The organism is Rheinheimera pacifica (assembly GCF_900108485.1).
Lineage (GTDB): Bacteria > Pseudomonadota > Gammaproteobacteria > Enterobacterales > Alteromonadaceae > Alishewanella > Alishewanella pacifica.
The window spans coordinates 68086-125756 of record NZ_FNXF01000008.1 but is presented as its reverse complement, the minus strand read 5'-3'; the positions used below and the strand labels follow the sequence as shown (position 1 = coordinate 125756).

The following is a 57671-nucleotide window of genomic DNA, read 5'->3' as shown; positions in this document are numbered from 1 at the left end:
GAGCAAGATGGTAAACATAAAAAAGGCCTGGATTTGAAGAAACGGGGTATCAGCCTGATCACCGATCTGGTCAGAGTATATGCACTTTACGCCGGCATTCATGAGGTAAATACCCGCGGTCGCCTGCAACAACTCGCAGCACAAGGTATTATTGATAGTAAAGACAGCCAGAACTTAAACGATGCTTTTGATTTATTGGCACAACTACGCTGGGAAAAACATCAGCATGATTTACAACTGAGCCATGATGTGACCAATTTACTGAACCCGGCTGAAATTTCCGGCCTGGCACGCCACCAGCTAAAAGACAGTTTTGCCGTAATAAACGAAGCACAAAGTCGGGTAAAACAGCGTTTTTGCCGGGAGCTATAAAGTGTTAAGCTGGTTACTGCGTAAAAGCACCGCACTAAGTGAAGTGGTAAACCATTTTATCAATACACCCTTTCCTGCCTCTTCAACGCCGGTAGATCAGGCAAACTTTCTTGCATTGGACCTTGAACTTACCGGGCTTAATCCGCGCAAAGATCATATCGTCAGTATTGGCTGGGTGCCTGTAAGGGGGCAGGAAATTGTACTGTCTGAAGCGAAGCATTATCTGATTAACAGCCCGGTCAGTGTCGGCCAGAGTGCGGTCTATCATGGCTTACATGATCATCAGTTAAAAAATGCCCATGATCTGGCAGAAATACTGTCAGAGCTGTTAGCGCAATATGCCGGTTATATATTTGTTGCCCACAACAGCCGGCTGGACGAACAATGCCTGCGGTTTGCCTGCCAGCGCTGTTTTGGCAAAGCGCCGCGCTTTCGGTTTATTGACACCATGCAAATGGAATGGCAACGCCTGCTGCGCCAGGGCAAGGTAGTAAAACATGATGCCCTTAAACTACCCAATTGCCTTAAGCGGCATGGTCTGCCCGCTATGGCAAATCACCAGGCATTGGAAGATGCCTACAGCAGCGCCTTGCTGCTGCTTAGCCAGTTAAAACTGGGTGGCAATACGATGACACTAAGTGATTTATACTTACTGTCGCGTTAATACGCTACAGCCGCCCCTGCTGTTTGCTGTCGATCGCAGTCACTTTGCCGCCTCTGAGTGTCAGCGACACCAGATATTCCCCGCCGATATCGCCTTTTAGCCGGTAAGACCAGGTTTCAACCGTAGTGCCTTTTACCGGCTCGCCAATATCTACACCCAATGTCTCTACATCTTTTGCCAACGGCTCGCCTGCCAGCGACAAGACTTCAATACGTGTCATGCCGCAGCTTAGCAATTTACCATCACTTAATCTGAAACCGCAGGCGCTGGCTTGTGCGGTAAATAGCAAAGCAACAATAGCAGCAAAAAATAATTTCATCGTAACGTCCTGATAATATACATTGTGCTCAGTATAGTGACAAATCCGCGCCAGACACCAGACACAGCACTGATAATTTTATGCCTTCAGTAACTTTTGCATATAAACCGCATTCTGGCCGGTATAACTTGCCAGTGCCTGTAAAGCGGTGGTCTCGGTAAGTGTTACCATTTCAAAGCCCTGCTTTTGCCAGTAAGGTACAGAGCCCTGCACAGCAACCAGTGCCAGCCTGTTAAAACCCAAATCAGCGGCATATTGCTCGGCGAGTGCTAACAGCTGCGGCGCCAGGCGCATTCCCCTGGCGTTATGGCTTACCGCCATATCATGCAGGTACAACAGCTCTGCATCGGCGTAACTACCAAAACTACTGCCAAGCGGCGCCACCTGATTATCACGCGACGGATAGCTAAACAAATACGCCAACACCTCACCTTTACTATCTTCTGCCAGCCAGCAGCTTTGTGGCTGTGATGCCAGGCGCCTGCGGATAAGACCCGCATCTTCAAATAGTTCAGCGGCATAACAGCTATCTTGTATCGTCACTATGGCGCCAAGATCTGCCTCATTAATCAAACGAATATGTATCGACATAACTTCTACTGCTTACTTATTAAATTTTACTTAACTGATCGCTGTACCTTACTCATCAGATACAGCTTTAATTACCCGGCACGGGTTACCGCCTGCGACTACCCCTGCAGATACATCTTTAGTTACCACACTACCAGCGGCCACAACGCTGCCCTTGCCTATCGTTACGCCGGGTAACAGTATGGCCCCGCCGCCAATCCAGACATCGTCTTCTATTGTTACAGGCAACGCCCGCTCTATTAATGTGCGCCGCTGTGCAGCATTTAGCGGGTGGTTTACGGTATAAATTTGTACTGCAGGGCCAAAAAACACATTATTACCAATGTTTACCGGCGCGACATCCAGCACCACGCAGTTAAAATTAAAAAACACTTTATTGCCGGCACGGATGTTATAGCCGTAGTCGCAGTAAAACGGTGGCTCAGCATAAAAATGCTTACCGGTATTGGGCAGCCACTGTTTTAACAGTTGCCGGCGCTGCGCCTCATCATCCGGCGCGCTGTGGTTAAACTGATGCTGTAACTTACGCGCCGCCATACGTTCGGCGCTAAGTTCCTTATCCAGCGGGTTATACCAGTCTCCCGATAGCATTTTGTGTTTTTCTGCTGTCATAAAATAAACCATTAATAGTGCACATATTTTTACTAAGGGTAACAGAATACAAAGCCAGGCGGCTATTGTATTTTGGGTACATTAACAGTAATGTTCCGTACATTAAATTTACAATAGCAGATTAACCCAAACTCAAATACGCTCGCCCGCGGCTGCTCGTATTAAACACTAAATCATAACGAGGAATTTTTAATTTATGGATAACAAAGAGTATGCCGGTTTTTGGATCAGACTTGGGGCTGTACTAATTGACATGGTAATTCTCTTCATCGTTTTATTTATACCGCTTAGTTTTATTTATGGTGAAGAGTATTGGCTTGGTGATAAATTTGTCTACGGCTTCTGGGATATTATGCTGAGCTATGTTTTTCCGTTTATTGCAACAATATGGTTTTGGCTGCGCTTTCTCGGCACACCAGGGAAAATGGCCGCTAAACTGGAAATCGTAGATGCTACAACCGGCAATAAAATGAGTACTGGCCAGGCGATAGGCCGGTATTTCGCATATATTTTAGCTGCTCTTCCTTTGGGCCTTGGGTTTATCTGGGTTGGTATAGACAAGCGAAAACAGGGGTGGCATGACAAATTGGCAGGCACGGTAGTGCTTCGTAATACAGGCAAAGAGTCCGTCAAGTTTGAAGAAAAGCTTTAGCACAATCTGTGCATAATCAGGTAATAAAAAAGGCGCCGAAGCGCCTTTTTTACTTTCAACCTGCCAGTATTACTTGGCGCGGCTGCGGTACTCGTCGGTACGGGTATCGATTTCGATTTTGTCGCCTTCTTCAACGAAAGCAGGAACCATTAGCTCAAAACCAGTTTCAATTTTAGCTGGTTTTAATACTTTACCTGAAGTATCACCACGGGCAGCTGGTTCAGTGTAAGTAACAGTGCGCACTACAACCGTTGGCAGGTCAACAGAAATTGGCCGTTCGTTATAGAACACTACTGAACACTCCATACCGTCTACCAGGTACTTCAGTGCTTCGGTCATGTTTTCTGCTTCAACTTCAAACTGGTTGTATTCCTGATCCATAAATACGTACATAGGATCAGAGAAGTAAGAATAGGTTACTTCTTTAGTTTCCAGCAGAACCTGCTCAAACTTGTCATCAGCACGGTATACCGTTTCCATGCCCTGCGCATTCAGCAGGTTTTTCATTTTCATTTTAACCACGGCAGAGTTACGGCCGGATTTGTTAAACTCGGCTTTTAAAATTACCATTGGTTCTGTGCCAACCATAATCACCTGGCCAGCACGCAGTTCTTGAGCTGTCTTCATCATGACTGAAATATCTTCTCGTTAGGAAAAATTGCGTCGCATTATAAATTTTTTTTCAACAAAGTGCACGAGGTTGCTGGCAAGATCTCCGTTTGCCGTTAACGCTGTGCGCCAATAGCGGTTATATTCGGCGATTTGCGCCAGCTTTGCACTACATTTTTGCCAGCTATGCTCAAGCTGGCTGTTGGTATTCCAGGCCAGCCAGAATTCTTGCAAATTATCAGCAACATCTTCAGGCATTTGCGCACAGTAACGCTGCATAAAAGCCTGCAGCTTATCCAGATGCGCCTGCTCTGCCTGACGGTAAATTTGCCAGATAAACGGCTTAGCGGCCCAGTGCGCACGAATAATTGAGTCTTCACCGCGGACAAAGTTGATATCACAAGCCCACAGCAGTTTGTCGTAATCGTCTTGCGCCATAAAAGGCACTATTTTCAACGTCAACTGATTTAATGTCAGCTCAGCATCTTGCTGCAACTGCGGGTATAAAGCAGCAAGTTGGTTGGCCAATGCGCCCTGCGGCACTATACAAAGGCTATTAACCGGCGCTTGCTGCCAACAGGCGAGCAACGTTTCCAGCTGCGGATGATCATAAGCAAACAGGGAAATTTTCTGCTGATAGCGCGCGTGCTCTGCCACCCCCAACTGCTGCCAAAACGCCTGCTGTGCATCAGCATCCGCGATAAACAGTGCGGCCTGCTGTTGTAAAGTACGCTCTTGCAATAAGCCGCCGGTAGCAGCGGTAAAGCCCGGGAAAAAGAAGTGTTTATCCAGCGCCAGCTGCGGTTGTGGTGAGGGCAAAGCATGGCAGCCCTCTACCCAGGCTTCGGCCGACAAATACTCCAGGTTCAACCACAGCGGTTTAACCGCTTGCTGTGCCATTTTTTGCTGATACGGCAGCGGAATAGTGCAGGCCAGCGCTTCTATTACTACCTCAGCTACGGTGCACTGTTGCCAATCAGTCGTGGCCGCCCAGCGTTTAATCAACACCCCGGCCTGTTGCTGTTCATCGGCGGTGACATCAATTTGCGGGCAAATTTTGCTGAAGCTGGCTAAATCATCCACCCACAGCTGCACTGTTATATGGTGTTCGGCCACTAACTGCCGGCACAGCCGCCAGCAAATACCAATATCGCCGAAGTTATCAATCACAGCGCAGAATATATCCCAGCGCACAGCGGTGTTCTGCATAGTTAATGCTCAGCTAAAAAATAAGGCGGCTATTATACTTTTAAGTACACGCAGGCCAAGGTAGGTGGTTGCCAACAGCAGCAGCGTGATCAGCAGCGCCAGCAGATAGTAAAACAGCCTTACCAGGTTGGTTTTAAGCTTCAGCAGCAGGCCTTGTCCGCTGATTACCACCGGCAACTCACGGTTAAATAAACCGGCCCATAACCACAGCAGCAAACTGCTTACGGCTAACAGCACACTGCTTAGTTGCCAGCGCTGCGCCTGTTCCACAGTAGCGGCAAATAATAACCAGCCAAAAGCGGCTACCGCCAAAATGCATAACAGCAAAAAAAAAGGCCGCAGTGGATACAGTCGCCGTGCCCAACGCCGGTAAAACGCCAGCATCAGCCGTGCTCCAGTACAGTTAGCGTGGAGGGATACAGTGCCAGAATGCCGCTTTGGCCCTGCATATCGCCGATTAACCAGATTTGTTCAAACGGGTGGCGTTTGGGCATATGCAATTGATGGTAATGCTGCAAAATTTCGCGCCTTGTCCACAGCGGATTAGCATTGCGGATCACCAACCAAACCCGCTCGGTATGGTAGGTTTTTTCTGCTTTATTACTGATCAGCCGGTTCAGTGCCGTCAGCAAACGATGTTGCACCGGGGTGCGCAGCAATGCCAACAGCTCTTTGTGGGTGTTACTGCCAAGCTCGCGGCCGAGAATATGCATTGCTTCCACTTCACTGCCATACAAGTGGGCAATTTCCAAATCCAGCTTTTGCTCGTCGTAGTAACAGGATACATCCGGCCGCGCCGGCTCGTTATGCCAGATATGGCGCATAGCAATACCAAAGCGCTGTTCGTACAAGCGCATAAATAACCTTGCCGCTTCATGCTCCAGCTTTATTTTTTCCGCACTGCCATTCATCTGCACAAAACCCAAACTATCAAACCACAATTACATTGCCGGCATAAAATAATAATGCCAGATTTCAAGCACAACCGGCACTACCGACAACAGTAAAATAATGGCCATGCAAATATTAAATATACGCTGAAACAGAGGTTTAGTTAGCACTGCTCTGAGGGCTGCACCAAATACCAGCCAGGCCCCCACACAAGGAAAAGCAACCAGTAAAAAAGCGGCGGTAATTACGCTCACTTCCAGCCAATATACGCCCCCTACCGTGGTAAAAGCGGCGACAGCACCACTGGCCATTACCCAGGCTTTGCCATTAACCCATTGAAACAATGCAGCCTGTATAAAGCTAAATGGCTTACTTTTGCCCTTTTCTATTGCTTTGGGTTCGGCGCTGGCAATGTGCCAGGCCAGCCAGATAAGATACACAACCCCCACCACTTTAATCAGTTGATGCAGGTGCGGATAACGCTCGAACACAACGCCAAACCCCAGCCCCACCAGCAGCACCATCAGCGGAAAACCTAAACATATGCCCAGCCAGTGCGGCACACTGGCTTTAATGCCATAGTTTACGCCAGATGACATAATCATCACGTTATTAGGACCAGGTGTAATAGTGGTAGAAAAGGCAAAAAACAACACCGCTAAAAATAGCTCCATCGTACATCCAGAGGTTAGGCAAAGTGTGATACTTACTGCGGATAATACCAGAGTCGGCTATCTTTAATAGGCGTTTGTGCAGGCAAAAGCGGATTCTCCAACTTTATTATTTGCCGTTTATCCAGCTGTAGCTCGGCCAGATGGTTGGCGAAAAACTGATAAAAAAGCCGATCAAAAGTACCATCAGCAATAATTTTATGCAGCCCGCTTTCAATGTCCTGTGCTAACTGCTTATTGGCATAATTAACAAAAAAATAGCTGGCTGTGGGGTAATAAATAACCCAGTTTTGCTCAGTTACTATATTACGCTCAGTAAGCAGTGCGGCTTCATCAGCAATTTCCAGCGCATTACGTGGCACCGCATCCACCCGGCCTTTTTCCAGCATCGAAAATAAATTGTCGTAACCGGCTGCGCCAATCACCGAAAAGCCATTAAGTTGCAGTACCTTGGCATCAACCCAGTCATGGCCCTGTGCATACACCAGGCGGCGGATCTGCTCTGGTTTAGCAGTGGGTGCAAACTTAGCTTGCTGATCTTTGCGGATCAGCATAATACGATAACCGCTTAGGCCCTTAAAAATAGGAATGCGAATAGGTCGTAAATCCAGTTCACGCTCAACAGAGGTCATCGTCCACAGTACATCCAGCTCGGCCTGTTCTTTTAAAAACACTATACTGCGTGATTTAGACATACGCTCAGACGAGCTTTGCAGCTGATACTGCCGCTCCGATTGTGCCAGTGCCAGCTCCAGCAACGCTAGCGGATAAACAGACCGCGGATCTTCAACATGCGCAATTGCCGGGTATCGTACTAACTCTGCCGCCCCGGCAAACGCGGGCAGAAAAAAACAAAGTAAAATGATACGTATCACTATTTTTCACCGGATAACTGTGCCATGTTATCACTGAAGTATTATCCAATTTGCTGCAAATAGTCAGCATAAACTTGATATTTACTTGAGAATATCGAACAACAGTGTGATAAAGAGAGAAGGCAGGAGATAAACATGAATAAAATTCTGGGTTTAGCAATTTTAGTCGCCGGTGTCATTTTGTTATATTTTGGTTACAATGAATATAATTCAGCTGCTTCTCAGGTAACTGAGGTGGTAACAGGCAGCCCAACTGATAACGCCATCTGGTTTTTGATTGGCGGTGCTATAGCTGCAATTGTGGGTTTGGGTGTGTTACTGAAAAAATAACCCGCTTAACTTAAAGGCCGCAGTATCTGCGGCCTTTAGTTGTCTGACTGAAGAGAATTATTCCTCTTCTTTACCCCAACTGTCCCGCAGCCCTACGGTACGGTTAAATACCAGCTTGTTAGGATTGCTGTCTTTATTATCTGCACAGTAATAGCCTTCACGCTCAAACTGATAGGCCTGCTCTGCTTTAGCCGTTTTTAGTGATGGCTCCACCAAACCTTGTTTAATCACTAACGACTGCGCATTAATCACCTGCAGGAAGTCGTCTTCTGCTGCCGGGTTAGCCACGCTGAACAACCGGTCATATACACGAAACTCAGCTGGCACTGCGTGTTTAGCTTCAACCCAATGAATTACGCCGCGTACTTTACGCCCATCAGCCGGGTTTTCACCCAGGGTTTCCGGTAAGTAACTGCATTTTAATTCAACAATATTACCTTCGCTGTCTTTTACCATTTCATCAGCATGGATCACATAGGCATTACGCAAACGAACATCGCCGTTTAATACCAGGCGTTTATACTTCTTGTTGGCCTCTTCGCGAAAATCGGCACGGTCGATATACACTACCGGTCCAAACGGCAGTTTGCGGCTGCCCATGGTTTCATCTTTCGGATGATTTGGCGCCTCAACCCACTCAACGCCATCGGCCGGAAAGTTAGTAATAGTTACTTTCAGCGGATCAAGCACCGCCATAGCACGTGGTGCAGCTGCATCTAAATCTTCGCGGATACAGGCTTCCAGTGCGCTCATTTCAATTACATTGTCTTGCTTGGTAACCCCGATGCGTTTGGCAAACTCACGAATAGCCGCTGGCGTGTAACCACGACGGCGTAAACCAGCAATGGTTGGCATACGTGGGTCGTCCCAACCGGATACAACGTTTTTTTCTACCAGCGTTTGCAGTTTACGTTTGCTCATTACTGCAAATTCCAGATTTAAGCGTGAAAACTCAATCTGCTGCGGGTGACAGGCAATAGTAATGTTATCCAAAATCCAGTCATATAAACGGCGGTTATCCTGAAACTCCAGTGTACACAGTGAGTGTGTAACCCCCTCCAGCGCATCAGAAATACAGTGGGTGAAGTCGTACATCGGGTAAATGCACCACTTGTCACCGGTTTGATGGTGATGGGCAAACTTAACGCGGTAAATTACCGGGTCGCGCATAACCATAAAGCTGGATGTCATATCAATTTTGGCGCGCAGCGAACACTCGCCCTCTTTAAAACCACCGGCCCGCATTTTTTCAAACAGCGCCAGGTTTTCCGCCGGGCTGGTATCCCGTGTCGGGCTGGGTTTACCCGGTTGGGTTAAATTGCCACGGTACTCACGCATTTGTTCGCCATTTAAAAAGCAAACATAAGCCAGGCCTTTGTTAATTAATTCAACTGCATAGCCATATAATGTATCAAAGTAATCTGAAGAATAACGTACAGCGCCATCCCACTGAAAGCCCAGCCAGTTCACGTCGTGCGAAATGGAATTCACAAACTCGACGTTTTCTTTTTCCGGGTTAGTATCATCAAACCGCAGGTTGCATTTACCCTGATAATCCTGGGCAATACCAAAATTCAGGCAGATAGATTTAGCATGGCCAATGTGTAAGTAACCATTGGGTTCAGGCGGAAACCGGGTTTGCACAGCACTGTGTTTACCGGAGGCTAAATCAGTATCAATGATCTGACGAATAAAATTAGTTGGGCGATGTTCAACGTCCGCCATAAAATTCAAATCCCTATCTGAAAAACCAGCGCGGCTGCACTGGCTAAAATTACTGAAATATGGCGGCATTATAACAGCAGAAATGCTTCTGACTACCGCCTGCCAGGTCTAATTATTCTGGTTGAATTAAAATAAACACAGGTAGTAGGTAACGGTAGAGAATTCCACCGCAGATCAGTTTACTGGTAACGATGGGGAACAAAGCGCCGTGCTGGCATTTTTCTGTTCCCGATATAAGTAGGATGGTAATTGCACCAAAGCCAACGCTGTATTTTTATCTGCCTGAGAAACTGCCCGCCCGCTTATACTGAGCTTTTGTTGCCGGAATCGATACGTGGCTTCTACACTTTTTCCGTCAGGCTTGAGGATCACCAGTTTGTCGCCCTGCATCAGAGCAAAATAATCCCCAAACTGTAACAAAGCCCGGCCGGGGCTGGTTTTATCCAGAGTAAAATCCCGTCCTGTCATGGTATGACAACTGGATACGCCTATCATGGACAACAAGGTGGGTGCTAAATCAATCTGGCTGGCCAACATTTGTAGCTTTTCGGCTTGGATGCCAGGTCCTAAAATTAACCCGGGGATATGAAATTTATCTACAGGGATCAGGCTATCGCCGTATACCCTGTTATCATGATCGGCAACAATTAAAAACACTGTATCCTGCCAATAGTCACTTTGTTGTGCCTGCCGGAAAAACTGGCCCATTGCCCAATCAGCGTATTTCACCGCATTATTTACTGTATATTTTGGAGCTTCGTGCAACGTTATACGGCCATCGGGAAACTCAAAAGGCTCGTGATTACTGGAAGTAAAAATCAGGCTGAAAAACGGTTGATTTTGCTGATGTAGAGCGGTTAATTGTTGGTGTGCCGTATTAAATAAGTCTTCATCGCTGACTCCCCAACTACCAGTAAATACAGGGTTAGCCATTTGGCTTTGATCTACAATTTGCTGCATTCCGTTACCGGTAAAAAAGCTGCGCATATTATCAAAATGCGCTTCGCCGCCATAGATAAACTGGGTGTGATAGCCCTGAGCTTTTAGAATTGATGCAAGAGTAGTAAAGTGTTGCTGACTGTTGGATAATTTCACTGTGCTTTGCGCAGGTGTGGGTGGAAACCCCGCTACAACTGCTTCAATACCGCGCACTGATCGGGTGCCTGTTGCATATAAATTCTCAAACCATAATCCCTGCTGTTTCAGCTTATCCAGCTCAGGTGTTACGGCTTCGCCACCTAAAGATTGCACAAAAGTGGCCCCCATACTTTCTTGCAGCACAATAACCAGATTCAGCGGCTTAGCACGTTTTACCGTGGCTTGTTGCCAGTGTACTGTCGGGTAATCCGGATTGCTAAACTGATAAGTCTTTAACCAGGGCCAGTCCAGACTCAACTTCAGCATCTGCTCTGTAGGCAAGCGGCCATAGATTTCGCTAGAATGTGCTTCATGCTTTAAATTATAAATGGCATAAAGTACTGAATAAGCAGAATTTAAAACCAACGAGTTGACCATAGCATCGGCAGTAATTGCAAAAATTGCAGGATTAGCAGGCCGATGATCAGTAGTAGAGCGGATACCGGCAAGAAGCAGCAACACCGCCAGAGCCCACATACCCATAGTTTTAACAGCAGACCACTGCTTTAAACTGCATTGCCCCAGCAGAAATACACGCCGTATCAACCAGGCCAGAGTGACTGTCGCAATAATGCCCAGAACTAAAGATAAACGAAAACCAAACCATAACGTTGACAACACTTCTTTGGGGTACTTCAGGTACTCCACAAAAAGCCGGTTTGGCCGCACATCATATTGCAAAATAAAGGCCGGTGACGCCAGTTCCATAAATACCAATAGCACCAAAGCGCCAAGGCACCACAAATAACTAAACTGAAACCAGAGGTTACCCATAGCGCGAACTGAAGCCAGTGGAATAAGCAGCACAGGCACCAGCAGCAACAAGCCCATCATAATAATGTCAGCCCTGACACCTTGCAATAATACCTGCCACAGCAAACCAGTTTGCTCTACTCTATCATATTGCCATAGCACTAAAGCCAAGCGGCTCAGACTAAGCAACACTAACCCAAGCACCGCAGTACGGATTAAATAACGGTAAGGACCAAGGCAAAACCATGAGGAGAAAACAGGCGCTTTTATAGTTTTTATTGCAGACATGAACCAGCCTCAGAAAATATTTAAAGGCCAGCATAGAAGTGAAAACTTAAGAGAGCCTTAAGATTTTAACTCTCTAAGAGATTGTTTTAAAACTCATACTCCAGCGCAAAACGTAAAGTACGATCAACCGTATCGTTATCAATCGCCATAATTACTGCCAACTCCCATTTTAACTGTTTTTGCTTATCAAACTTATGCACGCCCATTAAGCTTGGGCCTGCGCCTTTGTAATTTTCACCGACATACAGTTCAATAGCCGGTTGTATGGCAGGCCGCCAACGGTAACGGTACTGCGCCCTGAATTCAGCCTCCCACTCTGAATTGAGCGTTTTACCCCATTCATACACAGCCAGCATATTTAGTGTCAGGCTGGTGGGGCCAAACTCTTTTTCCATTAAAAGCCCGGTAGTAAACTCATAATTATCCTGGTTGTTTTGCCGCTCCAGTTCAAACAACATGCCCCAGTCGGCACTATACTGGCCTTGTTCTGTCAGCATCCAGCGCAGCTCCAGCTCATAGCCAGACAGCTTATAATCTTCAGGGCTTACTCTGTCAGCTACCAGATAAATTTCCAGTGCGGCGCGCTCAGCTACCGAAAAACCATAACCCAGCTTTTGCCCCATAGTGTTGTTGTCGGGGTGATCAGCCTGGCGCTGATAAAAGTAGCGGTACTCAACACCGCGTTCCAACGCCTGCACATAAGGATGATATACCTTGTCTACTACCCGGCCATCGGCCAGGCTATGCCCGCTTACCAGCAACATCAGAGCACCAGAGACCGCATAAAACACTGAAGGGGAAAACCTCATTGCGCACTCCTTATATTATTTTGCAGGTTGCGACTACACCAGAGCAATAGCCCCAGGCCAGCAGTATATGCCAGGCCTTGCGATAAAACCGGGGTGGCTTCATACCCCATTAAAGCCTGCAAAAAGAAACCTAACTCAGATTGCTCCGGCAGCCATTGTCCGGTTTGCCATAACTGTGGGCCTGCGGGCAGCCAGTCGGATTGAATAAGCAACGCTGATGCCATCATCAGCTGGCGAACTCCAAGTAGCGACAGAAGCAGCCTGTAACTGAGCATACGCCATTGTTGTAACTCGGTTAGCAGGTAGTACCAAAGCACGGCAATACTGCTGCCAATACCTACACCTAAGGCCATACCCAAAAGTAAAGCAGACGGGTCGGTATTGCCCTGAGTGGGCAACCAGATATACAGTAGTAAGTTGCTGCCATTAATACTAAGCAAACAGGCACAGGCAAAGGCCGACAACTGCATTGCAACAGCGCGCTTAGCGGTAGCCATACACAGTAGTACAAAGCAGCCGGTGTATAACAGGCTGTACAATAACTCCAGCCCAAAGCCATCAAGTTGCTCAGAGATCCACAGCATATTGCTGCTAAAAAGTGCCAACATCAGCACGGCTGGAAAAGAAAACAGCAGAATAAACCGCTGCCACCGGCTTCTGTGCCACACCAGCAAAGTAGCCAACAGTAAAAACAGTGGCAACAACTCGCGTAAAAACATCAGCACGGTATTAATTAGCATTGTCGGCCCTACGCTGTTGCCACTGCTCTTCGGGTAGTGCTATCAGCACCCCCTGGGCACTGTCGGAATTATATTCGCCAAAAAAATGGTATTGGCCAGGTTGCAGTGGCCCTATAAACAAAGTCGCTTTGCTATTGCCTAAAATGACCTTTTCCCGATTTAAGCTAAAGCTTTCAAATTCCTCAGGTGATGGGTCCTGGTTTAACACCAGCAGTTTTATTTTTTCACCGGCCGGCACATAAAGCACCGACGGGTGAAACAAGTGATCTCTAATCTGCAATTCAAATAGCGCGGGCTCTGCCAGCACAGGCAAAGCCAGACTCATTAATGCAAGATGTTGCCAGGGTATTCCCTTTATCCTGTTTAATTTCACAAAGGCAGTTCCACTGTCACTTTTAAGCCGCTGAGAGAATCTGAGGCACCAAGGCGCACCTGGCCCTGATGCAAATTAACGATATCGCGCACTATAGCCAAACCTAAACCAGAACCCAAAGTGCCCGATTGATGCCTGTCACCACCTACCCGGTAGAACCGATCGAATACCCTGCTGTATTCTTCTGGCGCTATACCAGGGCCGTTATCCTGCACCGTCAGTACCGCTTTTTCGGCATGGGTCGTTAGCTCCAGTTGAATAGCACCACCGGCCTGGGTGTATTTACTGGCGTTGCCTACCAGGTTACTGACTAGCAACCGTAACGCAAAAGCATCGCCTTTTAGCGATAAGTGCTCAAGCCCAATAAGCTCAATCTGTTGCTGCTTTTTCTCAATCTGTGGGTACCAGTCGGCAACTACCTGGCGGCATAAGCCGGCTAAATCCAGTTGTTCGGTACGGGCCTGAAAATGTTCCGGGTTAGTGCGGTTTAACAGCATAATTTGTTCTATCAGGGCACTCATACGTTCAACACCGGCCCGTAACGCCAGCATAGAACCTTGCGGATCAGCAATACCCGATTGCTGCCATTGCTGTGAGGCATTATGTAAATTCACCTGCAATACACTCAAAGGTGTACGCAGCTCATGAGCAACATCAGAGGCAAAGCGTTTTTCCCTTTCAAAAGCCTCCGCTAACCGGGTAAATAGCAGATTGGTGGTTTTCAGCATCTGGTCTAATTCAGCAGGTACCTGCTCCAGCTCTACCGGTGTTAAGTCATTGGCTTTTTTTGACGCTAGCTGAGCAGAAAAGCGTTTAATTGGCGACAGTGCTTTGCTCACCACCAGCCAAATCAGTAATGCCTGTAGCGGTAAGCTAAGTACCACAGGATAAATTGATGCGGTAATCACTTCATCCGCCAGTTGCTGGCGTTGCTGCAGTGGCTGGGCCACTATCACAGTCAGCAATGCTGTTGGCGTTTGGTGAAACACCCGCCATCTTTTGCCAGCAAAATTATGCTCGCTAAAACCCGCGGTTTCTGACATGGGCGTTTCAGGAGCTAAAGGGCTGCGGTACACCAATTGATTGTTTTGCCAAACCTGCAGTGCCAGCCCCAACTCTTGCTGCGAGCCAGCCTGATATTGCTGCGCCAGACTGGACGCCAGCACTTGTAAATCCTGATCAAACAACGCCTCAGCCCTACTGGCACTTTGCCTGTAGCTTTGTAAAGCGGCTAAAAAACTGATTAAAGTAAAAAGCGCAATAAGGACAGTCACTAAATAGCGGCGAAGTGAACTCATAGCAGGTTCATCCCACGCTCACGCTATAGCCCACACCACGTAACGTTTTAATAAAATCTTTCGGTAGTTTTTTGCGTAAATTGGAAATATGCACTTCTAGTGCATTACTGGCCACTTCCTCCCCCCAGGCATACAGGCTGGCTTCCAGTTGTTCGCGGGTCTTTATCCGCCCGGCTGATTCCATCAACTCTTTGAGCAGCATAAACTCGCGGCGCGATAAGCTAACAGCTTCATCTTCTACCCGTACCAGATGCGCGCTGGTATCCAGTTCTACCTGCTGCAGCTTAATTAAATGCGTGGCCGCTGTGCCAAGACGCCGCTCTATCACCCGCAAACGGGCGAAAAGCTCCGGCATTGCGAAAGGTTTTACCAGATAATCATCAGCGCCTAAATCCAGGCCCCGAATACGATCGTCGATACCATCTCGGGCGGTAAGTACCAACACCGGCAGATTGCCCTCTCTCTGCCGGCTTTGTTTGAGTAAATCCAGGCCGTCCATATCCGGCAGGCCCAGATCGAGGATCACCGCGTCGCAATCTTTGGCTTTAATGCTGCTTAACGCATGCTTACCTGTACTGACATGATTAACCACAAAACCCTGAGCGGATAACGCCAGCAGCAAACCTTTGGCTAAATCTAAATCGTCTTCTACCAGTAACAGTCTCATTGCCTCTCCAGCCTTCGTACTTGAAGCTGCCGTTTAACGTTTTAGTTTTTTAACCACTTTTGCTTCCAGTGCAGCAAGCTCCTGCAACCGGCCCTGATCGGCAGTCTGACGCTCCGGGCGGGGCGGTGCCTGCCTGGCCTTTTCAATGTAGCTCAAGGCCGCTTTATAGTCGCGCTTTTGCGTTAAAAATTCTGCATAAAAATAATTAGGATCAATACCTTGTGGATTAACAGTTAAAGCCTTTTCCAGCATCAGTTTTGCTGTTTTATCACTGCCAAAACTAATAGGCCAGCCCGGCACTTTATAATACAACACGCCTAAACTGGTATAAGCCGAACCTTGTAACGCCTGGCTATCCAATTGCAATGCCGCTTCCAGATCAGTTTTTGCCCCCTCGGCAAGCGACACCGCGCCCAAACCACCTTTAGCACCGGCATAACTGGATTTAATAATACCACGCCAGATCAGTGCTTCCGCCTTATCAGGGTTAGCGGCCACAACAGCATTAGCTTGCTCCAGCAGTAGAGAAAACGCGTGTTCTTTTTGCTCGTCACTTATGCCGTAATTTACTTCTGCCCAGCGGTCCTGCAGGGGTTTAATATCCTGCAGGACATCGGCCTCAGCTGCAGCGGTCAGCAATAACGCCGAGGCTACCGCCAGCAACTGTGCCATTTTATAAAAAGCTTGCGTCATTGTGCTCATAGTTACCTCGCTAATGGTTTTTGCCCTCGGCAAATAATTCGATTACTGTTAATTTACTTTTTAAAGCCATATCTACCAGTGCCGGAAAAACCCCATTCAGACGGACAAAAATTCGTTCAGGCCAGCCAAGAAAACGGCGTAGCTCGTTGGACTTCAGTTGTTTAATCAGCTCTTCAGCCACCCAAACCGGGCTATCCATGCTATTGCCAAGCTGTTGGTTCAGCTGCACTACATCGCTGGAATTAATACTGGTTTCTGTGGCTCTTGGCGCAAAATACTTCACCTGAATATCGCTGCCCGCCAGTTCACGCTGCAAGGCTTCCGTAAAACCGCGTAAGCCAAATTTAGTGGCGCAATAGCCGGTAAAGCCGGGGTGGCCGATGCTGCCAAAGGCTGAGCCCACATTAACTATCTGGCCCTTACGCTGGCGTAACACCGGTAAGAACAGCTGACAAAGCTGCATAGGTACCAGTAAATTAATGCTGATCAGATCATTGAACTGCTGTTGCTGGCATAAACCAAACTGGCTGATACCGGCATTATTAATCAGCACATCTATACCGCCGTGCTGCTGGCAAAACTGCAGTAAGTCTTGTTGCTCGGCCGTACTGGTTAAGTCGCAGCAATACATCAGGGGTTCAACTGCCAGTTGGTGTTGTAACACTTTTAATTTTGTCGCAGAGCGCCCGGTCAGAATAAGCCTGGCCCCTGCAGCGCTTAACTTTCTGGCCACTTCAGCACCTATTCCACCGGTTGCACCGGTGAGCAGCACCGTTTTACCGGCTAAAAAGTTCATGCTACGCACTCCTCTGCCTGCATTTTTATGCTCAGGCCGTGAGGCTGTTCCAGACTACGGAATACATCGCCGTATAAGTGAAAAAAGCGTTTGGCACTGTGAATAATCAGAGCCTGATCAGCCGGTTCAGTAATTTTATCCATCAGGCTTTTGAAAAACTTTATATGGTCCTGATCTAAAGCACCGTGTGAGTTTAAATAGGTAAAAGCTTTACGTGGCAGCTGCAAAGTAGCGGCAATTTTGGCGGCCGCTTGCTCAGCTAATGCGATGGAAGTGCCTTCAAGCACCAGTACCATGCCAAAAAAACACAATGGATTAACCCGGCGCACTGAATCATAGGCATAAGACACCATCAGCTCAGTGGCAAAAGCCGGCGTGCTGGTACGGGCCTGCTCTTTGTCATAACCACAGGCGGCTATGTCATCTAGTACCCATTCCTGATGACCCAGCTCTTCTTCAATATATTCAGCCACAGCTTCGCGTAACCATTCTTTTGATTCTGGCAGTAAAGCACCAACCGACATTAACAGTGGTACTGTGTGTTTAACATGGTGATAAGCCTGGGTTAAAAAAGCCACATAATGATCCAGCGTAAAGTCGCCGGCAAAAGTGCGGCGGATCATCGGAGCGTCCAGCAAATAAGCCCGCTCTGCTTGCGTTGCGTTAACCAACGTTTGATAAAAACTCATAGGACTCTCCAATTGCTGTAGTAGGTACAAATAAATCATGAATTTGACGTTGGTATTTTTTAACCACCTCAGCACGGCGCGGCCGGCCATTGGCTGTTAAGGTGCCATCTGCCACAGATAAAGGCTGGGTTAGCAGGTGATAAGCTTTTATTTGCGCATAGTCTGGTAGTTGCAGGTTCACCTGCTGCAGATAGGCAGGCAACAACGCTGCCGACTTGGGATCAGCAAGGTATAAAAGTGCCGCACAGTAAGGCTTGGCATCGCCAACCAACACCGCCTGGCGAATTAAACCGCTTTGTGTAAGCAAGGCTTCAGGCCATTCCGGTGAAATATTTCGGCCCAGGCTGGAAATAAGTAAGTTTTTACGCCGCCCCAGAATGCGTAACTGCCCTTTTGCATTCAGCTCGCCTAAATCACCGGTAAAAACCTTATTGCCAGCAGAGGCTGCATCGCCCAAATAGCCCAAAAAAGGTTGGTTTACGACAATTTCGCCATCGATAATCTCGATATCACGATGCGCTAACGGCAAACCGACTAATTCGAGTTCCAAGGCGGTACTTTGCCGGGCATCAAAACCTGATAGCGCGACCACAGATGCACATTCACTTAAGCCATAGCCCTGGAACACGGGCAATCCAAGCCGTGACGCCTGCAGCAGTAGCGCAACAGAAACATGAGCACCTCCTACAGCGATAAATTGCAGTGACGGCGGAGCTTGCCAGCCCTGAGTTCTCGCCATCACCAGCAGTTGCAGTAATTCCGGTACTAAAATCAGACTTTTGGGTGCTACGCTAGTTATAAGCTGAAGTAAAGCCTGTGGGCTAACCAACTGGCTCCCGTTAAAACCGCGCATTAAATCCGGTGCAATCAGCACCTCGCCACCCGCTAACAATGGCGCATAAATACCTGCGATGTTTTCCAATAGCGTACTTAAAGGCAATAAACACAGGTGTTTAGGTGAAGGTTGTTTAATACGTTCAATAAGGCTGTGCGCCACATCAAGCTGACTTTTTGCCGATAAACACACACCTTTTGGCTGTCCGGTTGAACCTGAAGTAAAGGTGATTTTTTGACAACCCGGTGTAATAGCTGCACCAGAGCCGGCTAATTCACGGCGATACATTAATAAATCACCGACTTGTTCCAACAGGGTAAATTCGGCTGTCAGTTGCTCAGTATCTGAAATATAAATATCTGGCTGCAACTGCGACATCACGTGCGTCAGTTGGCTACCAGTCAAATAAGTTGGCAGTGGCACCAATAATAAATCTGCATCCAGACAGGCTAAATCTAGCAGCGCCCACTGCGCTGAGCTATTGGCAGCCAACGCAATACGCCGCGCACCATAGCCTGATAATAGTTCCTGCCAGAAGCGCATCTGTTTTTTGATCTGGGCTTGCGGGTAACTTATCCCCGTTGCCAGATCGCGCAGCATAGCCGTCACGGGTAATTCAATACGCATTAGCAATCTCCTTCCGGCAAACGGGCAACTAACTGATGTAACTGCGGCCAGTGCTGATGCGCTAAAGCAGTGAGCTTCTCTTCGCGATGAATAAGCCGGGTCACGGCGGCTAAATCCATCACGCACACTTTTGGATTGGTGTCGTAGTAGGTTCCCCAACTCGCCGCCTGTTCACCTAAAGCATCCGCTTTTGCCTCAGCCAATTCGGTCAGCTCAATGCCATGGCGGCTTAAAATACCGCGTACCTGTGTCGTGGCGGCACATAATAAATAGCGGTAATTTAACTGGTCCAGCGCATAAGCCATCAGTACGAAGAGTTGTAATAAGCTTTGCGGGTTTGACGCATACAAATGGCCAATTTCTATCAGCTGGCGACGCTCAGCAGACAAACCGTGAGTGGCAAGTAATTGCTCTACGGCATCGGGCAAGTATTGCTCAATAAACAACGGAGTTTTAGCAGCACTGCGCAATCCCAATACGGCCTGCCACTCACCATTGCGGCTTACACCTAATAAATTAGGCATAAAATGCTGCACTTTAGCCTGATAGTTAGTAGCAAAACCTTGTTGAATAAATTGCTGCAATGAACTGCGTTGTGGCTGATCAGGTAACACTAACTGTAAGCAACTTTCGCCGGGCTCAGTTACGACGTTGTTGACGCTTGTACTACCGCTGAGTTTGGCGCTGTGCATAAGACTGGTCATAACGGGCTCCTGTTTTACCGTTGTAACCAGTCTGTACGGGAATACTTAAAGTAACCTTAAAACAATGTCAGGCGGGGGATTTATTTTATATCGCTGATCCAGCATTGTCATAAAGCGACTTTTCAACTGCCGCGATACAGTCTTCAAGGCGTTGATAGTAGTCTGGCGCATCAATCGCGCAAAAGTTACTAACATCAAAACCGTAGCTTTGGTACAGCGCCATCAACTGATCAAAACTCAATTCGCGGGTAGCCTGATCGCCGAGCTCGCGCATACCATCGGCTACCCATGGCACTGTGGGTTTAAGCGCGATCACCAGATCGTACTTGGCTGGATCAATAAAACTTTCTACCCTGCTGGCCACCTGGCCTAAAAATACCTGGCTGAAAAATGCCGTAACGACGGCATCGGTATCAAAAAAGCAGACCTTGTTGGCGCTACGTAAGGCGGTTAAATCCTGCTCGTACTGCAAATGCGTTATGCGGTTAAAATCTTCCAGATCAAATAAGTCACCATTGCCGCCAACAACATCATGCTGATAATCACGGCCCAGCTCTTCTGACCAAGACGTGCAATACACTTTGGCCAATTTGCGTGTCAGCGTAGTTTTACCGCAAGACTCCGGCCCGGTGATCAGCACCTTACGGGCGAAAAATGGCCTGGCAGAGCCGGCGATATAGTCCCAGTGCAAATACGGGTGATTACGAATTTCTGTGCCGCTAATGGGCCATTGGGTACGCTGTGGGTCCAGCACTTTATATTCAATACCAGGAAAATACCGGCAGTGGCCTTCGCGGTAACTTTCTTCACCGCCATAAATCACGCCAAAAGGCTGTGGCACAGTTTGTTTAAGCAGCGAGGCGTAAGCGCCCCAGCCTTGTGGGAAAGGCGCCATCGCATCTTCATTTTGCAGCAGCACCTCGATACCCAGCCCCTGTAATTCCTGCGATAACCAGCGCTGGCGCAATACACCACTGATATAAGCAATACCGGCGCTTTTACACAGTTGCCCATCTTCCTGCGTACGCTTACTGATCACCACATACAGCTTGTCACACAAAGCATGGGCGCGCAGTATCGCGGTAATATGGCCGCGGTGCGGTGGTAAAAACTTGCCCGGAAATACCCCTACTTTCATCTTGCCGCTCTACTTAGATTACCATTACCGGCACCGTACACCGAAATCAGTAAAAAGGCTATGCAGCGACCTTACAGATTATTCAACCTTCCCAGCCGTCGCTAAACGGAAAGCGTTTACGCCAGAAAGTCTGTAATGCCGACAAAGCATCTACCTGTTTAACAACCTTTGCCATAGCGGGCGCTTCGCTGTAAAAACGTTTGCGTCCGGGTGTCCAGCGACTGGCCACGGCGACATAGATATCCAGCACGCTCAGCTGATCCCCGAGCAGAAAACAACCTGGTGTCAGTTGGCGGTCCATGACCTGCCAGCAATAGGCTATACGCTCTGCGGTACGTTGCTGCAACTGCGGATATAATGCGGTGTTTGGCCCCATCAACCGTTCAGGCTCGTCCCGTACCCAATACATGGAATATATCGCAGCCGGAATAAAGCTCATCCAACGCAAAAACTGTGCTCGTGTTGCCGTGCCGGGTAATGGTGCCAGTGCCGCTTCAGGATGTTGCTCGGTTAGCCATAATAAAATGGCGGCACTTTCGGTTATCACCTGCTCTTGCGGTGTTATTAACACCGGCAACTGCCGCATTGGGTTTACCGCCGCCACTTTGTTGCGTTGGTGCTCTCCTTCCCAGGTTGGCGCCTCTACCAGCACCTGATAGGGTGCACCAATCAGCTCAAGTGTGGCTTCAACGGCTACCGAGCCTGAACCTGCCGCGCCGTAAATGTTGTACATAACCCCTCCTTAATCTAAATCAGCAGAGATAAAAAAACCCGCTACATAAGCGGGTTTTTATAAGCTAAATCAACAGCTGTTACCAGCCGGTCAATTCTTTCAGTGCTTTACCGATATCGGCTAAGCTCTTAACAGTTTTAACACCGGCGTCTTCCAGCGCAGCGAACTTCTCGTCAGCTGTACCTTTACCACCAGAGATGATAGCGCCTGCGTGGCCCATGCGCTTACCAGCTGGTGCAGTAACACCGGCGATGTAAGACACAACTGGCTTAGTCACGTGTTGCTTGATATAAGCAGCCGCTTCTTCTTCAGCTGAACCACCGATTTCACCGATCATAACGATGGCTTCAGTTTGTGGATCGTCCTGGAATAATTTCAGGATGTCGATGAAGTTAGAACCTGGGATTGGGTCGCCACCGATACCAACACAGGTAGACTGGCCGAAACCGTAATCGGTAGTTTGTTTTACTGCTTCATAGGTCAGAGTACCTGAACGTGAAACAATACCTACTTTACCCGGCAAGTGAATGTGGCCTGGCATAATACCAATTTTACATTCGCCTGGCGTGATAACGCCCGGACAGTTAGGGCCAATTAAGCGTACGCCTAATTCGTCACAACGTACTTTAGCGTCCAGCATATCCAGTGTAGGAATGCCTTCAGTAATACATACGATCAGCTTGATGCCACCGTTTGCCGCTTCCAGGATAGAGTCTTTACAAAAAGCAGCTGGTACGTAGATCACTGATGCTTCTGCACCAGTCGCTTCTACGGCTTCTTTTACAGTATTGAATACTGGTAAACCTAAGTGAGTTTGACCGCCTTTACCCGGAGTCACACCACCAACCATTTTAGTGCCGTAGGCAATGGCTTGTTCAGAGTGAAAAGTACCCTGAGCACCCGTGAAGCCCTGACAAATTACTTTGGTATCTTTATTAATTAAAACGCTCATTGATAACCCCTTATGCCTTAGCCGCTGCAGCAACTACTTGCTTGGCAGCGCTAGTCAGGTCTGTGTCAGCGATAATATTCAGGCCGCTTTCAGACAGCACTTTAGCACCCAGCTCTGCATTATTACCTTGCAGACGTACAACCACAGGCACTTTAACGCCAACTTCTTTTACTGCGCCAATAACACCTTCAGCAATCATATCGCAACGTACGATACCGCCGAAAATGTTGATGAATACCGCTTTAACTGCAGTATCAGACAGGATAATTTTGAACGCTTCAACTACGCGCTCTTTGGTTGCGCCGCCGCCAACGTCCAGGAAGTTAGCTGGTTGGCCACCGTGTAATTTAACGATGTCCATAGTACCCATAGCTAAACCTGCACCGTTAACCATACAGCCGATGTCGCCACCTAAAGCTACATAGTTCAATTCCCATGAAGCAGCATGTGCTTCACGTGGATCTTCTTGTGATGGGTCCTGCATTTCTTTCAATTCAGGGTGACGGTACAGTGCATTACCATCGATAACCAGTTTGGCATCTAAGCAGTGCAGATCGCCGGCAGGAGTAATAACCAGTGGGTTTACTTCTAACAGAGCCAGATCTTTTTCCTGGAACAGTTTAGCCAGGCCCATAAAGATTTTTACGAACTGGTTAATTTGCTTGCCTTCCAGGCCTAATTTGAATGCTAACTCACGGCCCTGGAATGGCTGAGCGCCTACCAATGGGTCGATTGCTGCTTTCAGAATTTTTTCTGGTGTTTCGTGGGCTACGGTTTCAATTTCCACGCCACCTTCAGTAGAGGCCATAAACACGATACGACGTGAAGAGCGATCTACTACTGCACCTAAGTACAGTTCTTTAGCGATATCTGTACAAGGTTCAACCAGGATACGGCTAACCGGCTGACCTTTTTCGTCAGTTTGGTAAGTCACCAGGTTCTTGCCAAGCCATTTTTCTGCGAAAGCTTTGATATCTTCTTTGCTCTTAACCAGCTTTACGCCGCCCGCTTTACCGCGGCCGCCAGCGTGAACCTGGGCTTTAACAACAAACATATCGCCGCCGATTTTATCTGCAGCTGCTACCGCTTCTTCAACTGTAGCTGCGGCAATGCCTTTAGATACAGGCAAACCATATTGGGCAAACAGTTGCTTACCCTGATACTCGTGCAAATTCATGGCTATTTTCCGTTCATTTGAATATGAAAGCTGCACTGTTTAGTACAGCCTGACTTTGATCGGCGCATATTATAGTGCCAACCGGTTCGATAAAAAATGCTGTTGTCAAAAAACAACAGCATTTTTGCTTACTTTTGCCGAATAATCAGATATCCAGCAGGATACGGGTTGGATCTTCAAGTAATTCTTTAATGGTTACCAGGAAGCCTACAGACTCTTTACCGTCGATAATACGGTGGTCGTAAGACAGCGCCAGATACATCATTGGCAGAATTTCCATCTTGCCATCGACTACCATTACGCGATCCTGGATTTTGTGCATGCCCAGAATAGCAGATTGTGGCGGGTTGATAATCGGTGTAGACATCAGCGAGCCAAATACACCACCGTTAGTGATAGTGAAGTTACCGCCGGTTAAGTCGTCCATAGACAGCTTGCCGTCACGGCCTTTTAACGCTAAGTCTTTGATGGCTTTTTCAATTTCAGCCAGATTCATTTTATCGCAATCACGTAATACCGGTGTTACCAGGCCACGTGGCGTAGACACCGCAATGCTGACGTCAAAGTAGTTGTGATACACAATGTCATCGCCGTCAATAGCAGCATTTACTTCAGGGAAACGCTTCAGCGCTTCAGTTACCGCTTTAACATAGAACGACATAAAGCCTAAACGGATACCGTGACGCTTCTCAAACACGTCCTGGTATTGTTTACGCAGATCCATAATTGGCTTCATGTTCACTTCGTTAAACGTCGTTAACATGGCGGTTGAATTTTTTGCTTCCAGCAGACGGTTAGCGATGGTTTTGCGTAAACGTGTCATAGGCACACGTTTCTGGCTACGATCACCCGCTACTGCAGTTGGGGCAGAGGCAGCTGGCGCTGCAGTTTTCGCTGGGGCACCGGCGACAAACTTTTCTACGTCTTCTTTAGTCACACGGCCATTTTTGCCAGTGCCTTTAATTTTGCTGGCGTCTAAGCCTTTTTCAGCAATCATGCGACGCACAGACGGGCTTAGAGCATCATCATTACTGTCGTCTGAACCTGTAGCAGGCGCGGCATCAGCTTTGGCATCGTCTTTCTTCGCTGGGGCGTCATCTTTTTTCGCCGCTGGTGCACCACCGGCTTCCATTTTACCAATAACTTCTTCAGCAGTTACGGTAGCACCAGTGTCATGAATGATTTCGCCCATTACGCCATCGGCCTGAGCAACAACTTCAAGTACCACTTTGTCGGTTTCAATATCAACTAATACCTGATCACGTGTTACGGCTTCGCCTGCTTTAACGTGCCAGGTGGCGATGGTTGCATCTGCAACGGATTCTGGAAGTACGGGTACTTTAATTTCCACTTTTTCACCTTTTACCGGTTGGTCTTATTTCGTTTAACCGGCCCGTTATACAGGCCGGACAATCAATTATTTAATAGTCAAAGCGTCGTTAACCAGCGCCTGTTGCTGCTTGTTATGCACCGACAGATAACCTACCGCAGGCGACGATGAAGCATCGCGGCCGGCGTAAGTGAGATAACCCGCTTTAGGAATAGCAGCACGGAAATGGTGCTGGCTGCAATACCAGGCGCCCTGATTCTGCGGCTCTTCCTGACACCAGACGAAGTCAGTCACATGCTGATACTGGCTTAATACTTCTGCCATTTCGTCATGTGGGAATGGGTACAGCTGTTCAACACGGACTATAGCCACATCTTTTTGTTCGCGCTTGCGACGCTCTTCCAGTAATTCGTAGTACACCTTACCGCTACAGAACACCACACGCTTCACATCAGCTGGTTTAATATCATCTATCTCGCCAATTACGTTGTGGAACTTGCCAGCGGCCAGCTCTTCCAGCGTAGAAGTTGCCAGAGGGTGGCGCAGCAATGATTTGGGCGACATAACAATTAGCGGACGACGCATTGGCCGTACCATCTGACGGCGTAACATATTAAATACCTGCGCCGGCGTAGTCGGGATACAAACCTGCATATTGTGATCAGCACATAATTGCAGGAAGCGCTCCAGACGGGCTGAAGAATGCTCCGGGCCCTGGCCTTCGTAGCCGTGCGGCAACAGTAAGGTTAAGCCACACAAGCGGCCCCACTTTTGCTCGCCTGAGCTTAAGAACTGGTCAATTACCACCTGAGCACCGTTGGCAAAATCACCAAACTGGCCTTCCCAAATAACCATTGCCCGTGGCTCTGCCGTGGCATAACCGTATTCAAACGCCAATACGGCTTCTTCTGACAACGCAGAATCATATACCTGGAACGGGCCTTGTTGCTCACTGATATGTTCCAGTGGCGTATGGGTGCTGCCATCCGTTTGGTTGTGCAATACCGCGTGGCGATGGAAGAAAGTACCACGGCCCGAGTCCTGTCCCACAATACGGATACGGCTGCCCTCGGCAACAGTTGAGGCATAGGCCAGAATTTCAGCAAAGCCCCAGTCGATTTTTTTCTCACCAGAGAGCATTAAGGCACGGTCTTCATACACACGGCCAACCTGACGTTGCAAGGTATGCGATTGTGGAATGCTGGTCGCCTTTTTGCCCAGCTCTACCAGTTTTTCTACCGATACGCTGGCATCATAAGTGGCATCCCAGTCATGGCCCAAGAACGGAGTCCAGTCAACTGACGTTTCGGTCATTGGCCGCCACTCTTCCACCACGCAATCGCCTTTATCCAGCGCGTTGCGGTACTGCTCAGTCATCTCACTGATTTGCTCAGTGCTGAATAAGCCTTCAGCTACCAGCTTTTGTGCATAAATTTCACGTGGCGTTGGGTGTTTTTTAATTTTCTGGTACATCAACGGCTGCGTTGCATTTGGCTCATCCGCTTCGTTATGGCCATTACGGCGGTAACATACCAGGTCAATTACCACATCACGCTTAAAGGTATTACGGTAATCTACTGCCAGCTGCGCTACAAACACTACGGCTTCAGGATCATCACCATTTACATGGAAAATCGGCGCCTGTACCATTTTAGCGATGTCAGTACAGTATTCCGTCGAGCGGGTATCTTCCTGTTTAGATGTAGTAAAACCAACCTGGTTATTAATGACTAAACGGATGGTACCGCCCACTTTAAAGGCGCGGGTTTGCGAAATATTAAAGGTTTCAGCTACCACACCCTGGCCGGCAAAGGCTGAATCACCGTGAATAGTGATTGGCAATGCCAGTGAGCCGTCGGTACAACCACGACGGTCTAAACGTGCGCGTACTGAGCCCATCACCACCGGGTTTACAATTTCCAGGTGCGACGGGTTAAACGCCAGCGCCAAATGCACATTGCCGCCTTTGGTTTCAAAATCAGATGAGAAACCCATATGGTATTTCACATCACCGGCGCCCACTACTTCATACTTACCGGCAAACTCATCAAACAATTTTGACGGGTTTTTACCCAGTACGTTAATTAAGGTGTTTAAACGGCCACGGTGCGCCATACCAATAACGCAGTCTTTAGCACCCTGCTCACCGGCGCGGTGGATCATGGCCTTCAGCATCGGGATCATGGCATCGCCACCTTCCAGGCCAAAGCGTTTGGCACCCGGGAATTTCGATGACAAATACTTCTCTAAACCGTCAGCAGCAACCAGACCATTTAAAATATGGGTCTTGGCAGCTTTATCATAAGAAGGTGCTGACTGAATGGATTCTAAACGCTGTTGGATCCAGCGTTTTTCATCGGTAGAGACAATGTGCATATACTCAGCACCGATAGAACCACAGTAGGTTTTTTCCAGTGCTTTGTGCAATTCGCCCAGTTTCATGGTTTCTTTGCCAATGGCAAAGGAACCAACATTAAACTCGGTATCGTAATCACTTTCTGATAAGTCGTGGTAAGACAGCTCTAAATCACGCACACGTGATTGCTTCCACAGGCCTAGCGGGTCAAGGTTAGCTTGCTGATGGCCGCGAAAGCGGTAAGAGTTAATCAGCTGCAATACTTTAACCTGACGACTGTCCGCAGCTGTACCGGAATTGACCACCACCACTTCGCGGTGTTTATTACGGGCCAAATCTGCAAATTGCTGCCTGACATCAGAGTGACGGGTTTCAAGATCGACGCCGTCAAGTTTTGGCAACTTGGCGAAAAACTCCCGCCATTCGTCACCAACGCTGGTAGGTTCAGCTAAGTAGGATTCATAGAGCTCATCAACGTAGGCCATATTGCCGCCGCCAAGATGAGAAGACTCTAACCACGCCTTCATTACACCTTCGTGCATTTAGTTTCCCTTAATTTCCGCGCACCTGGAAAAAGTAGCAAAAAAACAGCCTGCTTGCATGCAAGCCTGGCTGTCTTTCACGCACATACCAAAAAAGGGCGCATTACAGCGCCCGGTTTAACAACATAGATTTAATTTCACCAATTGCTTTGGTTGGGTTTAAACCTTTCGGACAAACATTAACGCAGTTCATAATGCCGTGGCAGCGGAATACGCTGAAAGCATCATCCAAGTCGTTCAAGCGTTGCTCTGTTGCCGTATCGCGGCTGTCTGCCAGGAAACGGTAAGCATGCAGTAAACCGGCCGGGCCGATAAACTTGTCCGGGTTCCACCAAAACGATGGGCAAGAGGTTGAACAACATGCACACAGAATACACTCATACAGGCCATCAAGTTTAGCACGTTCTTCCGGTGACTGCAGATACTCACCCGCTGGTGGTAACTTACTGTCGTTGATTAAGTACGGCTTCACTTTTTCGTACTGGGTGTAAAACTGGCTCATGTCGACAACCAGATCACGCACTACCGGTAAGCCCGGCAGCGGGCGAATAACAATTTTACCGCCTTTTAAGCCTGCAGCTGATAAAGGGGTAATACAGGCCAGACCATTTTTACCGTTGATGTTCAAACCATCAGAGCCACACACACCTTCACGGCAGCTGCGACGGAACGATAAACTTGGGTCTTGCTCTTTTAATTTGATCAGCGCATCCAGCACCATCATGTCCCGGCCTTCCGGGTTGTCCAGCGTATATTCCTGCATGCGCGGCGCTTTGTCGACATCAGGGTTGTAACGATAGACTGAGAAAACTAACTTCTTCATCGCTGTGCCCTCTTAGTACGTACGAGCTTTAGGCACAAAGGATTCACGGAACTTAGGTTCCAGATTCACTTTACGCTTAAACATAGATTCGGTTTCCGGTGTGTAAACACTGTGGCATAACCAGTTTTCATCATCACGCTCCGGGAAGTCAAAGCGCGCGTGCGCGCCACGGCTTTCGGTACGGAAATTCGCTGCTACGGCAGTTGAAAACGCAGTCTCCATCAGGTTGTCCAGCTCTAAACATTCAATACGCTGGGTATTGAAGTCTGAACTCTTATCATCCAGACGGGCAAACTTTAACCGTTCGCGAATTTCTTTTAACTCAGCCAAACCTTCAGCCATGGCGGCACCTTCACGGAATACCGAGAAATTCAGCTGCATACATTTTTGCAGGTCTTTCTTAATTTGCACCGGGTCTTCACCCTGGCCAGGCTTAGTATCTTCCCAGCGCTGCGTGCGGGCTAAAGCAGCATCTAAGTCTGATTGCGATGCCACACGGGCTTCAGAAGTCGCCGCCAATGCTTCACCCAAGTGCAGGCCGGTTGCACGGCCAAATACGACTAAGTCCAGCAGTGAGTTGCCGCCTAAACGGTTAGCGCCGTGTACTGATACACAAGCGATTTCGCCACAGGCAAATAAGCCTGCCACGATAGTCTCTAAGCCATCGGCAGTAGGTTTAAGCACCTGACCATGTACGTTAGTTGGAATACCACCCATCATATAATGGCAGGTTGGAATTACCGGAATAGGTTCTTTTACCGGGTCAACGTGAGCAAAGGTTTTTGACAACTCACACACGCCAGGTAAACGGCTTTCTAATACTTCAGCGCCTAAGTGATCCAGCTTCAGTTTGATATGCACGCCCCATGGGCCATCGCAACCACGGCCTTCACGGATTTCCGTCATCATTGAACGGGCTACAACATCACGGCCGGCTAAATCTTTGGCGTTTGGCGCATAACGCTCCATAAAACGCTCGCCGTCTTTGTTCAGCAGATAACCGCCTTCACCACGACAGCCTTCTGTTACGAGGGTACCGGCACCGGCAATACCGGTTGGGTGAAATTGCCACATTTCCATATCCTGCAGCGGCACACCGGCACGCAGGGCCATACCTACACCGTCACCGGTATTGATATGCGCATTGGTAGTAGAAGCATAAATACGGCCAGCACCACCAGTTGCCAACACCGTTGCTTTGGCTTTGAAATAAACGATTTCACCGGTTTCAATATCAATAGCAGTACAACCTACTACAGCGCCGTCCTGGTTTTTCACCAGATCAAGCGCATACCACTCAGAAAATACCTGAGTTTTATTTTTTACGTTTTGCTGATATAGCAGATGCAGTAAAGCATGGCCGGTGCGGTCTGCAGCGGCGGCTGTACGGGCAGCTTGTTCGCCACCAAAATTTTTAGACTGACCACCAAACGGTCGCTGATACACACGGCCATTTTCAAAGCGCGAGAAAGGCAAGCCCATATTTTCCAGCTCGGTAATCGCTTCCGGACCGGTTTTACACATATATTCGATAGCGTCCTGGTCACCGATATAATCAGAACCTTTAACAGTATCAAACATGTGCCATTCCCAGTTATCCGGGTGGCTGTTACCCAGTGCTACAGTAATACCGCCCTGAGCAGATACCGTGTGCGAGCGGGTTGGAAACACTTTAGATAATAAGGCGCAGCTTAAACCAGACTGCGTAATTTGCAGTGCAGCACGCATACCTGCACCACCAGCGCCAATTACAATGGCGTCAAACTCTCTTACTGGAATATTCACTTAAGCACCCCACAAAACAAACAGGCCAACCGCAACATAAGCGAAAGCCAGCGCATAAAGGAAGAATTGCAATACTGCGCGCAGAGCAGCTGATTTGACATAGTCAGTCAGTACCTGCCACAAACCAATGCGGGTGTGCACGGCAATAGACACTAAAGCTAACAAGGTAAACACTTTTACCAGCGTGTTGGCAAACAAGGCTTGCCACACATCAAAGGTTACTTCCGGCGTAATAAGGAAGAAACCGAGAATAAATACACTGTACAGCGCCAGCACAATGGCTGTTGCCCGCAGCGATACATAATCCTGCACGCCATCGCGTTTCAGACTTGCCTGGTTTAAAACCATAACCATACTCCTGCTAATACTGCTAATACTACCCACAGCACTATTGTCACTTTTGCGCTTAAGTTGCCGGATTTCAGCTCTTCCCAGTGTCCCATGTCCATGATCAGATGGCGGATACCGCCAACCAGGTGATAGATAAGAACAGTGATAGTGCCCCAGGCAATGAATTTAGCCAGATGAGACGTCATCAGCGCTTTAACATAGTCAAAGCTCTGCTGATCCTGAAGCGAGTAAGCCCAGGCCCAGATAACGAATACCAATGCAAAAAACAATGCCACGCCCGTAACACGGTGCAGAATTGACGCTATGGCAGGTGCCGGAAACGATATGGTAGAGAGGTCGAGATTTACTGGTCTTTGTTTTTTCACAGTGCTTGCCCATCGATGCCCATTATCGAGCTCTTGTTGTCATTGTCGTTGTCATTGCTGTATAAACAGTCAACACCCAAAACCAATACACCTTTTTGCTCAAGCTGGATCAGTCCTGCCAGATCAGCAAAAAGTGCTTGCTGAGTGAACTGTTTAAAAACCGCAATAGTATATATTTCGCGACTCGGTATTACAATTTTTGTTTGGTTTTACTCGAAAAAATCCGTATTTGGAACATTACACATTTTACAGACTAGAGCAATAATACTAGAGTCGAATACTTATTAAGCAGAAACGCATTAAAATTGACTTTAAGGGGTCGTTTGCAGGTAGAATAGCGACCAATTTGCTAAATTCCTTTAACCCGATACTACAACAACAGGAGAAATCCAATGGCAGATAAAAAGGCCGTCGTGCAGGTCGATGGGAAATCGTTCGAGTTGCCAATTTACTCTGGCACCGCCGGCACTGACGTAATTGATGTTCGCGCCTTGGGTCAGCATGGTTACTTCACTTTTGACCCGGGTTTTATGTCTACCGGCTCATGTGAATCCAAAATCACCTACATTGATGGCGATGAAGGCGTGCTGTTGCACCGCGGTTATCCTATTGAGCAGTTGGCTGAACACTCAGATTACCTTGAACTGTGCTACCTGTTATTAGAAGGTGAATTACCGCAGGCTGAGCAATATAACCAATTTAAAAACACTATCACGCGCCACACCATGGTGCATGAAAAAATCGCTTCGTTCTTCCAGGGTTTCCGTGTTGATGCCCACCCAATGGCGATGCTGTGTGGCGTAGTAGGCGCACTGTCGTCTTTCTATCACTCCGATTTGGACATCAACGACCCTGAACAACGTAAACGCAGCGCGCACCGTTTAATTGCCAAGTTGCCAACTATTTCGGCGATGGCATTTAAATACACTGTTGGTCAGCCTTTCGTATACCCACGTAACGATTTAAGCTACTCAGAAAACTTCCTGCATATGATGTTCTCTGTACCGGCAGAAGATTACAAAGTCAGCCCTATCCTGGCTAAAGCCATGGACCGCATCTTTATGTTGCATGCCGACCACGAGCAAAATGCCTCTACCTCTACTGTGCGTTTAGCCGGTTCATCAGGTGCTAACCCTTATGCCTGTATCGCGGCTGGTGTAGCATCTTTATGGGGCCCTGCGCATGGTGGTGCTAACGAAGCCTGTCTGAAAATGTTACAGCAAATCGGCTCTGTGGATCGTATTCCTGAGTTCGTGGCACGGGCAAAAGATAAAAACGACAGCTTCCGTCTGATGGGCTTTGGCCATCGCGTGTATAAAAACTTTGACCCACGGGCCAAGGTAATGCGCGACACCTGCCATGAAGTATTAAAAGAGCTGAACGTTAAAGACCCACTGCTAGACGTAGCGATGGAGTTAGAGCGCATTGCGCTGTCAGACCCATACTTTATTGAGAAAAAGCTGTACCCGAACGTCGATTTCTACAGCGGTATTATCTTAAAAGCTATCGGTATTCCAACCAGTATGTTCACTGTGATTTTTGCTATGTCACGTACTGTGGGCTGGATTTCACACTGGGACGAAATGCTGGGCGAGAAAGGCCACAAAATCGGCCGTCCACGCCAGTTATACACCGGCTACAACACCCGTGATTTTAAGCCGCTGAATAAGCGTTAATCCCACTGGTTTGGCAAAGGCGGCTTCGGCCGCTTTTTTGTTGCCTGTTTTTTTAAGCGCATTTGCGCCCGCTTAAGAAAACAGGCAAAATCGCGCAATCTTAGCCAGTGGACCTCCCTGCCCTTATGCCCACTTTTGATGTTCAGCAGTTTCGCCAGCAATTTGCTTTTTTTCAGCAACAACCAGAATGGGTGTATCTGGATAATGCCGCCACTATGCATAAACCTCAGGCGGTGATTGATGCCGTTACGCAGTTTTATCAGCAATATAACAGCAATGTACATCGCGGCGCACATCAATTAAGCCAGCGGGCTACGACGCTGTTTGAGCAGGCCCGCAGCACTGTTGCCAGTTATATTAATGCCCAGCATTTACATGAAATCATTTTTTGCAGTGGCGCCACAGCAGCACTTAATCAAATTGCTTTTGGCTTAATGCATACGGTGCTGCGACCCGGCGACCGTATTTTACTGACGCAGCTGGAGCACCACGCCAATATTGTGCCCTGGCAACTGCATTGCCAGCGCTTTGGTGTGATCATTGATGTCGTACCGTTAACACCAGATCATCAGTTGGATATGGCGGCATATCAGCAATTATTGCAATTAAAGCCTAAAGTAGTCAGTTTCAGCCATATTTCTAACGTATTAGGCCACATCCAGCCAGTGGCAGACATGGTTACGCTGGCAAAAGCAGTAGGTGCTATAACGGTAATAGATGGGGCTCAGGGCATAGTGTACCAGCAGCCGGATATGCAACAGCTTGACTGCGATTTTTATGTTTTTTCCGGCCACAAACTGTATGGCCCAACCGGCATAGGCGTGCTGTACGGCAAAACGGAACAACTGGCACGCTTAACGCCTATTTTTGCCGGCGGTGAAATGATTGACAGTGTCAGCTTTATTAACACTACCTTTAACAAATTACCTTTCCGGCTGGAAGCCGGTACGCCAAATATTGCGGGCGCTATCGGCCTGTCTGCCGCTATCGAATGGCTACAAAAATATAACAACCAGCAAATCGTACAACATAAATCGCTGTTATTAAAAGAGTTCTACACAGGCTTAACGGCAATAAAAGCCATAGATATTTTATCTTCGTCTGTGCATAATGCCGGTATAGTGGCATTAAATGTTGACAGTGAGCACCCTGCTGACGTCGCTGAGTTGCTTAACCAGCAACAGATAGCTGTCAGATCGGGGCAACACTGTGCTATGCCATTATTTAGCTACTTAGCGCGGCCAGGTGCCATAAGGTGTTCCTTTGCCGCTTATAATACGCTGGATGATGTAAACCGGTGTTTGCTCGCATTGGAGCAAGCCGTGGAGATTTTAACTGCATGACACTAGAACAACTATTAGCAGATACCACGCCCGCCTTGCTGGATATTCAGCAACGCGATTTAACGGAAATAAAACAAGCCAAAGACTGGCAGGCAAAATACCGGGTGCTGATGCAACTGGGTAAAAAGCTGCCTGCTATTCCGGAAAAAATGAAGCAGCCAGAACTGCTGGTAAAAGGCTGCGAAAGCCGGGCCTGGCTGATGCATTATCATGACAAGGCTACAGATAAACACTACTTTGTGCTCGACAGTGAAGCCCGTATTGTTAAAGGGTTGATGGCGATTATGCTGTGCCTGGTTAATGGCATGACAACCGCTGAACTATGTCAGTTTGATTTATGCCACAAGTTTGACCAACTAAACTTAAAACCTTATTTAAGTCAGTCACGTGGCAATGGTTTAACAGCCATGGTCAGCCGGATAAAGCACTGCTGCGGATAGCGCGTTCAGCTAAAGTTCAGTTTTATTCTATAGACTACCGCGCCTGTATATCTCAACTACAGGAAACCTGCACTGGTAACGTCAGGTTACGGCGATATGGATAGTTACGCGTTGCAACAGCATGTTGAAGAGCTTCTGTCCCGGCACAAAGCACGTTCGTTTTCTACCCAGTGGCAAAATCAAAAGCTGTGGATTAAACAACATGAACCCAAAGGCGCCACATTGTTGCCCCTGCTCACCAGACTACTTAGAAAACTAAGTAATAACCCACTGTATTACCCGTCAGCAGAGCCGAAGCAGTGCCTCAAACGTGAAGCTACCCGGCTGACTTTACTGAAATCCAGAGGCATACGGGTACCTCAGGTGGTGTTAAGCCACGACAACTATCTGGTGATGACTGATCTGGGGCCATCCATCAAGTTTTTCTTAACCGAAGCCAATATCAGCGCACTGGAAAAACAGCATATTTTGATGGCTGCAGCAGCCGCTCTGGCACAATTGCATCAGCAAAATCGCTGGCATGGCCGCCCGGCGTTACGCGATATCTGTTGGGACGGTGAGCAAATTGGCTTTATTGATTTTGAAGAAGATCCGCATCAGCATCTGAGTATTGACCAATGTATGGCACGTGATGTACTGATTTTTGTGCATGGTTTGTACCGCTATTTACCCGCTAATGATCCGGCTATTCTGTTAACCATAAGCGAATATCAACGGCTGGCACCGGGGCGCGTCTGGCGGGAAGCCTTACAGATAGCAGAGAATATGTGGCTGGCCTATCCCTGCCTGCTGACATTGCGAACCGTATTGGGTAAAGATGGCCGACAGGCTTTTCTGGCGCTGAGGCAATTACGCCGGTTCAACAGCCCACGCCGCTCACCTTTATCAATAATCCTACTGTCTATCCTTATGGCGTTCATGCTTGCCGATCAGTTTGACTAACACTTTTGATACCGCAGCCAGTCCAAAGCTGGCTGTTACCACGGTAACTGCGCCAAAACCGCCGCTGCAATCCAGCCGCATACTACTTACCTCCCCGTCTGCTGTCAGCTGAGCTGTTTTTTGCTGGCAAACGCTACCATCTGGTTGCGGGTAGACCAGTTGCTCGGTTGAATAGACACATTCAATACCAAAACGGCGTTTTGGATTACGGCTGTAGTTATAATCACGTCGCAAACTATTGCGTACTTTGGCCAACAGTGGGTCGTTAATGGTTTGGGTCAAATCGGCAATCCGGATTTGCGTCGGATCTGTTTGCCCACCGGCACCGCCAGTGCTTATTACCTTGATTTTATTACGTTTACAATGCACCAGCAGCGCCACTTTTGCTTTAATTGAGTCAATCGCATCAACCACATAATCCATATCGGCTGTTATCAGCTCGCGCAGGTTGTCGGGAGTGACAAAATCTTCTATCTGATGCACGACGCATTGTGGGTTAATGGCCTTAATGCGCTGCGCCATCACCGCCACTTTGTCCTGGCCCACGGTATCGCTCAGAGCATGCAACTGGCGATTAATATTGCTAATGCAGACATCATCCAGATCAATCAGGGTGATTTCACCAATACCGGAACGTGCCAGCGCTTCAGCAGCCCAACTGCCCACGCCGCCAATACCCACAACACAAACATGCGAGTTGCGAAAAGTCTCCAGCGCGGCCACCCCATATAACCGGGCAATGCCGGCAAAACGTAATTGATAATCGGACATCTTTATTCGTTAACCTGCTGAGGTAAAATGTAATTTGGCCAGTTCAGTTGCCAGGGCTGTGCCCAGTGTGACAGTGCCCCGCTTTGACCAAGTTGCTGATATAAAACGCCTTCTGTTGGCGCCTGTATATACTGGTATTCGGTATTATGCAAACAAAAGCGCAGCGCATAGGCATGCAGATACACCCGGTCTGCCGCTGCACCCTGATACAACGTATCGCCGGCAATGGCCGCCCCCATACTTTTTAGCGCAACTCTGATTTGGTGGGTTTTGCCACTGTAGGGTTTAACTAAAAATGCCCGAAACGGCAGCTCTGCAAAACCCTGACTAATAAAATAGGTTACCGCCGGGTTTTGCTGGCTGCTTAGCAATTTCCAGGCGCCACGCCGTGCTGATGCCATATCGCCTTTCACCCAGCCCTGCTTTTTTGCCGGCTTGGCTACACTTAGCGCCAGATAATATTTCTCTACCTGGTGCGTGCTGAATAGCTGAGTTAACTGTGCCGCTGCAGCACTGCTGCTGGCCAGCACAATTAAACCCGAGGTCACTTTGTCCAGCCGGTGCACCGGGTACAACTTATAGCCCAGTTGCTGCTGCGCTAAAACCACTAAACCCGGGCCATCATCGGAGTGAAAACTAATACCGGCAGCTTTATTCAGCAGCACGAAATCTGCAGTTTCAGCTATCAGTGTAAAAGCGATGGTCATCAGTTCAGGCTGGCAGCATAACTGCGGGCATGTTCCAGATCAGCCGGCGTATCCACACCCACTGCCGGTGTTTCCAGCGCAGTATCAACATGAATTGATTCACCATGCCACAGTACCCGCAGTTGCTCCAGGCTTTCAATCTGCTCCAGCGCAGACGCTGGCCAGTCGATGTAATGCTGAATAAAGGCAGCCCGGTAAGCATAAATACCGATATGGCGGCGATAATGGCTGGCTAATTCAGCCTGAAAAGTGCCGTCACGGTCAAACGGAATAACACTGCGGCTAAAATACAATGCATAACCGTGTTTATCGCTAACCACTTTGACAATATTCGGGTTGGCAATTTCAGCCGCATCCAACAGGGGCACGGCTAATGTCGCCATTTGGGCCTTTTGCTGAGCAGCCAGATTTTGCGCAACCTGGCGAATAATCAGCGGCGGAATAAACGGCTCATCACCCTGCACATTTACCACTACCGTATCCGCAGCAAGCTGTAACTTACTCACTACTTCTGCCAGGCGCTCGGTGCCGGAATTATGATCGGCCCGTGTCATACAGACTTCGCCACCAAAGCGCTCTACTTCTGCGGCTACCCGGCTGTCATCAGTGGCAACGACAACACGATGGGCCCCACTTTGCAGTGCCTGCTGGTAAACCCGTTCAATCATCGTTTTACCGGCGATATCAGCCAGCGGCTTGCCCGGCAAACGGCTGCTGGCATAACGCGCCGGAATAACCACTATGAACGCCATTGTTCGGCCTCTTCCAGTGTCAGTTCACGGGCTTCATCAGCCAGCAATACCGGAATATTATCACGCACCGGATAGGCCAGGCGATCAAAGGTACAAATCAGCTGCGGCGAAGCCTGATCATATTTCAGTTTGCCTTTACATAACGGACAGGCCAGAATTTCGGTTAATGCTACTTTAAGTGCCATAACTGCTCCGCAGATTAGTTAAAAGGGTATCTAGTTTTTGTTGTAGTGAGTTATCCAGTGCCGCATCCACGCCAAGGCTAAACCAGTCAGCACGGGCAAAATCGCGACACTTCACCGCATCTTTCTCTGTCATCAGCACCGGGCCGTGGATAGCAGTAAAATCGGCCGCGCTGAATTTATGATGATCAGCAAAATAATGCCGCGCTGTTATGGTAAAACCGGCTGCCAGCGCCGTGCGCTCAAAGCGCTGCGGGTTGCCAATCCCGGCGACCAGGGTTACCGGGCCGGGGGGTAATCTTGCTTCGCTGCACAGCGCTTTTGCCGTTGCGGCTTTTAGCTGCATCACACCATCGGCCTGAGCATAAGGCAGGCTGTTTGCCACTACCAAATCAGCCTGTTTTAAACGCCAGGCGCCTTCACGCAATGGGCCGGCCGGCAACAACTGACCATTGCCCAGACCCCGGCTACCGTCAATCAGCACAATTTCCACATCGCGTGCCAGACGATAATGCTGCAGGCCATCATCACTGATAATAATATTGCAGTTAGTTTGCTGCAGTAAAAAGCGGGCTGCGGCAACGCGATCCGGGCATACCACTACCGGGCAACCACTGCGTTGTGCCAGCAACAATGGCTCATCGCCCACCTCGGCAGCGCTTGCTACTTCAGGCTTTACCAGTATGGGGGCTTTGATATCAGCGCCATAGCCACGGCTGACAATACCCGGCTTCCAACCTTGCTGACGCAGTGTATCGCATAGCAATAATGTAAAAGGTGTTTTACCGGTTCCGCCAATACTGATATTGCCGACCACGATAACCGGGGCCTTTACCCTTATCTGTTGTTTTATGCCTGAGCGAAACAGCATACGGCGTAAGGCCGTGAGCACGCCATACAGCCAGGCCAAAGGCAATAACAACCAATAAGCTTTATGGCCCTGATACCATAGCCGCTCAGTAAAGCTCACTGCTGCTCGCCAAACTGCAGCTTATACAGCTGTGCATAGGCACCGTTTTGCGCCAGCAGAGTATGATGATCGCCCTGCTCTACAATACGGCCCTGGTCCATCACGATAATGCTGTCGGCGTTTTCAATAGTGGACAACCGGTGTGCAATAACAAGGCTGGTACGGCCTTTTAAGAGCTCATTAAGTGCGGCCTGAATTTTACGCTCTGATTCTGTATCCAGCGCGGAGGTAGCCTCATCCAGAATTAAAATCGGCGCCTGACGCAACAATGCCCTGGCAATGGCAATACGTTGGCGTTGTCCGCCGGATAAACTGACACCATTTTCGCCGACAATCGTGTTGAGGCCATCGGGTAACTTAGTGGCAAACTCCAGCACATGCGCTTTTTCGGCAACATCCAATAAGTGGGCGTCACTAACCGGTTGCGTCATACCGTAACAAATATTATTAGCAATGCTTTCATTAAACAGCGTCACATGCTGGGATACTACCGCAATTTGAGCCCGTAAAGACGCCAGTTTATACTGCCGGATATCCTGGCCATCAAGCAGGATTTGTCCTTGCTCGACCTGATAAAAACGCGGTAATAAACTGGAAATAGTCGTTTTACCACTGCCGGAACGCCCCACTAATGCTACCGTTTGCCCTGGATGAACTACAAAGCTGATATTGTCCAACACTTGTTGCTGATGGCCGGGATACTGAAAACTTACCTGCTCAAAGCGGATTTCGCCCTGAACCTGCGCCACCTCAAGGGTCCCGCTATCCTGCTCAGGTAACTGGTCCAGTATGCTGAAAACGCTGGCTGCCGCGGCGATACCACGCTGAAAATCGCTGTTCACTGTAGTCAGTTGTTTTAGTGGCTTAAGTAATACCACCATGGAGGTGACAATCGCCGAAAAACTGCCGGCACTCAATTGATTAAGCATTTCAGGAGAGCTGGACAGATAAATGACAAAAGCCAGCGCAAAAGAAGCAATCAGCTGGATAATGCCCGAGCTTATAGCCTGAGCTGAATCCATCTTAATACCCTGAGTACGGGTATTATTATTAATATCCGCAAAGCGTTTATCCTCCAGCGCCTGACCGCCAAAAGACAAAATAACCTTATGGCCATTCAGCATTTGCTCTGACGATGTGGTTACACCGCCCATGGCATGCTGAATATGTTTACTCAATTGGCGAAAACGTTTTGAAACAAAACGGACGATAATAGCAATCAGAGGTGCAATCAGAAAGAAAATCAATGACAACTGCCAGCTGTGATAAAACATCACGGCGATCAGGCCAATGATAAAAGCGCCTTCACGCACCAGCACGATCAACGCTTTAGTCAGCGATTGTTTAACCTGCTCAGCATCGTAGGTGATTTTCGAAATCAGCTCCCCGGTAGAATGCTGATCATGAAAGCTCACAGGTAAACGCATGATATGGCTGAATAAATGTTGACGGATATCTTTTACAATATGGCCCCCCACCCAACTGATGCAGTAGGTGGCAATAAAATGGCAAATACCGCGCAGAATGAACATCAGGATCACCACTAAAGGCGCGTATTTAAGAAACTCGGTGTCTTTATCCTGAATACCATGGTCAATAAACGGCTGGATCATTGAAATAAAAGTAGCATCCACCAGGGCATAACCAATCATGCCCAATATCGCTGCAATAAATCCGGCCCGATAAGGTTTGGCGTAGCGCAATAAACGCTTATAAATAACGACGGGATTTGTAATATTCTCTACCAAAATAAAACCCTGCTTCCTGAATCAGCCGCTATTCTAGCGTGTTGTTAGCAAGGTTTCAGCATTTCCCACCGGCTTTTGCAGCCAAAAGGGTATTCTTTGCGCCCGGTATTCGTGAACATGCAGGGCCTGCTCGCTGATATCAAGCCTGATGGCGCCGCCATGAGCTGTGTTATGCAGCGGAATACCCAGCATCTGCAGCCGTTGTTGCACAGCAATAGCCGGATGCTGATGGCGGTTATATAAACTGGCGCTGTTCAATGCCAGTTGCGGCGCCAACTGGTGTAAAAAAGCAAAATGGCTGGAACTGTTACTGCCATGATGAGACAACACCAGCACATTAGCGGTTAACTGCGGGTAGCGTGCAATAAGCTGCTGCTCAACCTTGGCACCAATATCGCCTGGCAACAAAATCTGCCAGTCATACAGCTGTATTAGCAGCACACAGGAGCTGTCATTCTTATTGCCAAAATCCCCACCGGCATCCAGCATATGCAGCCGAGCGGCTAAATATTGCTGCGGTATAGCGCTGCAGGGTTGCGCATTGTCTATATGGTCAATATCAGTGTAAATCTGCACCTGCGGATAAAAGGCTGTCAGCAACTGCCAGTCACCGGTATGGTCGCTGTCATCGTGGCTTAAAATTAAATAGTCCAACTGGCGTACACCACGCTGGCGCAAATAAGGTAATACCTGCGATGCGGTGGCGCTGTGCTGGCCATAACGCGGCCCTACGTCGTACAACAGGCCGTGTTGCCCATGTTGCAGCAATACCGCCAGCCCCTGCCCGACATCGATCAGATGTAACTGCCACTGTACCGGCCGGGTAAACGCCAGTATTAACGGCAGCATCAGCACCACGCCAAGATAAAGAAATATGCGCTGGTATGACACCAAAAATAACAAACAGATAAGTAGCAGGCTGCAAATCCATAACCAGTGCTGATCCGGCCAGGCCCACCAGCTGCTGCTTTGTAACGCGCTCCAGTTAAGCCACCCCAGCAGCGGCTGAAACAGCATATCTGTTAGCTGCCACAGCATACTACTGCCGGGTAGCTGAACCAATTCAGCCAACAGGCTGATAAACAACAACGGAATAGCCAGCAAGCTGCACCAGGGTACCCATAACACATTTGACAACCACGCCAGCACCGAACTGCCATCAAATAACAACAGGCTGAGTAACGACATCAGTAATGTCAGGCAAAAGTGAAAGCGCAAAAACAAGTAGAATTTGCTGTGCCAGTGGTTGCTGTGACGCGGTTGCAGCCACAATACGGCAAAAATAACCGCCACGGCCAATACCGATAGCCAGAAGCTTTTGCTTAGCACAAAAAAGGGCTGAGCCAGCAATAACAATGCCGTAAGCAATAACCAATAGTGGCTGTAGCTTAGCCGCCGGTATTGCAGCCAGGCCAGCACCATCAACATTAAGGCAAATGCCGCTCTGATGGTTGGAATAGCAAAACCGGCCAGCCAGGCATAGGCAAAGGCCGCCAGTAAAGCTCCGGTTAACGCCACACCCTGACGCCAGGCTAAGTAGCGCAGCGGCCAGGGCATAAAACGCAGCAGGTAAAAGCTCCAGCCAAACACCAGGCCAATATGCAAACCGGAAATGGCCAGCAAATGCGCTAAGCCAGACTGCTGCAAGCCTTGCCATAAGGCTGGTGAAAACTGGCGCTGCCCCACTGTCAGTGCCAGTAACAGCGGTGCGCTGTCTAAATCTGCCGTTGCTTGTTGCAACCGGGCTATCAGCCGCTGGCGCAAAGACACTGAGTGGGGCAGCAATTTCGCTTCAGGCTCGGTCATTACTGAACCCTGCGCCAGCACGCCCTGCAGTAAAGCCTGTGCTTCTCGGTTAACTCCGGCCGGGTTAGCACTGCCAGCCACCGGCCTTAACCGCGCACTCAGCTGCCAGCGCTGGCCCTCTTGCAAAAGTACCGGAGGTTGTGACCAGTTCAGCTGGATCTGATACCCTGTAGCGGTGCTGTTTTCCAGTTGTAATGTAAATTGGCTATACTCAGCGTACTGTTTTGGGATACCAACAATAATACCTTGCAGTGGGCCGCTGTAATTCAACAGCCGCTGCTGTTCGGTTTCATAGGTAGCAAACTGGGTTACCCAGCAACAAAAAAAAGCAGCCAGCCCGGCACAAAACCGGTAGCGCACCGCAAACAAGAGTATAGTTAGCGGCAGCAGCAAAAATACTGTGAAAAAAGGTGGCACTATTGGCAAAAATAATGACAATAGGCTGCCTGCAAGCACACCGATACAAAAAGATTTCATGTTTGTTTTTTGTGAATAGGTTGTAATGCCAAAGAACTTTATTAAGAAATATCTACCATCGCCAGAAAAAATCAAGCAGCAGAAGCTGCTAAAAATATTTGGCTCGCTGTTACATGATGGTAATTTGTGGCACCTGAACCGACGCTCGGCCCGCGGCGCTTTTGCGGTGGGGTTGTTTTTTGCCTGGATGCCCATTCCGTTTCAGATGGTAGCATCGGCTGCGGTGGCAATACCGATGCGGGTTAACTTACCCATATCGGTAGCCTTGGTATGGTTAACCAACCCAATAACCATGCCGGTTTTATTTTATATCAGTTATCTGGTGGGTTCTGTGGTGTTAAGAACACCGCTGGAGCCTTTTGCCTTTGAAGCCAGCTGGGACTGGCTGGTGCACAGTATTCACACTATTGGCAAACCTTTTCTGGCCGGCTGTTTGCTGATGGGAATTTGCTCAGCCATTATTGGCTATTTTGTTATCGACTGGCTGTGGCGTTTATCAGTAAGAAAAGCCCAGTTGGGCAAAAAATTAAAGCGGAAAAACCAGCCACCGCTTTAACGTTTTTAACGCTGCCCCAGCACCCGCGCAGGTTGTACCTTACTGGCACGCCACGCCGGATATAACGTAGCCAGCAAACTCATCACTATTGCCACACCAAAGGTCAGCAGCACATCCTGCCACTGCAATAATGACGGTACAAAGTTAATAAAATAAATACTCGGGTCAAGCAACGACTTCCCCAGTACGCTCGTTACAAAGGCAAACACCGGTTCAATATAACTGGCCAGTAATACACCAACAACTAAGCCTGCTACAGCACCAATTAAGCCATTAAGCCAGCCCAGCCACATAAAGGTGCGTATAATTACCGCTGGCGAAACGCCCATGGTTAGCAAAATGGCAATATCGCCTTCTTTTTCCCGCACGGCCATCACCAGTGTGGCAACGATATTAAAACTGGCTACAGCAATTACCAATGCCAATACCAGATATAAAATACTGCGTACCATCTGGATATCCTGATAGACATGGCCCTGGCTGCGAAACCAGTCCAGCAGATAGACATAATCTTCTGATACCCGGCCCAGCTCGCGCGCCATTTGCGGCGCCTGAAAAATATCGTCCAGCCGAAATGCAAAGCCCTGCACCGTGTCCGGTTCAAACGCCAGTAAGCTGGCCAGCGTGGCCATATCAAGCCAGACATGGCTGTAGTCCAGCTGGCCGCCCACGGCAACTATGGCACTAACCGTCAGGCTGGCCGTACTATGGCTGGCCAGACGGCCATCTTCGGTTAAGCGGGGTAATAACAGTTGTACCTGCTCGCCTACTTTGACATTCAGCGCATCGGCAATACCCTGCCCCAGCACAATGTCGCTCTGTTGCAGGGTATCAAGCTGGCCCGCGCTGATATAACGGGCAAAATCACTGATACCGCGCTCTGAGGCAATATCAATGCCGCGCACCTCTGCCGCTTTCACTTCTGTTCCGACTCTTAGCATGCCGTTACTTTTAATGTAAGGTGCTACCGCCTCAACACCGGCAACCTCAGCAAACAGCTGTTGCTTACGCTGCCAGTCGTGCAAATTCTGTTGTACGGCTTCCAGTTCAACATGCGGGATCACCGACAACAAGCGCTGTTTCAGTGCCAGCTCAAAACCATTCATTACCGACAACGCCAGGATCAGAATAGCCACGCCAAGCGCAATGCCCAAAGTAGAACTGGCTGAGATAAAGCGGATAAAACCACTGCTATGGCGGGTAGAGCGGTAACGCCGGGCTAACTGCCAGGCCAGACTAGCCATGGGCAAGCTCCAGGCGGCCATCACGCATAGATACGTGGCGATCTAACCTTGCCGCCAGTGCCAAATCATGAGTTACCACAATAAAACTGGTACCAAGCTCCCGGTTTAACGTACGCAGCAGCTGATAAATACTCTCGGCAGTATGTTGATCCAGATTACCGGTCGGCTCATCCGCCAATACCAATGCCGGCTCGCCTACCAACGCCCGGGCAATTGCAACACGCTGACGCTCACCACCACTGAGTTCTGCCGGTTTATGGTGGCTGCGGTGTGCCAGCGCTACGCGTTCCAGCATCACGCTGGCGCGCTGCTTAGCTGCTGTGGCAGATAAACCGCGAATTAGCAGCGGCATAGCAACGTTTTCCAATGCGGTAAAATCCATCAGTAAGTGATGAAACTGATAAATAAAACCCAGCTGACCGTTACGCAATGCCGCTTTTTGCTGCGATGTCATCCGGGCAACATCCTGGCCCAATACGTTTAAGCTGCCGCTGTCGGCCTGATCCAGCGTGCCTAAAATATGTAGCAAGGTGCTTTTACCAGAGCCCGAGCTGCCGACAATCGCCAGCATGTCAGCGCGTTTAATGGTTAAATCTATACCGTGCAGTACTTCAGTAACCTGCAGGCCATCACGGTAGCTTTTGCACAGTTGTGTTGCCGTTAATACATTACTCATCGCGTAAAATGTCCGCCGGATTTATTGCCACAGCACGTTTTGCCGGATACCACACTGCCATCAACGTTAAAGCCAGTGCACTTAGCAAAATTAATAGAATCTGCCCGGCCTGAATATCCACCGGCAGCTCCACTCCCGGCGCTACTGACAGGCCAAACAGATGTAACAACGGGTTTAACTGCCAGCATAACAGCACACCGGCAACAGCACCGCTTACAGCACCGGCCAGGCCGTTACTGATCCCCTGTACGGCAAATATGGTAAACAGCTGCCGATCGGTCATGCCCAGGGTCTTTAAAATAGCAATTTCAGCTTGCTTGTCGGTTACCATCATTACCAAAGCAGAGACAATATTAAATGCCGCTACCGCAACAATCAGTAGCAGCATCAGCCACATCATGGCTTTTTCCATCGCCACGGCCGCAAATAATTTGCCATGGCTTTGCCGCCAGTCCTGTACTTTTAAACCGGATTCTGCCGCCAGTTGCGCGCCCAGTGCCGGTGCGGCAAAGGGCTCTTTGAGCGTAACGCGCCATTGCTGATCTTTACCGCCGGCACTTAACAACCGGGTTAAATCGTCCAGTGCGGTTACGGCAATCAGTTTATCGACATCAGAGCCGGTTTCCAGAATGCCACTTACGGTAAACAAGCGCTGGCGCGGTACCCAGCCCATAGGCGTATAGCTGCCGGCCTGGGGCAACATAAAGCGTACCGGATCGCCCACCGACACCTCCAGTTGCTCTGCCAGGCCACGCCCCAGCACCACACTGTAGCGCTGTGAGGCAAAGTCCTGCCAATTACCAACCAACAGTGCCTGCTGCATAAAAGCCGGCAATGCTTCCGCAGTTACGCCTTGCAATAACACAGCCGTTAACTGCCGTGGCGATTGCACCAGCGCTTCTGCCTGTAAAAACGGATTAATTTGCAGCACCGCAGTATCAGCCAGCAAACGTTGCTGCCAATGTTGCGGGCTACTGGCCGGTGTAGTTACCACCAAATGCGGAATCACACCGAGAATACGCTTTTTCAGCTCGCCCTCAAAACCGTTCATTACCGAGCTGACAATAGTTAATGCCATGACACCCAAAAAGATCCCGGCCACGGAAAACAATGTAATGAAGGAGATAAAGGCATTACCCTTTCGGCTCTGGCTATAGCGTAAGCCGATTAATAAACTGACTGGCAACTGCATCCTAATATTCAGGACAAGACCTGCGTTAGATGGTAAAGTGGCGTCGATCATAGAGATTATTGCCTGTCGTGACAAGCAGCTTGCAAAGGTATTGCCATGAGTGATTTCACATTACAGCAGTTAGATGATGCCTATCAGGATTACTTTAGTATTGAGCATGCCATCAGCCTCAATGCCCGGCCTCTGGATATCGCTTTGCCTGATGCGGCTGCATTGCAAAATGCCATCCCGGCACCTTTTTTAATGGCCTCTGAAGCCAGCAGCCTGAACAACTCCGCGTTGCGCGCGTTAAACCGCTTAGGCGAACTCGCCGAAGAGTTAGCACTTTATTTGCAACAACAAGCCCGTAAAATAGATTTACTACTGCAGTATGTGTTGCAACAGCAAGACAATAACAGCCAGCGTTATCACACTCTGAGCTACGGCGGCAGTGGCTGCTGTTTTTTAGCCGATACGGCCATGGCGCCTTTACAGGTGCTTGAATTGAAAATTTTTCTGGATAATAACGATGGCGCAGTATTCTGCTACGGCCAGGTGCTTAGCTGTGAGCCTGCTGCAGACGGCCAGTGGCAGATAAAAGTGGTGTTTAACCGCATTCGGGATGAAGATCGCGAACTTATTGTGCGTGCCAGCCTGCATCAGCAATCGCGTTTGCTAAAACAAAAAGCCGATCAACGGCAGCAAAAAAATAGCTAAGCGCACAATAACAACCCAATTTTATTATTTGTAAGGCTTCGTCGTTTTAATGGATCTGATCACTTCTCTGCCACAGCTTAAACATGCCCAGGATCAGCTACACTGGGGCAATTTACAAGGCGCAGCCCTGCCACTGGCGCTGGCGCAGCTGATTACACAGCAACCGGCATTATATCTGCTTATTGTACCCGACACGCCAACTGCATTAAAACTGGAGCAGGAGCTGGGCGTATTTTATCAGCAACAGGATTGCCCGCTGCTTACCCTGCCCGATTGGGAAACCCTGCCTTACGATGTGTTTTCACCGCATCAGGATATCGTTTCGCAGCGGTTGAAGACGCTGTATCAGTTGCCACGCCTGACGCATGGCCTGGTAATAGTGCCGGTTAGCACACTGCTGTTACGTATTTGCCACCGCGATTATCTGGAACAAAACAGTTTTCTGATTAAAAAAGGCCAGCAGGCGGATTTGGCTGCCTTAAAGCGTCAGTTGGCAGCGGTCGGTTATCGTAGTGTTGAACAGGTAATGGAACACGGCGAGTTTTCAGCCCGCGGTTCAATATTAGATTTATACCCGATGGGGGCCAATGTACCCTATCGCATCGACTTTTTTGACAACGACGTCGATGGTATCCGCACCTTTGACCCGGATAACCAGCGCAGCCTGCAAGCGGTAGAGGCGATAGAACTACTGCCAGCACGAGAGTTTCCAACCGATCAGGCAGCGATAGAACGCTTTCGCATGGCGTATCGTGAACGCTTTAACGCCAGAAACGAAAAAGAATCGCTATACCAGCAGGTTAGCCAGGGCGTATTACCGGCCGGTATTGAATATTATCTGCCGCTGTTTACCGAAAGAACCGCCACTTTATTTGATTATTTACCGGCAAACAGCCGCTGCCTGCTGCTGGGAGATATCGAACACAGTGCCGATAAATTCTGGCAGGAGCTAAAGCGCCGCTTTGACGATCGCGCCATTGATTTACTGCGGCCGATATTGCCACCAGCACAGCTTTACCTCAGCACCGATCAGCTGTTTGCCAGCTTAAAAAATTATGGCCGGATCCGTTTAAGTATTGCGCCACTGCCTGCCAGAGCCGGTAGTGCCAATGCAGAGGCAGAAACCCTGCCGGATTTAAGCGTGAATCACCAGCTGAAAAACCCGCTGCAAGCGCTGCAACAGTTTATTTTGCAGCTAAAGCAACAACAGGGCCGGCTGCTGTTTTTTGTCGAAAGTGAAGGCCGGCGCGAAAGCCTGCTGCAACTGCTGCATAAAGCCGGGGTGCATGTATCACAATTTGATGATCTTAACGCCTTTAGCCGCAGCAGCGACGATTTAGGCATAGTAGTAGGCGCATTAGAGCAAGGCGTATTGCTGCGCCGGGCTAAACCACTGGCGCTGGTAAGCGAAAACGAGCTGTTTGGCCAGAAAATCAGCCAGCGCCGGCGGCGTAAACGCAGCCAGCAGGTATCCAGCGACACTGTTATCCGCAACCTGGCTGAGCTGAGTATTGGCCAGCCGGTGGTGCATTTGCAACACGGTATTGGCCGTTATCAGGGCCTGCAGCTACTTGATGCAGCCGGTATCAGCGCCGAATTTGTTACCATTGAATATGCCGGCAGCAGTAAGCTGTATGTGCCGGTTACCTCACTGCATTTACTCAGCCGTTACAGTGGCAGCGATGCCGAACATGCACCGCTGCATAAACTGGGTAATGACACCTGGGAAAAGTCGCGGCGCAAAGCTGCTGAAAAAGTACGCGATGTGGCTGCAGAGTTACTCGACGTTTACGCCCAGCGTGCGGCGCATAAAGGTTATGCTTTTGCTTTAGATGAACAGCAGTATCTGTCTTTTGCTGACAGCTTTCCGTTTGAAGAAACCGCCGATCAGCAAGATGCCATCGATGCCGTGTTGCGTGATATGCAAAGCCCGCAGCCGATGGACCGCCTGGTATGTGGTGATGTCGGCTTTGGTAAAACCGAAGTGGCCATGCGGGGGGCTTTTGTTGCAGTTAATGATGGTAAACAGGTCGCCATCCTGGTGCCCACTACATTGCTGGCACAACAACACTTTGAAAACTTTAAAGACCGCTTTGCCAACTGGCCGGTACGGGTAGAAGTATTGTCCCGCTTTGTCAGCAGCAAAGAGCAAAAAGCCATTTTAGCCGATGTGGAAAACGGCAAGGTGGATATTCTGATTGGCACGCACAAACTGCTACAGGATGACATCAAACTGCATGATCTTGGCCTGCTGATTGTCGATGAAGAACACCGTTTTGGCGTGCGCCAGAAAGAAAAAATCAAAGCACTGCGTGCCAATATCGACATTCTTACGCTAACGGCCACGCCTATTCCGCGTACGCTGAATATGTCTATGTCGGGTATGCGGGATTTATCCATTATTGCCACGCCGCCGGCGCGGCGCCTGGCAGTAAAAACCTTTGTGCGTGAATACGAAACTGGCTTGATCCGTGAAGCGGTAATGCGCGAAATTTTGCGCGGCGGCCAGGTGTATTTTCTGCATAACGACGTGGCCAGTATTGAAAAAGCCGCTGCCGATTTAGCTGAGCTACTGCCAGAGGCGCTGATCGGCATAGCACATGGCCAGATGCGTGAGCGCGAGCTTGAACAAATCATGTCTGATTTTTACCATCAGCGCTTTAACGTCTTACTCTGCTCTACCATTATTGAAACCGGTATCGACGTGCCTACGGCCAATACCATTATTATTAACCGGGCTGACAATTTCGGCCTGGCACAGTTGCATCAGCTGCGGGGCCGCGTGGGCCGTTCACACCATCAGGCTTATGCCTATTTACTCACGCCACCGCCGAAGCGTTTAACCAAAGACGCCGAAAAACGCCTGGAGGCGATCGCCAGCCTGGAAGATTTAGGTGCTGGTTTTGCACTGGCAACGCATGATCTGGAAATTCGTGGCGCCGGCGAACTGCTGGGCGACGAACAAAGCGGCCAGATTGAGTCAGTGGGTTTTAGCCTGTATATGGATATGCTGGAACAAGCCGTTAACGCGCTGAAAAATGGCCGCGAGCCCAGCCTGGATGCCATGCTAAGCCAGCAAACAGAGATTGAGCTGCGTATCCCGGCCCTGCTACCAGACAGCTACATACCAGATGTCAACCTGCGGTTGTCCTGCTATAAAAAACTGGCATCTGCCCGCAGCACCGACGAGCTCGATGAAGTACAGGTAGAACTGATTGACCGTTTCGGTTTACTGCCCGATGCGGCAAAAAATCTGGTAGCATTGTCTGAGTTTAAACTGCAGGCAGAGCAACTCGGTATTCGCCGCATTGAAGCCAGTAATAAAGGCGGTGTGATAGAATTCAGCGACAGAACCGCCGTATCACCCGGTTATATTATCGAACTTATACAAAAGCAGTCGCGCATCTTCAAGCTTGAAGGCGGCCAAAAACTACGGTTTAGTATTAATACAGATGACAGCAAAGCGCGTTTAAGCCTGATAGAAAACATGCTGTCTGACTTTGCCAGACATAAGGTAAGCAAATGATTAAAGCCCTGAAGTATTGCCTGTTAAGCAGTGTTTTACTAACTAGCCCGCTAAGCGCTCAGCAACAACGCTGGTTTGAAGTGGAAATGCTGGTGTTCAGCCAGACACCCGGTGCAGCAATCCAGGAAACCTTTGGCGACAGCATTAAAGCCATTAAACCCGGTCGTGCTTATGATTTATTAACCCCGCGCTATCAGCCAGATATCGCCAATTTACTGTCTGAACTACCACTGTGTTCGCAAGACACCGGCTTTGCCAGTGAATTTAAGCTGATGCCACTGCGCTCACACACCATGTGCATTTTTGAGCCGCAAGTAAAGCCGTGGCAACAACACAACCTGTTTCAACCACGTAATACCATTAATAGGGTGGCCTATCCGTTACAACTGCCAACCGTAATTACCGGCCGGGGTGAGCATCAGAATACCCCTTATCTGGCTGATGACAGCGCACTGCAACTGCGCGATATTGCCCAGCGCATTAACCGTCAGGCCGGCATGTCACTGTTGCTGCACACCAGTTGGCGCCAGGCACCGGTAACAGAGCGGCGCGCCATAGCCAGCCGCTGGTTTGCCGGAAAAAACTTCTCGCAACAATTTGACTACTGGAGCCAGCCACGCAATTTGCTTGTAGCAACTGCTGATACCACGCTAACCAGTAACACGCCAACCTATACCATGACCGACACCGGCAGCGATACCCAACTGCTAAGTCAGATTGACTCATTGTTACAACAACTCAGCGCCAACAGCCAGTTACCGCCACCGCCAGGGGAAGAACTGGCGGCCATAGCACCAGAGCAACAAAACCTCAGTAGCTTGCCGGATCAGGTGTGGCAGCTTGATGGCTTATTTAAGCTGCATCTGGATCACTATTTATTTGTTAACACCGAATTTAATCTGCGCATTCCGTCGGCAGATAAATTAAACACCGTTTATGTACGGCAAAGCCGGCGGGTGATTAGTGGCGAGATACATTATCTGGACCACCCTCACCTGGGCATTATTCTGCAGATCCGCCGGTTTGATCCGCCTGCCGCAGAATAATGTCAGGCAAACGGGCCTCTGTAGTAAAAAAATTGCTATAAATGTATTGCTAAAGCAGGCGTAAATGCCTAAGCTTGCGCCCGTATTACATATTTAAACAAAACAGTGCGGGTATATAACAAATTGTTTTTCTATAGTATCTATACCAACCTGAAATATTACAGAGCAAAATGGAAAATCTGAGCCCTTTACCGGAATTTAGTGCCAAGCACTACTTACTGTTAGTGGCATTACTGGTTGTTGCCAGCAGTTGCGCACCAGCTTTAAGCTGGCTGTTTCCTTCTCTGGCCGGTACTGTCTGGATAACGCTGGTGCCGCCTTTGCTGGGCCTGTACCAGCTATTATTGTTATTTCGCAACCTTGGCATTGTTAAGTTGCCCGGTGTTGCCTGTTATTCAGCCCTGCTGGCACCACTTTCGGTGCTGAGTTTTTATCAGTTCGTACTGCACTAACATAGCTTTTACCATTTTTGAGCGATTCATTTTGCGCTATCATAGCAGCGCCCATTAAAACAGTGGGTGCTTTTGCTATATGGCTGCCACTGCCTGCCATATGCTATTTTAAGGTTGTAACGGATGTCTATTAACTGGTTCCCGGGCCATATGCACAAAGCCCGTAAAGAAATCGCTGAAGTGATGCCGCAGGTCGATATTATTATCGAAATGCTCGATGCCCGTATTCCCTTCTCCAGCGAAAACCCTTTAGTACCGCAGCTGCGTGGTAACACGCCCTGTATTAAAGTGCTGAACAAAGCCGATTTAGCCGATCCGGTGCTAACCCGACGCTGGGTTGAACATTTTGAGCAACAGGCCGGCGTAAAAGCTATTCCGATCAGCCAGCAAAACCCGGAGCAAATCCGGGCGTTGCTGCAACTGTGCAACGACATGCTGCCAGAGCGTAATCTGGATATCCGGGCTGCACGGGCAATGATAATGGGCATTCCTAACGTCGGTAAATCGACCTTAATTAATACCCTTGCCGGGCGTACCATTGCCAAAACAGGTAACGAAGCCGGTGTGACAAAAATGCAGCAGCGCATTAAGCTGGAAAATAATGTAATTTTAACCGACACGCCGGGCTTTTTGTGGCCCAAACTCAGCCCGCCTACCTGTGGTTACCGCTTAGCCGTTACCGGCGCAATAAAAGATACCGTGTTTGATTATGCCGATATTGCCATGTTTGCTGCTGACTATCTGTTAAAAACCTACCCGCAGGCGGTAATGCAGCGTTTTGGCTTAACCGAACTGCCAGAAAACGATTTAGCTCTGATGGATGCCATTGGCCTTAAACGCGGAGCCATGCGTAAAGGTGGTATTGTTGATCTGGAAAAAGCCGGCAGCATATTAATTACTGAGCTACGTTCAGGCAATCTTGGTCAGATCACTCTGGAAACACCGGAAATGGTTAGCCAGGAACAAATAGACGCCAAAGCTGAAGAAGGCGCCAAAGCGAAAGAAAAAGCCGAACGTGAAGCCGAACGCAAACGCAAAGCACAGAAAAAGTATCGCTAAAGAAAACCTGAACAAATAGGCACTTATTCAGGTTTTCACGCTTAATGAAGCCTGCAGGGCTTCCCTTTTATATTCTTATATATGAGCACAAGTTCTCCTGATTTTGTCAATCAAACTCAGGAGCGTCCTCCCTGTTGATGTAATCTTTTTTATGCCACCAGTGATACAAAGCCGGTAATACTAACAACGTCAGCAAGGTTGCCGAAATAATGCCGCCGATGACCACGGTTGCCAGCGGGCGTTGTACTTCAGCACCGGTGCCGGTGTTCAGTGCCATTGGCACAAAGCCAAGGCTGGCGACCAGCGCCGTCATCAATACCGGGCGTAACCGGATCAACGCGCCTTCAACCACGGCATACAGTAAATCGCCTTTTTCCTGCCATAGCTGGCGCATAAACGATACCATTACCAGACCGTTCAGCACCGCGACACCAGACAAGGCAATAAAGCCGACACCGGCTGAAATAGACAGCGGCATATCGCGCAGCCACAGTGCCAGTACGCCCCCCGTCAGTGCCAGTGGCACACCGGTAAAGATAATCAGTGCATCTTTGAGCGAATTAAACGCCATCACCAACAAGGCGATAATCAGCAATAAGGTCACCGGCACTACGATTGCCAGCCGTTTACTGGCCGACTCCAATTGCTCAAAAGTACCGCCATAATCCAGCCAGTAACCGGCTGGCAGAGTGACGTCGGCACTAATCCGCTGTTTCAGTTCGGCAACAAAGCTACCCAGATCGCGCTCGCGCACATTAGCCGATACCACAATACGGCGCTTACCATTTTCGCGGCTGATTTGTGCCGGTGCCGGTTGAATATCCAGCGTAGCAATTTCATTTAGCGGTACATAGCCTCCATCCGGCGTTGGAATAGGCAGCCATGACAGGCTATCAATATCACTGCGGATTTGCTCCGGTAAACGAACTATTAGCTGAAACCGGCGATCACCTTCATAGATTAGCCCCGCCTCTTCGCCACCAATCGACATGGCGATGATATCCTGAAACTGGCTGACTGTTAGTCCGTAACGGGATAAAGCCGTTAGCTTTGGCATTACCGACAGTACCGGTAAACCGGATACCTGTTCTGTTTTCACATCTGCCGCGCCGCTAATACTGTTGGCAACCTGCTCAATGCTGTTTGCTACGCTTAACAGCACATCCAGGTCATCACCAAACACTTTAATGCCCACATCCGAACGCACACCAGAAATCAGCTCGTTAAAACGCATCTGAATCGGCTGGGTAAACTCGTAGTTATTACCAGGCAGTTGTTCCAGTGCCTGTTCCATTTCAGCTACCAGCGCCGCTTTGGTTTTACGCGGATCCGGCCATTCGCTGCGCGGTTTTAAAATAACAAAGTTGTCTGCAACGTTCGGCGGCATCGGATCAGTTGCTACTTCCGGCGTACCAATTTTGGCAAAAACCTTATCAACTTCAGGAAATTGCTTAATCCGCTGCTCCAGTACTTCCTGCATTGCAACTGACTGCTCCAGCCCGGTACCGGTTACCCGCATCGCATGCAAGGCAATATCGCCTTCATCCAATTGTGGGATAAATTCCGATCCCAGCGTGGTGGCAAGCCATAAACAAACCGCGACCAGCAGCGTTGCCAAACCAGCAACCAGCAAACGCAGCTTGATTACGGCATGCAACACCGGACGATACAGTGATTTTGCAGCCACAATAACCCGGCTTTCCTGTTCGTTGATTTTACCGCTCATAAACACGGCAACGGCGGCAGGAACCACAGTCAGTGACAGCACCATAGCGGCCAGTAATGCCATTACTACTGTAGCGGCCATTGGGTGAAACATTTTGCCTTCAACGCCGGTCAGGGCAAAAATCGGGATATACACTACCGTGATAATCGCTACCCCAAACAAACTGGGTTTAATCACTTCGGTCGTTGCAGCAAACACCACGTTTAAGCGTTCGCGCAGTGCCAGCAAGCCACCATTTTGGTGTTGTGCCATTCCTAAGCGCCGGATACAGTTTTCGACAATAATCACCGCACCATCGACAATCAGGCCAAAATCCAGCGCTCCCAGGCTCATCAAGTTAGCTGATACGCCTTGCTGTACCATACCGGTAATGGTGGCCAACATTGCCAGCGGGATTACGGCGGCGGTAATCAGTGCCGCGCGGATATTCCCCAGCAGCACAAACAGCACCACAATGACCAGTAATGCCCCTTCCAGCAGATTTTTTTGCACAGTCGCAATGGTTTTATCTACCAGCGTGGTACGGTCATATACCGCTTCAACAATCACATTTTCTGGCAGGGAAGCTTTTATCTCTTCCAGCTTTTGAGCAGCATCGCGGGCAACGGTCCGCGAGTTTTCACCCAGCAGCATCATCACCGTACCCATTACGGTTTCGTGGCCGTCACGGGTGGCGGCACCGGTACGTAACTCTTTACCAAGCCCTACTTCTGCCACATCTTTTATCCGGATAGGTACTGAGCCATTTAGCGCTACCACCACATTTTCAATACTGCTGATAGTACTGAGCTGGCTGGGCGAACGCACCAGTAATTGCTGGCCATTACGCTCAATATAACCTGCCCCACGGTTAGCATTATTGCTAAGCAGCGCCTCTGACAGTTGCGGCAATGTCACACCCATGGCCAGCATTTTTGCCGGATCAGGCATCACGTGGTACTGTTTGTCATAACCACCGATGGTATTAACCTCAACCACACCGGGCACTTGCGCCAGTTGCGGTTTGATAATCCAGTCCTGTACTTCACGCAAATACATGGCATCAAGCGGTTTGCCATTTGCATCAGTAGCGCCGGGTTTAACATCGACGGTATAAACAAATATTTCACCCAGGCCAGTAGCAATGGGTCCCATTTGTGGTTCCAGTCCGGCAGGCAGTGCATTCTTGATACTGCCAAGCCGCTCATTAAGCAGGTTACGGGCAAAATAAATGTCGGTGCCTTCTTCAAACACCACCGTAACCTGTGACAGCCCGTAACGTGACAACGAACGGGTATATTTTAGTTTTGGCAAGCCATAAAGCGCCGTTTCCACCACAAAGGTAATCCGTTGCTCGGCTTCCAAAGGTGAATAGCCAGGCGCTTCAGTGTTAATTTGTACCTGTACGTTGGTAATATCAGGTACTGCATCGATAGGTAATCGCTGGTAACTCCACAGCCCGGCGCCAATCAGTAACAAGATCAGGCCCAGCATCAGATACCGTCGCTCAATTGAGAAACGAACGATAGCTTCAATCATGTTTATCTCCTTTTCATCTGCCTGAGCGAGCAAAGGTTACGCAAGGCAAGAACGGGCGAAGCAGCGCAGTTTACATGCGGTAAATGAGCATGCTGAGCCGGTTTTTAACGCCGCAGAACCAAAGCGCAGCCAGGCAAATTTTAGTGTTCGTGAGCTGCGCCGGCTTTTTCGATCTCAGCCTTAATCAGATAACTATTTACCACCACATACTCTTCAGCAGCATGTAGACCAGACAGCACTTCAGTAAAGCGCCCATCGGTGCGGCCTAGCTGCAGTGGTCGCGGTTCATAGCGGTTGCCTTCGCGCACAAACACCACCTGCTTACCTTCCAGATCCTGTAAGGCCTTGTTATCTATCACCAGAGAAACAGCTATGATTTCAGCATCCACCAGCGCATTGACCCGCTCTCCGGCAGAAAAATGGCCGTTGCTGTTATCCAGTGCAACCCGCGCCAATACATAAGGCTGGCCGGAGGCAGGCAAAATATGGCTTATCTGACTATCAACCCTGCCACCGCGAGCTTCAATATGCACCGGCAAACCGGTTTTTATCTCATCCATTGCCGCTGGGAATACTTTCAGCTCAGCCCACAATATGCTGCTGTCTGCCAGTGAAAATAACGTTTCACCGGCTGTGTATTCGCCCTGACTGGCATATTGCTGTAATAACACCCCCG

At 49.0% G+C, this 57671-nt stretch carries 57 protein-coding genes (2 of these 57 only partly in view); 14 read left to right on the top strand and 43 right to left on the bottom strand.

Annotated elements, in window-relative coordinates; translation table 11 throughout:
• Both BLW68_RS11910 and BLW68_RS11905 read left to right on the top strand, forming a co-directional pair.
• Positions 1 to 372 carry the final stretch of a DUF294 nucleotidyltransferase-like domain-containing protein gene (locus BLW68_RS11910; protein WP_092793531.1) on the top strand. The gene continues 1455 nt to the left of window position 1, outside the view, so the window shows 372 of its 1827 coding nt (coding positions 1456-1827); the start codon falls outside the window, past its left edge; it ends in the stop codon at positions 370 to 372.
• Position 373: 1 nt separating this feature from the next.
• The gene (locus BLW68_RS11905; RefSeq protein WP_092793529.1) at positions 374 to 1036 is read left to right on the top strand and encodes an exonuclease domain-containing protein; all 663 of its coding nucleotides are present in this window, start codon (positions 374 to 376) and stop codon (positions 1034 to 1036) included.
• 4 nt (positions 1037 to 1040) lie between these two features.
• Here the strand turns inward: BLW68_RS11905 and BLW68_RS11900 are convergent, their stop codons facing one another.
• The 3 genes from BLW68_RS11900 to BLW68_RS11890 form a co-directional block, all read right to left on the bottom strand.
• Positions 1041 to 1355, bottom strand: coding sequence for a DUF2845 domain-containing protein (locus tag BLW68_RS11900; protein ID WP_092793526.1), 315 nt, complete (start codon positions 1353 to 1355; stop codon positions 1041 to 1043).
• A 78-nt stretch (positions 1356 to 1433) separates the two neighbouring features.
• Positions 1434 to 1946 carry a GNAT family N-acetyltransferase gene (locus tag BLW68_RS11895; RefSeq protein WP_092793523.1) on the bottom strand — a complete coding sequence of 171 codons (513 nt, stop codon included), beginning with the start codon at positions 1944 to 1946 and terminating at the stop codon, positions 1434 to 1436.
• Between the two features lie 48 nt (positions 1947 to 1994).
• The gene (locus BLW68_RS11890; protein WP_092793633.1) at positions 1995 to 2558 is read right to left on the bottom strand and encodes a sugar O-acetyltransferase; all 564 of its coding nucleotides are present in this window, start codon (positions 2556 to 2558) and stop codon (positions 1995 to 1997) included.
• Between the two features lie 196 nt (positions 2559 to 2754).
• Between BLW68_RS11890 and BLW68_RS11885 the strand changes: the two genes are divergently transcribed.
• Positions 2755 to 3210 (top strand): RDD family protein, encoded by a 456-nt coding sequence (locus BLW68_RS11885; protein ID WP_092793520.1) that lies wholly within the window; start codon positions 2755 to 2757, stop codon positions 3208 to 3210.
• Positions 3211 to 3279: 69 nt separating this feature from the next.
• On the opposite strand, the gene efp is transcribed toward BLW68_RS11885, so the two are convergent.
• The 6 genes from efp to BLW68_RS11855 are packed head-to-tail and all read right to left on the bottom strand — an operon-like array spanning position 3280 to position 7465.
• A complete protein-coding gene (gene efp / locus BLW68_RS11880) occupies positions 3280 to 3840 on the bottom strand; it encodes an elongation factor P (RefSeq protein ID WP_218141359.1) in 561 nt (186 codons plus the stop codon).
• 18 nt (positions 3841 to 3858) lie between these two features.
• The gene (earP, locus tag BLW68_RS11875; RefSeq protein ID WP_092793517.1) at positions 3859 to 5028 is read right to left on the bottom strand and encodes an elongation factor P maturation arginine rhamnosyltransferase EarP; all 1170 of its coding nucleotides are present in this window, start codon (positions 5026 to 5028) and stop codon (positions 3859 to 3861) included.
• 9 nt (positions 5029 to 5037) lie between these two features.
• Positions 5038 to 5412, bottom strand: a complete 375-nt coding sequence (locus BLW68_RS11870; RefSeq protein WP_092793515.1) for a hypothetical protein — start codon at positions 5410 to 5412, stop codon at positions 5038 to 5040.
• Complete coding sequence (locus BLW68_RS11865; RefSeq protein ID WP_245728327.1) at positions 5412 to 5969, bottom strand: hypothetical protein; 558 nt, start codon at positions 5967 to 5969, stop codon at positions 5412 to 5414. Before BLW68_RS11865 ends, BLW68_RS11870 begins: the two co-directional genes overlap by 1 nt.
• Positions 5970 to 6593, bottom strand: a complete 624-nt coding sequence (locus BLW68_RS11860) for a LysE family translocator (protein WP_092793514.1) — start codon at positions 6591 to 6593, stop codon at positions 5970 to 5972.
• A 32-nt stretch (positions 6594 to 6625) separates the two neighbouring features.
• Complete coding sequence (locus tag BLW68_RS11855; protein ID WP_092793513.1) at positions 6626 to 7465, bottom strand: type 2 periplasmic-binding domain-containing protein; 840 nt, start codon at positions 7463 to 7465, stop codon at positions 6626 to 6628.
• A gap of 135 nt (positions 7466 to 7600) precedes the next feature.
• Between BLW68_RS11855 and BLW68_RS11850 the strand changes: the two genes are divergently transcribed.
• Positions 7601 to 7795, top strand: a complete 195-nt coding sequence (locus BLW68_RS11850; RefSeq protein WP_092793512.1) for a DUF3185 family protein — start codon at positions 7601 to 7603, stop codon at positions 7793 to 7795.
• A gap of 57 nt (positions 7796 to 7852) precedes the next feature.
• Here the strand turns inward: BLW68_RS11850 and glnS are convergent, their stop codons facing one another.
• The 22 genes from glnS to sdhC form a co-directional block, all read right to left on the bottom strand.
• Positions 7853 to 9520, bottom strand: a complete 1668-nt coding sequence (glnS, locus tag BLW68_RS11845) for a glutamine--tRNA ligase (RefSeq protein WP_092793629.1) — start codon at positions 9518 to 9520, stop codon at positions 7853 to 7855.
• A gap of 174 nt (positions 9521 to 9694) precedes the next feature.
• Positions 9695 to 11698 (bottom strand): LTA synthase family protein, encoded by a 2004-nt coding sequence (locus tag BLW68_RS11840; protein WP_092793511.1) that lies wholly within the window; start codon positions 11696 to 11698, stop codon positions 9695 to 9697.
• 86 nt (positions 11699 to 11784) lie between these two features.
• Complete coding sequence (locus tag BLW68_RS11835; RefSeq protein WP_092793510.1) at positions 11785 to 12507, bottom strand: hypothetical protein; 723 nt, start codon at positions 12505 to 12507, stop codon at positions 11785 to 11787.
• Complete coding sequence (locus BLW68_RS11830; protein WP_092793509.1) at positions 12504 to 13247, bottom strand: hypothetical protein; 744 nt, start codon at positions 13245 to 13247, stop codon at positions 12504 to 12506. The genes BLW68_RS11835 and BLW68_RS11830 overlap by 4 nt, the downstream gene beginning before the upstream one ends.
• Positions 13237 to 13572 carry a cupredoxin domain-containing protein gene (locus tag BLW68_RS11825; RefSeq protein ID WP_092793508.1) on the bottom strand — a complete coding sequence of 112 codons (336 nt, stop codon included), beginning with the start codon at positions 13570 to 13572 and terminating at the stop codon, positions 13237 to 13239. The genes BLW68_RS11830 and BLW68_RS11825 overlap by 11 nt, the downstream gene beginning before the upstream one ends.
• A gap of 44 nt (positions 13573 to 13616) precedes the next feature.
• Positions 13617 to 14918: an ATP-binding protein gene (locus tag BLW68_RS11820; protein ID WP_092793507.1), complete on the bottom strand. Its 1302-nt coding sequence runs from the start codon at positions 14916 to 14918 to the stop codon at positions 13617 to 13619.
• A 7-nt stretch (positions 14919 to 14925) separates the two neighbouring features.
• Positions 14926 to 15585: a response regulator gene (locus tag BLW68_RS11815; protein WP_092793506.1), complete on the bottom strand. Its 660-nt coding sequence runs from the start codon at positions 15583 to 15585 to the stop codon at positions 14926 to 14928.
• A gap of 33 nt (positions 15586 to 15618) precedes the next feature.
• On the bottom strand, positions 15619 to 16287 hold the full coding sequence (locus BLW68_RS11810; RefSeq protein WP_245728326.1) for a tetratricopeptide repeat protein: 669 nt from the start codon (positions 16285 to 16287) through the stop codon (positions 15619 to 15621).
• Positions 16288 to 16297: 10 nt separating this feature from the next.
• A complete protein-coding gene (locus BLW68_RS11805) occupies positions 16298 to 17083 on the bottom strand; it encodes an SDR family oxidoreductase (protein ID WP_092793505.1) in 786 nt (261 codons plus the stop codon).
• Entirely contained in the window at positions 17080 to 17772 is a 693-nt protein-coding gene (locus BLW68_RS11800; protein ID WP_092793504.1) for an iron-containing redox enzyme family protein, read from the bottom strand. The genes BLW68_RS11805 and BLW68_RS11800 overlap by 4 nt, the downstream gene beginning before the upstream one ends.
• Complete coding sequence (locus BLW68_RS11795; protein WP_092793503.1) at positions 17747 to 19234, bottom strand: AMP-binding protein; 1488 nt, start codon at positions 19232 to 19234, stop codon at positions 17747 to 17749. The genes BLW68_RS11800 and BLW68_RS11795 overlap by 26 nt, the downstream gene beginning before the upstream one ends.
• Positions 19234 to 19938 carry a thermostable hemolysin gene (locus BLW68_RS11790; RefSeq protein ID WP_092793501.1) on the bottom strand — a complete coding sequence of 235 codons (705 nt, stop codon included), beginning with the start codon at positions 19936 to 19938 and terminating at the stop codon, positions 19234 to 19236. Before BLW68_RS11790 ends, BLW68_RS11795 begins: the two co-directional genes overlap by 1 nt.
• Positions 19939 to 20023: 85 nt before the next feature.
• Positions 20024 to 21076, bottom strand: coding sequence for a multifunctional transcriptional regulator/nicotinamide-nucleotide adenylyltransferase/ribosylnicotinamide kinase NadR (nadR, locus tag BLW68_RS11785; RefSeq protein WP_092793499.1), 1053 nt, complete (start codon positions 21074 to 21076; stop codon positions 20024 to 20026).
• Positions 21077 to 21158: 82 nt separating this feature from the next.
• Positions 21159 to 21809, bottom strand: a complete 651-nt coding sequence (locus tag BLW68_RS11780; protein ID WP_092793497.1) for a glutathione S-transferase family protein — start codon at positions 21807 to 21809, stop codon at positions 21159 to 21161.
• Positions 21810 to 21888: 79 nt separating this feature from the next.
• Positions 21889 to 22761, bottom strand: coding sequence for a succinate--CoA ligase subunit alpha (gene sucD, locus BLW68_RS11775; protein ID WP_008899439.1), 873 nt, complete (start codon positions 22759 to 22761; stop codon positions 21889 to 21891).
• 10 nt (positions 22762 to 22771) lie between these two features.
• Complete coding sequence (gene sucC, locus BLW68_RS11770; RefSeq protein ID WP_068231452.1) at positions 22772 to 23938, bottom strand: ADP-forming succinate--CoA ligase subunit beta; 1167 nt, start codon at positions 23936 to 23938, stop codon at positions 22772 to 22774.
• Positions 23939 to 24083: 145 nt separating this feature from the next.
• On the bottom strand, positions 24084 to 25289 hold the full coding sequence (gene odhB, locus BLW68_RS11765; protein WP_092793495.1) for a 2-oxoglutarate dehydrogenase complex dihydrolipoyllysine-residue succinyltransferase: 1206 nt from the start codon (positions 25287 to 25289) through the stop codon (positions 24084 to 24086).
• Between the two features lie 66 nt (positions 25290 to 25355).
• Complete coding sequence (locus BLW68_RS11760; RefSeq protein ID WP_092793492.1) at positions 25356 to 28166, bottom strand: 2-oxoglutarate dehydrogenase E1 component; 2811 nt, start codon at positions 28164 to 28166, stop codon at positions 25356 to 25358.
• A gap of 103 nt (positions 28167 to 28269) precedes the next feature.
• The gene (locus tag BLW68_RS11755; protein ID WP_092793490.1) at positions 28270 to 28989 is read right to left on the bottom strand and encodes a succinate dehydrogenase iron-sulfur subunit; all 720 of its coding nucleotides are present in this window, start codon (positions 28987 to 28989) and stop codon (positions 28270 to 28272) included.
• A gap of 12 nt (positions 28990 to 29001) precedes the next feature.
• Positions 29002 to 30774: a succinate dehydrogenase flavoprotein subunit gene (gene sdhA, locus BLW68_RS11750; protein WP_092793488.1), complete on the bottom strand. Its 1773-nt coding sequence runs from the start codon at positions 30772 to 30774 to the stop codon at positions 29002 to 29004.
• Entirely contained in the window at positions 30775 to 31122 is a 348-nt protein-coding gene (gene sdhD / locus BLW68_RS11745; protein ID WP_092793486.1) for a succinate dehydrogenase, hydrophobic membrane anchor protein, read from the bottom strand.
• Positions 31113 to 31490 (bottom strand): succinate dehydrogenase, cytochrome b556 subunit, encoded by a 378-nt coding sequence (sdhC, locus tag BLW68_RS11740; protein WP_082694707.1) that lies wholly within the window; start codon positions 31488 to 31490, stop codon positions 31113 to 31115. The genes sdhD and sdhC overlap by 10 nt, the downstream gene beginning before the upstream one ends.
• Before the next feature lie 392 nt (positions 31491 to 31882).
• Here sdhC and BLW68_RS11735 point away from each other — a divergent pair, with 392 nt between their 5' ends.
• The 4 genes from BLW68_RS11735 (at position 31883) to BLW68_RS11720 (ending at position 35891) form a co-directional block, all read left to right on the top strand.
• Positions 31883 to 33166: a citrate synthase gene (locus tag BLW68_RS11735; RefSeq protein ID WP_092793484.1), complete on the top strand. Its 1284-nt coding sequence runs from the start codon at positions 31883 to 31885 to the stop codon at positions 33164 to 33166.
• 125 nt (positions 33167 to 33291) lie between these two features.
• Entirely contained in the window at positions 33292 to 34509 is a 1218-nt protein-coding gene (locus BLW68_RS11730; RefSeq protein WP_092793482.1) for an aminotransferase class V-fold PLP-dependent enzyme, read from the top strand.
• Positions 34506 to 34949, top strand: a complete 444-nt coding sequence (locus BLW68_RS11725) for a SufE family protein (protein WP_092793480.1) — start codon at positions 34506 to 34508, stop codon at positions 34947 to 34949. The genes BLW68_RS11730 and BLW68_RS11725 overlap by 4 nt, the downstream gene beginning before the upstream one ends.
• Before the next feature lie 96 nt (positions 34950 to 35045).
• Entirely contained in the window at positions 35046 to 35891 is an 846-nt protein-coding gene (locus tag BLW68_RS11720; RefSeq protein WP_092793478.1) for a BUD32 family EKC/KEOPS complex subunit, read from the top strand.
• Here BLW68_RS11720 and tcdA read toward each other — a convergent pair.
• From tcdA to BLW68_RS11685, 7 genes are read right to left on the bottom strand one after another with little or no spacing between them, the layout of a single operon-like run.
• Positions 35844 to 36662, bottom strand: a complete 819-nt coding sequence (tcdA, locus tag BLW68_RS11715) for a tRNA cyclic N6-threonylcarbamoyladenosine(37) synthase TcdA (RefSeq protein ID WP_092793476.1) — start codon at positions 36660 to 36662, stop codon at positions 35844 to 35846. The two genes, BLW68_RS11720 and tcdA, sit on opposite strands and share 48 nt — an antisense overlap.
• Positions 36663 to 36664: 2 nt before the next feature.
• Positions 36665 to 37369, bottom strand: coding sequence for a TIGR01621 family pseudouridine synthase (locus tag BLW68_RS11710; RefSeq protein ID WP_092793474.1), 705 nt, complete (start codon positions 37367 to 37369; stop codon positions 36665 to 36667).
• Complete coding sequence (gene kdsB, locus BLW68_RS11705; protein ID WP_092793472.1) at positions 37369 to 38121, bottom strand: 3-deoxy-manno-octulosonate cytidylyltransferase; 753 nt, start codon at positions 38119 to 38121, stop codon at positions 37369 to 37371. The genes BLW68_RS11710 and kdsB overlap by 1 nt, the downstream gene beginning before the upstream one ends.
• Positions 38109 to 38306 (bottom strand): Trm112 family protein, encoded by a 198-nt coding sequence (locus BLW68_RS11700; RefSeq protein WP_068231421.1) that lies wholly within the window; start codon positions 38304 to 38306, stop codon positions 38109 to 38111. Before BLW68_RS11700 ends, kdsB begins: the two co-directional genes overlap by 13 nt.
• Positions 38296 to 39273 carry a tetraacyldisaccharide 4'-kinase gene (gene lpxK / locus BLW68_RS11695; RefSeq protein ID WP_092793470.1) on the bottom strand — a complete coding sequence of 326 codons (978 nt, stop codon included), beginning with the start codon at positions 39271 to 39273 and terminating at the stop codon, positions 38296 to 38298. The genes BLW68_RS11700 and lpxK overlap by 11 nt, the downstream gene beginning before the upstream one ends.
• On the bottom strand, positions 39270 to 41021 hold the full coding sequence (gene msbA / locus BLW68_RS11690) for a lipid A export permease/ATP-binding protein MsbA (protein ID WP_245728325.1): 1752 nt from the start codon (positions 41019 to 41021) through the stop codon (positions 39270 to 39272). The genes lpxK and msbA overlap by 4 nt, the downstream gene beginning before the upstream one ends.
• Before the next feature lie 33 nt (positions 41022 to 41054).
• Complete coding sequence (locus BLW68_RS11685) at positions 41055 to 43265, bottom strand: DNA internalization-related competence protein ComEC/Rec2 (protein ID WP_177172220.1); 2211 nt, start codon at positions 43263 to 43265, stop codon at positions 41055 to 41057.
• A 64-nt stretch (positions 43266 to 43329) separates the two neighbouring features.
• Between BLW68_RS11685 and BLW68_RS11680 the strand changes: the two genes are divergently transcribed.
• A complete protein-coding gene (locus BLW68_RS11680) occupies positions 43330 to 43860 on the top strand; it encodes a DUF2062 domain-containing protein (protein ID WP_092793464.1) in 531 nt (176 codons plus the stop codon).
• A 5-nt stretch (positions 43861 to 43865) separates the two neighbouring features.
• Here BLW68_RS11680 and BLW68_RS11675 read toward each other — a convergent pair whose 3' ends face one another.
• From BLW68_RS11675 to BLW68_RS11665, 3 genes are read right to left on the bottom strand one after another with little or no spacing between them, the layout of a single operon-like run.
• Positions 43866 to 45104, bottom strand: a complete 1239-nt coding sequence (locus tag BLW68_RS11675) for a lipoprotein-releasing ABC transporter permease subunit (RefSeq protein ID WP_177172219.1) — start codon at positions 45102 to 45104, stop codon at positions 43866 to 43868.
• Entirely contained in the window at positions 45097 to 45780 is a 684-nt protein-coding gene (gene lolD, locus BLW68_RS11670) for a lipoprotein-releasing ABC transporter ATP-binding protein LolD (protein ID WP_092793462.1), read from the bottom strand. Before lolD ends, BLW68_RS11675 begins: the two co-directional genes overlap by 8 nt.
• Positions 45773 to 46972, bottom strand: coding sequence for a lipoprotein-releasing ABC transporter permease subunit (locus BLW68_RS11665; RefSeq protein ID WP_092793460.1), 1200 nt, complete (start codon positions 46970 to 46972; stop codon positions 45773 to 45775). Before BLW68_RS11665 ends, lolD begins: the two co-directional genes overlap by 8 nt.
• 96 nt (positions 46973 to 47068) lie before the next feature.
• On the opposite strand from BLW68_RS11665, the gene BLW68_RS11660 reads away from it, so the two are divergent.
• From BLW68_RS11660 to ylqF, 5 genes are all read left to right on the top strand, one after another.
• Positions 47069 to 47668, top strand: coding sequence for a PilZ domain-containing protein (locus BLW68_RS11660; RefSeq protein WP_092793458.1), 600 nt, complete (start codon positions 47069 to 47071; stop codon positions 47666 to 47668).
• 49 nt (positions 47669 to 47717) lie between these two features.
• Positions 47718 to 51194 (top strand): transcription-repair coupling factor, encoded by a 3477-nt coding sequence (mfd, locus tag BLW68_RS11655; protein ID WP_092793456.1) that lies wholly within the window; start codon positions 47718 to 47720, stop codon positions 51192 to 51194.
• On the top strand, positions 51191 to 52240 hold the full coding sequence (locus tag BLW68_RS11650) for a CsiV family protein (RefSeq protein ID WP_218141358.1): 1050 nt from the start codon (positions 51191 to 51193) through the stop codon (positions 52238 to 52240). Before mfd ends, BLW68_RS11650 begins: the two co-directional genes overlap by 4 nt.
• A gap of 170 nt (positions 52241 to 52410) precedes the next feature.
• Positions 52411 to 52692: a hypothetical protein gene (locus BLW68_RS11645; protein WP_068231394.1), complete on the top strand. Its 282-nt coding sequence runs from the start codon at positions 52411 to 52413 to the stop codon at positions 52690 to 52692.
• A 123-nt stretch (positions 52693 to 52815) separates the two neighbouring features.
• Entirely contained in the window at positions 52816 to 53751 is a 936-nt protein-coding gene (ylqF, locus tag BLW68_RS11640; protein ID WP_092793452.1) for a ribosome biogenesis GTPase YlqF, read from the top strand.
• 106 nt (positions 53752 to 53857) lie between these two features.
• Here the strand turns inward: ylqF and BLW68_RS11635 are convergent, their stop codons facing one another.
• Both BLW68_RS11635 and BLW68_RS11630 read right to left on the bottom strand, forming a co-directional pair.
• Positions 53858 to 56995: an efflux RND transporter permease subunit gene (locus BLW68_RS11635; protein ID WP_092793450.1), complete on the bottom strand. Its 3138-nt coding sequence runs from the start codon at positions 56993 to 56995 to the stop codon at positions 53858 to 53860.
• Positions 56996 to 57135: 140 nt separating this feature from the next.
• Positions 57136 to 57671: the 3' portion of an efflux RND transporter periplasmic adaptor subunit gene (locus BLW68_RS11630; RefSeq protein WP_092793448.1), read on the bottom strand. It continues 445 nt past the right edge of the window; 536 of the gene's 981 nt are visible here — the last part of the coding sequence; its start codon lies off the right edge, out of view; its stop codon occupies positions 57136 to 57138.

What these genes read in the sequence shown, in the direction of transcription:
- BLW68_RS11735 (WP_092793484.1), top strand. Translation starts at nt 31,883, where the DNA reads ATGGCAGATAAAAAGGCCGTCGTGCAGGTCGATGGGAAATCGTTCGAG.
- mfd (WP_092793456.1), top strand. Translation starts at nt 47,718, where the DNA reads ATGGATCTGATCACTTCTCTGCCACAGCTTAAACATGCCCAGGATCAG.
- BLW68_RS11805 (WP_092793505.1), bottom strand. Translation starts at nt 17,083, where the DNA reads ATGAACTTTTTAGCCGGTAAAACGGTGCTGCTCACCGGTGCAACCGGT.
- BLW68_RS11810 (WP_245728326.1), bottom strand. Translation starts at nt 16,287, where the DNA reads ATGAGCACAATGACGCAAGCTTTTTATAAAATGGCACAGTTGCTGGCG.
- BLW68_RS11850 (WP_092793512.1), top strand. Translation starts at nt 7,601, where the DNA reads ATGAATAAAATTCTGGGTTTAGCAATTTTAGTCGCCGGTGTCATTTTG.
- BLW68_RS11730 (WP_092793482.1), top strand. Translation starts at nt 33,292, where the DNA reads ATGCCCACTTTTGATGTTCAGCAGTTTCGCCAGCAATTTGCTTTTTTT.
- efp (WP_218141359.1), bottom strand. Translation starts at nt 3,840, where the DNA reads ATGATGAAGACAGCTCAAGAACTGCGTGCTGGCCAGGTGATTATGGTT.
- kdsB (WP_092793472.1), bottom strand. Translation starts at nt 38,121, where the DNA reads ATGGCGTTCATAGTGGTTATTCCGGCGCGTTATGCCAGCAGCCGTTTG.
- BLW68_RS11895 (WP_092793523.1), bottom strand. Translation starts at nt 1,946, where the DNA reads ATGTCGATACATATTCGTTTGATTAATGAGGCAGATCTTGGCGCCATA.
- sucC (WP_068231452.1), bottom strand. Translation starts at nt 23,938, where the DNA reads ATGAATTTGCACGAGTATCAGGGTAAGCAACTGTTTGCCCAATATGGT.
- lolD (WP_092793462.1), bottom strand. Translation starts at nt 45,780, where the DNA reads ATGAGTAATGTATTAACGGCAACACAACTGTGCAAAAGCTACCGTGAT.
- BLW68_RS11635 (WP_092793450.1), bottom strand. Translation starts at nt 56,995, where the DNA reads ATGATTGAAGCTATCGTTCGTTTCTCAATTGAGCGACGGTATCTGATG.
- tcdA (WP_092793476.1), bottom strand. Translation starts at nt 36,662, where the DNA reads ATGTCCGATTATCAATTACGTTTTGCCGGCATTGCCCGGTTATATGGG.
- BLW68_RS11900 (WP_092793526.1), bottom strand. Translation starts at nt 1,355, where the DNA reads ATGAAATTATTTTTTGCTGCTATTGTTGCTTTGCTATTTACCGCACAA.
- BLW68_RS11645 (WP_068231394.1), top strand. Translation starts at nt 52,411, where the DNA reads ATGGAAAATCTGAGCCCTTTACCGGAATTTAGTGCCAAGCACTACTTA.
- BLW68_RS11815 (WP_092793506.1), bottom strand. Translation starts at nt 15,585, where the DNA reads ATGAGACTGTTACTGGTAGAAGACGATTTAGATTTAGCCAAAGGTTTG.
- BLW68_RS11830 (WP_092793509.1), bottom strand. Translation starts at nt 13,247, where the DNA reads ATGCTAATTAATACCGTGCTGATGTTTTTACGCGAGTTGTTGCCACTG.
- BLW68_RS11780 (WP_092793497.1), bottom strand. Translation starts at nt 21,809, where the DNA reads ATGTACAACATTTACGGCGCGGCAGGTTCAGGCTCGGTAGCCGTTGAA.
- earP (WP_092793517.1), bottom strand. Translation starts at nt 5,028, where the DNA reads ATGCAGAACACCGCTGTGCGCTGGGATATATTCTGCGCTGTGATTGAT.
- BLW68_RS11720 (WP_092793478.1), top strand. Translation starts at nt 35,046, where the DNA reads ATGGATAGTTACGCGTTGCAACAGCATGTTGAAGAGCTTCTGTCCCGG.
- nadR (WP_092793499.1), bottom strand. Translation starts at nt 21,076, where the DNA reads ATGAAAGTAGGGGTATTTCCGGGCAAGTTTTTACCACCGCACCGCGGC.
- BLW68_RS11650 (WP_218141358.1), top strand. Translation starts at nt 51,191, where the DNA reads ATGATTAAAGCCCTGAAGTATTGCCTGTTAAGCAGTGTTTTACTAACT.
- BLW68_RS11755 (WP_092793490.1), bottom strand. Translation starts at nt 28,989, where the DNA reads ATGAAGAAGTTAGTTTTCTCAGTCTATCGTTACAACCCTGATGTCGAC.
- BLW68_RS11820 (WP_092793507.1), bottom strand. Translation starts at nt 14,918, where the DNA reads ATGAGTTCACTTCGCCGCTATTTAGTGACTGTCCTTATTGCGCTTTTT.
- BLW68_RS11835 (WP_092793510.1), bottom strand. Translation starts at nt 12,507, where the DNA reads ATGAGGTTTTCCCCTTCAGTGTTTTATGCGGTCTCTGGTGCTCTGATG.
- ylqF (WP_092793452.1), top strand. Translation starts at nt 52,816, where the DNA reads ATGTCTATTAACTGGTTCCCGGGCCATATGCACAAAGCCCGTAAAGAA.
- BLW68_RS11825 (WP_092793508.1), bottom strand. Translation starts at nt 13,572, where the DNA reads ATGAGTCTGGCTTTGCCTGTGCTGGCAGAGCCCGCGCTATTTGAATTG.
- BLW68_RS11890 (WP_092793633.1), bottom strand. Translation starts at nt 2,558, where the DNA reads ATGACAGCAGAAAAACACAAAATGCTATCGGGAGACTGGTATAACCCG.
- BLW68_RS11860 (WP_092793514.1), bottom strand. Translation starts at nt 6,593, where the DNA reads ATGGAGCTATTTTTAGCGGTGTTGTTTTTTGCCTTTTCTACCACTATT.
- BLW68_RS11800 (WP_092793504.1), bottom strand. Translation starts at nt 17,772, where the DNA reads ATGAGTTTTTATCAAACGTTGGTTAACGCAACGCAAGCAGAGCGGGCT.
- BLW68_RS11760 (WP_092793492.1), bottom strand. Translation starts at nt 28,166, where the DNA reads ATGCACGAAGGTGTAATGAAGGCGTGGTTAGAGTCTTCTCATCTTGGC.
- glnS (WP_092793629.1), bottom strand. Translation starts at nt 9,520, where the DNA reads ATGGCGGACGTTGAACATCGCCCAACTAATTTTATTCGTCAGATCATT.
- BLW68_RS11660 (WP_092793458.1), top strand. Translation starts at nt 47,069, where the DNA reads ATGAGTGATTTCACATTACAGCAGTTAGATGATGCCTATCAGGATTAC.
- sdhD (WP_092793486.1), bottom strand. Translation starts at nt 31,122, where the DNA reads ATGGTTTTAAACCAGGCAAGTCTGAAACGCGATGGCGTGCAGGATTAT.
- sucD (WP_008899439.1), bottom strand. Translation starts at nt 22,761, where the DNA reads ATGAGCGTTTTAATTAATAAAGATACCAAAGTAATTTGTCAGGGCTTC.
- BLW68_RS11840 (WP_092793511.1), bottom strand. Translation starts at nt 11,698, where the DNA reads ATGTCTGCAATAAAAACTATAAAAGCGCCTGTTTTCTCCTCATGGTTT.
- BLW68_RS11885 (WP_092793520.1), top strand. Translation starts at nt 2,755, where the DNA reads ATGGATAACAAAGAGTATGCCGGTTTTTGGATCAGACTTGGGGCTGTA.
- BLW68_RS11665 (WP_092793460.1), bottom strand. Translation starts at nt 46,972, where the DNA reads ATGCAGTTGCCAGTCAGTTTATTAATCGGCTTACGCTATAGCCAGAGC.
- BLW68_RS11725 (WP_092793480.1), top strand. Translation starts at nt 34,506, where the DNA reads ATGACACTAGAACAACTATTAGCAGATACCACGCCCGCCTTGCTGGAT.
- BLW68_RS11790 (WP_092793501.1), bottom strand. Translation starts at nt 19,938, where the DNA reads ATGACCAGTCTTATGCACAGCGCCAAACTCAGCGGTAGTACAAGCGTC.
- BLW68_RS11710 (WP_092793474.1), bottom strand. Translation starts at nt 37,369, where the DNA reads ATGACCATCGCTTTTACACTGATAGCTGAAACTGCAGATTTCGTGCTG.
- BLW68_RS11680 (WP_092793464.1), top strand. Translation starts at nt 43,330, where the DNA reads ATGCCAAAGAACTTTATTAAGAAATATCTACCATCGCCAGAAAAAATC.
- BLW68_RS11700 (WP_068231421.1), bottom strand. Translation starts at nt 38,306, where the DNA reads ATGGCACTTAAAGTAGCATTAACCGAAATTCTGGCCTGTCCGTTATGT.
- BLW68_RS11870 (WP_092793515.1), bottom strand. Translation starts at nt 5,412, where the DNA reads ATGCTGGCGTTTTACCGGCGTTGGGCACGGCGACTGTATCCACTGCGG.
- BLW68_RS11675 (WP_177172219.1), bottom strand. Translation starts at nt 45,104, where the DNA reads ATGGCTAGTCTGGCCTGGCAGTTAGCCCGGCGTTACCGCTCTACCCGC.
- BLW68_RS11795 (WP_092793503.1), bottom strand. Translation starts at nt 19,234, where the DNA reads ATGCGTATTGAATTACCCGTGACGGCTATGCTGCGCGATCTGGCAACG.